Source organism: Enterobacter sp. 22452, assembly GCF_052045065.1.
In the GTDB taxonomy this organism is placed as follows: Bacteria; Pseudomonadota; Gammaproteobacteria; order Enterobacterales; family Enterobacteriaceae; genus Enterobacter; species Enterobacter mori.
Window position 1 is genome coordinate 825,171 of sequence record NZ_JBQEOB010000001.1, and the last position, 55,292, is coordinate 880,462.

Annotated in this window: 59 protein-coding genes, 2 tRNA genes and 1 other RNA gene (2 of these 62 cut by a window edge); 34 read left to right on the plus strand and 28 right to left on the minus strand. The window is 55.0% G+C overall.

The genetic code is table 11. The features are described 5' to 3' along the window. Window positions 1–624, plus strand: partial view of an HTH-type transcriptional regulator RutR gene (gene rutR, locus ACTJJA_RS03925; RefSeq protein ID WP_010429525.1) — the 3' portion only. 15 nt of this gene lie to the left of the window's left edge; 624 of the gene's 639 nt are visible here — the last part of the coding sequence; the start codon falls outside the window, past its left edge; the stop codon is at window positions 622–624. A 53-nt stretch (window positions 625–677) separates the two neighbouring features. Here the strand turns inward: rutR and ACTJJA_RS03930 are convergent, their stop codons facing one another. Together ACTJJA_RS03930 and putA are read right to left on the minus strand one after the other, a co-directional pair. After that, entirely contained in the window at window positions 678–1,070 is a 393-nt protein-coding gene (locus ACTJJA_RS03930; RefSeq protein WP_440666302.1) for a lysozyme inhibitor LprI family protein, read from the minus strand. A 101-nt stretch (window positions 1,071–1,171) separates the two neighbouring features. Next, entirely contained in the window at window positions 1,172–5,134 is a 3,963-nt protein-coding gene (gene putA, locus ACTJJA_RS03935) for a trifunctional transcriptional regulator/proline dehydrogenase/L-glutamate gamma-semialdehyde dehydrogenase (protein WP_440666304.1), read from the minus strand. Between the two features lie 422 nt (window positions 5,135–5,556). Between putA and putP the strand changes: the two genes are divergently transcribed. Next, window positions 5,557–7,065: a sodium/proline symporter PutP gene (gene putP, locus ACTJJA_RS03940; protein ID WP_440666307.1), complete on the plus strand. Its 1,509-nt coding sequence runs from the start codon at window positions 5,557–5,559 to the stop codon at window positions 7,063–7,065. 115 nt (window positions 7,066–7,180) lie between these two features. Continuing rightward, window positions 7,181–7,600 (plus strand): DUF3574 domain-containing protein, encoded by a 420-nt coding sequence (locus ACTJJA_RS03945; RefSeq protein WP_440666309.1) that lies wholly within the window; start codon window positions 7,181–7,183, stop codon window positions 7,598–7,600. Between the two features lie 81 nt (window positions 7,601–7,681). On the opposite strand, the gene ACTJJA_RS03950 is transcribed toward ACTJJA_RS03945, so the two are convergent. Beyond that, the gene (locus tag ACTJJA_RS03950) at window positions 7,682–8,866 is read right to left on the minus strand and encodes a NupC/NupG family nucleoside CNT transporter (protein WP_211446557.1); all 1,185 of its coding nucleotides are present in this window, start codon (window positions 8,864–8,866) and stop codon (window positions 7,682–7,684) included. A 251-nt stretch (window positions 8,867–9,117) separates the two neighbouring features. On the opposite strand from ACTJJA_RS03950, the gene efeU reads away from it, so the two are divergent. From efeU to phoH, 4 genes are all read left to right on the plus strand, one after another. After that, complete coding sequence (gene efeU / locus ACTJJA_RS03955; protein WP_440666311.1) at window positions 9,118–9,951, plus strand: iron uptake transporter permease EfeU; 834 nt, start codon at window positions 9,118–9,120, stop codon at window positions 9,949–9,951. A gap of 40 nt (window positions 9,952–9,991) precedes the next feature. Next, complete coding sequence (gene efeO / locus ACTJJA_RS03960) at window positions 9,992–11,119, plus strand: iron uptake system protein EfeO (protein ID WP_440666313.1); 1,128 nt, start codon at window positions 9,992–9,994, stop codon at window positions 11,117–11,119. A gap of 5 nt (window positions 11,120–11,124) precedes the next feature. Further along, window positions 11,125–12,408, plus strand: a complete 1,284-nt coding sequence (efeB, locus tag ACTJJA_RS03965) for an iron uptake transporter deferrochelatase/peroxidase subunit (protein WP_211446554.1) — start codon at window positions 11,125–11,127, stop codon at window positions 12,406–12,408. Window positions 12,409–12,907: 499 nt separating this feature from the next. Next, entirely contained in the window at window positions 12,908–13,696 is a 789-nt protein-coding gene (gene phoH / locus ACTJJA_RS03970; RefSeq protein ID WP_008503509.1) for a phosphate starvation-inducible protein PhoH, read from the plus strand. 177 nt (window positions 13,697–13,873) lie between these two features. On the opposite strand, the gene ACTJJA_RS03975 is transcribed toward phoH, so the two are convergent. From ACTJJA_RS03975 to ACTJJA_RS03985, 3 genes are all read right to left on the minus strand, one after another. Then, a tRNA-Ser gene (locus ACTJJA_RS03975) sits at window positions 13,874–13,961 on the minus strand. A 137-nt stretch (window positions 13,962–14,098) separates the two neighbouring features. Next, complete coding sequence (locus ACTJJA_RS03980) at window positions 14,099–14,776, minus strand: isochorismatase family protein (RefSeq protein WP_440666315.1); 678 nt, start codon at window positions 14,774–14,776, stop codon at window positions 14,099–14,101. A gap of 20 nt (window positions 14,777–14,796) precedes the next feature. Further along, window positions 14,797–15,663 (minus strand): pirin family protein, encoded by an 867-nt coding sequence (locus tag ACTJJA_RS03985; protein WP_278434758.1) that lies wholly within the window; start codon window positions 15,661–15,663, stop codon window positions 14,797–14,799. A gap of 109 nt (window positions 15,664–15,772) precedes the next feature. Between ACTJJA_RS03985 and ACTJJA_RS03990 the strand changes: the two genes are divergently transcribed. Further along, window positions 15,773–16,678: a LysR family transcriptional regulator gene (locus tag ACTJJA_RS03990; protein WP_126817899.1), complete on the plus strand. Its 906-nt coding sequence runs from the start codon at window positions 15,773–15,775 to the stop codon at window positions 16,676–16,678. A 128-nt stretch (window positions 16,679–16,806) separates the two neighbouring features. Here ACTJJA_RS03990 and ACTJJA_RS03995 read toward each other — a convergent pair. Then, window positions 16,807–16,943: non-coding RNA, RtT sRNA (locus ACTJJA_RS03995), on the minus strand. Between the two features lie 44 nt (window positions 16,944–16,987). Then, window positions 16,988–17,075: transfer RNA gene (locus ACTJJA_RS04000), tRNA-Ser, on the minus strand. Window positions 17,076–17,307: 232 nt separating this feature from the next. Between ACTJJA_RS04000 and ghrA the strand changes: the two genes are divergently transcribed. From ghrA to ACTJJA_RS04020, 4 genes are all read left to right on the plus strand, one after another. Beyond that, window positions 17,308–18,246 (plus strand): glyoxylate/hydroxypyruvate reductase GhrA, encoded by a 939-nt coding sequence (gene ghrA / locus ACTJJA_RS04005; protein ID WP_440666318.1) that lies wholly within the window; start codon window positions 17,308–17,310, stop codon window positions 18,244–18,246. A gap of 84 nt (window positions 18,247–18,330) precedes the next feature. Continuing rightward, window positions 18,331–19,068 (plus strand): phosphatase, encoded by a 738-nt coding sequence (locus ACTJJA_RS04010; RefSeq protein ID WP_440666320.1) that lies wholly within the window; start codon window positions 18,331–18,333, stop codon window positions 19,066–19,068. A 19-nt stretch (window positions 19,069–19,087) separates the two neighbouring features. Continuing rightward, window positions 19,088–19,642 carry a TorD/DmsD family molecular chaperone gene (locus tag ACTJJA_RS04015; protein WP_042719419.1) on the plus strand — a complete coding sequence of 185 codons (555 nt, stop codon included), beginning with the start codon at window positions 19,088–19,090 and terminating at the stop codon, window positions 19,640–19,642. A 96-nt stretch (window positions 19,643–19,738) separates the two neighbouring features. Further along, the gene (locus ACTJJA_RS04020; RefSeq protein ID WP_440666322.1) at window positions 19,739–20,221 is read left to right on the plus strand and encodes a DUF1097 domain-containing protein; all 483 of its coding nucleotides are present in this window, start codon (window positions 19,739–19,741) and stop codon (window positions 20,219–20,221) included. 43 nt (window positions 20,222–20,264) lie between these two features. Here ACTJJA_RS04020 and csgG read toward each other — a convergent pair whose 3' ends face one another. The 4 genes from csgG to csgD are packed head-to-tail and all read right to left on the minus strand — an operon-like array spanning window position 20,265 to window position 22,612. Further along, window positions 20,265–21,098 carry a curli production assembly/transport protein CsgG gene (gene csgG / locus ACTJJA_RS04025; protein WP_010429561.1) on the minus strand — a complete coding sequence of 278 codons (834 nt, stop codon included), beginning with the start codon at window positions 21,096–21,098 and terminating at the stop codon, window positions 20,265–20,267. A 26-nt stretch (window positions 21,099–21,124) separates the two neighbouring features. Continuing rightward, entirely contained in the window at window positions 21,125–21,541 is a 417-nt protein-coding gene (csgF, locus tag ACTJJA_RS04030; protein WP_010429564.1) for a curli production assembly/transport protein CsgF, read from the minus strand. Window positions 21,542–21,567: 26 nt separating this feature from the next. Continuing rightward, on the minus strand, window positions 21,568–21,957 hold the full coding sequence (gene csgE / locus ACTJJA_RS04035; RefSeq protein ID WP_010429567.1) for a curli production assembly/transport protein CsgE: 390 nt from the start codon (window positions 21,955–21,957) through the stop codon (window positions 21,568–21,570). A gap of 4 nt (window positions 21,958–21,961) precedes the next feature. Beyond that, complete coding sequence (csgD, locus tag ACTJJA_RS04040) at window positions 21,962–22,612, minus strand: biofilm master transcriptional regulator CsgD (protein WP_010429571.1); 651 nt, start codon at window positions 22,610–22,612, stop codon at window positions 21,962–21,964. Window positions 22,613–23,369: 757 nt separating this feature from the next. Here csgD and csgB point away from each other — a divergent pair. The 5 genes from csgB to ymdB all read left to right on the plus strand — a co-directional run bounded on the left by csgB (window position 23,370) and on the right by ymdB (window position 25,818). Continuing rightward, window positions 23,370–23,825, plus strand: coding sequence for a curli minor subunit CsgB (csgB, locus tag ACTJJA_RS04045; RefSeq protein ID WP_089597832.1), 456 nt, complete (start codon window positions 23,370–23,372; stop codon window positions 23,823–23,825). 39 nt (window positions 23,826–23,864) lie between these two features. Continuing rightward, on the plus strand, window positions 23,865–24,320 hold the full coding sequence (csgA, locus tag ACTJJA_RS04050; RefSeq protein WP_440666326.1) for a curli major subunit CsgA: 456 nt from the start codon (window positions 23,865–23,867) through the stop codon (window positions 24,318–24,320). A gap of 60 nt (window positions 24,321–24,380) precedes the next feature. Continuing rightward, complete coding sequence (gene csgC / locus ACTJJA_RS04055; protein ID WP_238459505.1) at window positions 24,381–24,713, plus strand: curli assembly chaperone CsgC; 333 nt, start codon at window positions 24,381–24,383, stop codon at window positions 24,711–24,713. 164 nt (window positions 24,714–24,877) lie between these two features. Next, window positions 24,878–25,198 (plus strand): type 1 fimbrial protein, encoded by a 321-nt coding sequence (locus tag ACTJJA_RS04060; protein WP_440666328.1) that lies wholly within the window; start codon window positions 24,878–24,880, stop codon window positions 25,196–25,198. A gap of 77 nt (window positions 25,199–25,275) precedes the next feature. Continuing rightward, window positions 25,276–25,818 (plus strand): O-acetyl-ADP-ribose deacetylase, encoded by a 543-nt coding sequence (ymdB, locus tag ACTJJA_RS04065; RefSeq protein ID WP_010429585.1) that lies wholly within the window; start codon window positions 25,276–25,278, stop codon window positions 25,816–25,818. A 36-nt stretch (window positions 25,819–25,854) separates the two neighbouring features. Here the strand turns inward: ymdB and mdoC are convergent, their stop codons facing one another. Beyond that, window positions 25,855–26,991 carry a glucans biosynthesis protein MdoC gene (gene mdoC, locus ACTJJA_RS04070; protein ID WP_440666330.1) on the minus strand — a complete coding sequence of 379 codons (1,137 nt, stop codon included), beginning with the start codon at window positions 26,989–26,991 and terminating at the stop codon, window positions 25,855–25,857. Window positions 26,992–27,265: 274 nt separating this feature from the next. Here mdoC and mdoG point away from each other — a divergent pair, with 274 nt between their 5' ends. The 3 genes from mdoG to ACTJJA_RS04085 all read left to right on the plus strand — a co-directional run bounded on the left by mdoG (window position 27,266) and on the right by ACTJJA_RS04085 (window position 31,633). Further along, window positions 27,266–28,801: a glucans biosynthesis protein MdoG gene (gene mdoG, locus ACTJJA_RS04075; RefSeq protein ID WP_010429591.1), complete on the plus strand. Its 1,536-nt coding sequence runs from the start codon at window positions 27,266–27,268 to the stop codon at window positions 28,799–28,801. Beyond that, window positions 28,794–31,322 carry a glucans biosynthesis glucosyltransferase MdoH gene (gene mdoH, locus ACTJJA_RS04080; RefSeq protein ID WP_440666332.1) on the plus strand — a complete coding sequence of 843 codons (2,529 nt, stop codon included), beginning with the start codon at window positions 28,794–28,796 and terminating at the stop codon, window positions 31,320–31,322. The genes mdoG and mdoH overlap by 8 nt, the downstream gene beginning before the upstream one ends. 83 nt (window positions 31,323–31,405) lie before the next feature. Next, complete coding sequence (locus ACTJJA_RS04085; RefSeq protein ID WP_440666334.1) at window positions 31,406–31,633, plus strand: YceK/YidQ family lipoprotein; 228 nt, start codon at window positions 31,406–31,408, stop codon at window positions 31,631–31,633. 7 nt (window positions 31,634–31,640) lie between these two features. Here the strand turns inward: ACTJJA_RS04085 and ACTJJA_RS04090 are convergent, their stop codons facing one another. From ACTJJA_RS04090 to ACTJJA_RS04100, 3 genes are all read right to left on the minus strand, one after another. Then, a complete protein-coding gene (locus ACTJJA_RS04090) occupies window positions 31,641–32,015 on the minus strand; it encodes a MysB family protein (RefSeq protein ID WP_100167059.1) in 375 nt (124 codons plus the stop codon). 86 nt (window positions 32,016–32,101) lie between these two features. Then, window positions 32,102–33,331: a multidrug efflux MFS transporter MdtG gene (mdtG, locus tag ACTJJA_RS04095; protein ID WP_089599861.1), complete on the minus strand. Its 1,230-nt coding sequence runs from the start codon at window positions 33,329–33,331 to the stop codon at window positions 32,102–32,104. Window positions 33,332–33,470: 139 nt separating this feature from the next. Next, a complete protein-coding gene (locus tag ACTJJA_RS04100; protein WP_108418053.1) occupies window positions 33,471–34,397 on the minus strand; it encodes a Kdo(2)-lipid IV(A) acyltransferase in 927 nt (308 codons plus the stop codon). A 219-nt stretch (window positions 34,398–34,616) separates the two neighbouring features. On the opposite strand from ACTJJA_RS04100, the gene trhO reads away from it, so the two are divergent. Further along, window positions 34,617–35,666, plus strand: a complete 1,050-nt coding sequence (gene trhO, locus ACTJJA_RS04105; protein ID WP_440666337.1) for an oxygen-dependent tRNA uridine(34) hydroxylase TrhO — start codon at window positions 34,617–34,619, stop codon at window positions 35,664–35,666. Between the two features lie 37 nt (window positions 35,667–35,703). On the opposite strand, the gene ACTJJA_RS04110 is transcribed toward trhO, so the two are convergent. The 9 genes from ACTJJA_RS04110 to mdtH all read right to left on the minus strand — a co-directional run bounded on the left by ACTJJA_RS04110 (window position 35,704) and on the right by mdtH (window position 42,391). Further along, the gene (locus ACTJJA_RS04110) at window positions 35,704–36,282 is read right to left on the minus strand and encodes a YceI family protein (RefSeq protein WP_010429605.1); all 579 of its coding nucleotides are present in this window, start codon (window positions 36,280–36,282) and stop codon (window positions 35,704–35,706) included. Between the two features lies 1 nt (window position 36,283). Continuing rightward, on the minus strand, window positions 36,284–36,850 hold the full coding sequence (locus ACTJJA_RS04115) for a cytochrome b (protein WP_042718788.1): 567 nt from the start codon (window positions 36,848–36,850) through the stop codon (window positions 36,284–36,286). Between the two features lie 226 nt (window positions 36,851–37,076). Then, a complete protein-coding gene (locus ACTJJA_RS04120; protein WP_010429609.1) occupies window positions 37,077–37,190 on the minus strand; it encodes a DUF2770 family protein in 114 nt (37 codons plus the stop codon). Window positions 37,191–37,240: 50 nt separating this feature from the next. Next, window positions 37,241–38,359, minus strand: coding sequence for an N-methyl-L-tryptophan oxidase (gene solA / locus ACTJJA_RS04125; RefSeq protein WP_440666340.1), 1,119 nt, complete (start codon window positions 38,357–38,359; stop codon window positions 37,241–37,243). Between the two features lie 116 nt (window positions 38,360–38,475). Continuing rightward, entirely contained in the window at window positions 38,476–38,730 is a 255-nt protein-coding gene (gene bssS / locus ACTJJA_RS04130; RefSeq protein ID WP_003858012.1) for a biofilm formation regulator BssS, read from the minus strand. 273 nt (window positions 38,731–39,003) lie between these two features. Next, window positions 39,004–39,249, minus strand: a complete 246-nt coding sequence (gene dinI, locus ACTJJA_RS04135; protein WP_010429615.1) for a DNA damage-inducible protein I — start codon at window positions 39,247–39,249, stop codon at window positions 39,004–39,006. Window positions 39,250–39,323: 74 nt separating this feature from the next. Continuing rightward, complete coding sequence (pyrC, locus tag ACTJJA_RS04140; protein WP_042718793.1) at window positions 39,324–40,370, minus strand: dihydroorotase; 1,047 nt, start codon at window positions 40,368–40,370, stop codon at window positions 39,324–39,326. 127 nt (window positions 40,371–40,497) lie between these two features. Then, window positions 40,498–41,058, minus strand: coding sequence for a lipoprotein (locus tag ACTJJA_RS04145; RefSeq protein WP_420985162.1), 561 nt, complete (start codon window positions 41,056–41,058; stop codon window positions 40,498–40,500). 124 nt (window positions 41,059–41,182) lie between these two features. Further along, the gene (gene mdtH, locus ACTJJA_RS04150; RefSeq protein ID WP_440666343.1) at window positions 41,183–42,391 is read right to left on the minus strand and encodes a multidrug efflux MFS transporter MdtH; all 1,209 of its coding nucleotides are present in this window, start codon (window positions 42,389–42,391) and stop codon (window positions 41,183–41,185) included. A gap of 237 nt (window positions 42,392–42,628) precedes the next feature. Here mdtH and rimJ point away from each other — a divergent pair, with 237 nt between their 5' ends. From rimJ to murJ, 4 genes are all read left to right on the plus strand, one after another. Further along, a complete protein-coding gene (gene rimJ / locus ACTJJA_RS04155) occupies window positions 42,629–43,213 on the plus strand; it encodes a ribosomal protein S5-alanine N-acetyltransferase (RefSeq protein WP_010429626.1) in 585 nt (194 codons plus the stop codon). Window positions 43,214–43,222: 9 nt separating this feature from the next. Then, window positions 43,223–43,873, plus strand: a complete 651-nt coding sequence (locus tag ACTJJA_RS04160) for a YceH family protein (protein WP_440666345.1) — start codon at window positions 43,223–43,225, stop codon at window positions 43,871–43,873. 2 nt (window positions 43,874–43,875) lie between these two features. Beyond that, entirely contained in the window at window positions 43,876–44,799 is a 924-nt protein-coding gene (locus tag ACTJJA_RS04165) for a Gfo/Idh/MocA family protein (protein WP_440666347.1), read from the plus strand. Between the two features lie 129 nt (window positions 44,800–44,928). Next, window positions 44,929–46,464, plus strand: a complete 1,536-nt coding sequence (murJ, locus tag ACTJJA_RS04170) for a murein biosynthesis integral membrane protein MurJ (RefSeq protein WP_089599868.1) — start codon at window positions 44,929–44,931, stop codon at window positions 46,462–46,464. Window positions 46,465–46,523: 59 nt separating this feature from the next. Here the strand turns inward: murJ and flgN are convergent, their stop codons facing one another. From flgN to flgA, 3 genes are all read right to left on the minus strand, one after another. Next, window positions 46,524–46,949: a flagella biosynthesis chaperone FlgN gene (gene flgN, locus ACTJJA_RS04175; RefSeq protein ID WP_108418043.1), complete on the minus strand. Its 426-nt coding sequence runs from the start codon at window positions 46,947–46,949 to the stop codon at window positions 46,524–46,526. A 4-nt stretch (window positions 46,950–46,953) separates the two neighbouring features. Further along, a complete protein-coding gene (gene flgM, locus ACTJJA_RS04180) occupies window positions 46,954–47,247 on the minus strand; it encodes a flagellar biosynthesis anti-sigma factor FlgM (protein WP_010429637.1) in 294 nt (97 codons plus the stop codon). Between the two features lie 93 nt (window positions 47,248–47,340). After that, window positions 47,341–48,000, minus strand: coding sequence for a flagellar basal body P-ring formation chaperone FlgA (flgA, locus tag ACTJJA_RS04185; protein WP_089599870.1), 660 nt, complete (start codon window positions 47,998–48,000; stop codon window positions 47,341–47,343). Window positions 48,001–48,157: 157 nt separating this feature from the next. Here flgA and flgB point away from each other — a divergent pair, with 157 nt between their 5' ends. The 9 genes in view from flgB to flgJ are tightly spaced (at most 57 nt apart) and all read left to right on the plus strand, a layout consistent with a single transcriptional unit that may run on beyond the window. Further along, window positions 48,158–48,574 carry a flagellar basal body rod protein FlgB gene (gene flgB / locus ACTJJA_RS04190; RefSeq protein WP_010429643.1) on the plus strand — a complete coding sequence of 139 codons (417 nt, stop codon included), beginning with the start codon at window positions 48,158–48,160 and terminating at the stop codon, window positions 48,572–48,574. Window positions 48,575–48,577: 3 nt separating this feature from the next. Then, on the plus strand, window positions 48,578–48,982 hold the full coding sequence (flgC, locus tag ACTJJA_RS04195) for a flagellar basal body rod protein FlgC (protein ID WP_010429647.1): 405 nt from the start codon (window positions 48,578–48,580) through the stop codon (window positions 48,980–48,982). A gap of 11 nt (window positions 48,983–48,993) precedes the next feature. Beyond that, the gene (gene flgD, locus ACTJJA_RS04200; RefSeq protein ID WP_010429650.1) at window positions 48,994–49,704 is read left to right on the plus strand and encodes a flagellar hook assembly protein FlgD; all 711 of its coding nucleotides are present in this window, start codon (window positions 48,994–48,996) and stop codon (window positions 49,702–49,704) included. Window positions 49,705–49,730: 26 nt separating this feature from the next. Continuing rightward, window positions 49,731–50,981 carry a flagellar hook protein FlgE gene (gene flgE, locus ACTJJA_RS04205; RefSeq protein WP_089599871.1) on the plus strand — a complete coding sequence of 417 codons (1,251 nt, stop codon included), beginning with the start codon at window positions 49,731–49,733 and terminating at the stop codon, window positions 50,979–50,981. Window positions 50,982–51,001: 20 nt separating this feature from the next. Continuing rightward, complete coding sequence (locus tag ACTJJA_RS04210; protein WP_010429655.1) at window positions 51,002–51,757, plus strand: flagellar basal body rod protein FlgF; 756 nt, start codon at window positions 51,002–51,004, stop codon at window positions 51,755–51,757. Between the two features lie 11 nt (window positions 51,758–51,768). After that, window positions 51,769–52,551 (plus strand): flagellar basal-body rod protein FlgG, encoded by a 783-nt coding sequence (gene flgG, locus ACTJJA_RS04215; RefSeq protein ID WP_000625853.1) that lies wholly within the window; start codon window positions 51,769–51,771, stop codon window positions 52,549–52,551. 57 nt (window positions 52,552–52,608) lie between these two features. After that, window positions 52,609–53,307 carry a flagellar basal body L-ring protein FlgH gene (gene flgH, locus ACTJJA_RS04220; RefSeq protein ID WP_126543703.1) on the plus strand — a complete coding sequence of 233 codons (699 nt, stop codon included), beginning with the start codon at window positions 52,609–52,611 and terminating at the stop codon, window positions 53,305–53,307. A 12-nt stretch (window positions 53,308–53,319) separates the two neighbouring features. Further along, a complete protein-coding gene (locus tag ACTJJA_RS04225) occupies window positions 53,320–54,417 on the plus strand; it encodes a flagellar basal body P-ring protein FlgI (RefSeq protein ID WP_010429662.1) in 1,098 nt (365 codons plus the stop codon). Then, on the plus strand, window positions 54,417–55,292 hold the 5' portion of the coding sequence (flgJ, locus tag ACTJJA_RS04230) for a flagellar assembly peptidoglycan hydrolase FlgJ (RefSeq protein WP_010429665.1). 78 nt of this gene lie beyond the right edge of the window; 876 of the gene's 954 nt are visible here — the first part of the coding sequence; the start codon lies at window positions 54,417–54,419; its stop codon lies beyond the right edge, outside the window. The genes ACTJJA_RS04225 and flgJ overlap by 1 nt, the downstream gene beginning before the upstream one ends.

The window sequence follows — 55,292 nt, forward strand, 5'->3', positions numbered from 1 at the left end:
GTGAAAACACCGGGTAAACGTTCGCAGGCGGTGAGTGCGAAAAAGCAGGCCATTCTGAGCGCGGCGCTGGATACGTTTTCGCAATTTGGCATCCACGGCACGCGCCTGGAGCAGGTGGCAGAGCAGTCCGGGGTATCCAAAACCAATCTGCTCTACTACTACCCGTCGAAAGAGGCGCTCTATATTGCGGTGATGCAGCAGATCCTCGATATCTGGCTGGCGCCGCTGAAAGCCTTCCGCGCAGAGCTGGCCCCGCTGGTGGCGATCAAAGAGTATATTCGCCTGAAGCTGGAGGTGTCGCGCGATTACCCGCAGGCATCAAGGCTGTTCTGTCTGGAGATGCTGCAGGGCGCGCCGCTGTTGCAGGCGGAGCTCACCGGAGATTTAAAACAGCTGGTGGACGATAAATCGGCGATTATTGCCGGATGGGTCGCCAGCGGAAAGCTGGCCCCGGTCGACCCGCATCACCTGATCTTTATGATTTGGGCCTCCACCCAGCATTACGCTGATTTTGCGGCCCAGGTTGAAGCGGTGACCGGTAAAACGCTGCAGGACGAGGCGTTTTTCCAGAGTACGCTGGATAACGTGCAGCGGATGATTATCGAAGGGATCCGTGTGCGCTAGTTTCCCTCACCCTAACCCTCTTCCACAGGGAGAGGGAATAGTTCCGTGCCTCGTCAGCCCTGCGGGAGAGGGCAGCTTAAGTCGCCCTCTTCACACTGCATCAGCGAGGCCAGAAACGCTTCGCGCTCGACCGTTTTCTCCGCCAGGCACTGGTTAACAATCATTGGCTGGACGCTTCCGCCTTCCGTACCCGAACCGATAAACGCGCAGTCCGCATCGCGCAGGGTTATCCATGCCTGCTGCGCTTTTTTCAGCAGGTCGCGCTGGGGGGCTGCCGCACGCTTAATGGCGGCCTGATAGGTCTGGTTGAGCTTTTTATCGGAAGCCTGGTACTGCTGCGCGCTACAGGTATTCAGTTCAAGCTGGGTGGTCGCTTTGTCGCACTCGTCGGCCAGCGCGCTGGCGCTGAGCAGCAGTGCTGCGCCTGCGAGAAATACTCTTTTCATCATTCCCTCCGTGTAAAAAAGCCGGATGCGCTGCGCTTATCCGGCCTACGGTGATTTTGTAGCCCCGGTAAGCGTAGCGTCACCGGGGAGAGTTTACACGATTAACCGATTGTCATCAGGCTGGCGTTACCCCCCGCCGCCGCGGTGTTGACGCTGAGCGAGCGCTCAACGTACAGACGCTCCAGCAGCAGGTTGGTTTCCCCGCGCGCAAAGCCCTGCACGGAAACGATGGCACCGCTGCGGGCCGCAACCTGCTCACACAGTTCGCGCAGCTGGTCGGAATCACCGTGGTAGATCACCGCATCAAACGGCTGCGTCAGCAGCGCATCGGCCTTCGCAAAGCGAATGCGGGCCGAGACCGCTTTCGGCAGCTGTTTGGCGAGATCGCGATGCAGCGCATCTTCCGGCCACAGCACTTCACAACCGGTTGCCATTGCGGCAGCCAGCTGCACCAGCGCGTCCTGCTCGTTATCGGCCACGCACAGTACGCGCTCGCGCGGCATCAGCGTCCAGGTGTTGCGCTCGCCGGTTGGACCCGGCAGCAGACGCTGGGTGCCCGCCTGCGCCAGTTCGCCGTACTGCCGGGCGACGGCACGCAGTTCAGGACGTTTTTCCGCCCAGGCGATCAGCGCCTCCAGCGGCTGGGTCAGCACGGTTTTCACCTGCGTATCCACCGGATAGTGTGCGTCCTGACGCGCCAGGGTCACGCCCAGGGCGTTCTCCGGACGGTTAGCCAGCAGACGGTACAGGTAGAGCGGGCCACCCGCTTTCGGACCGGTGCCGGAGAGACCTTCACCGCCGAACGGCTGCACGCCCACGACCGCGCCAACCATGTTGCGGTTGACGTACAGGTTGCCGACTTTGGCATTGCCGGTGACCTGCGCAATGGTTTCGTCGATACGGGTATGCACGCCGAGCGTCAGGCCGTAGCCGGAGGCGTTGATCTGCTCAATCAGCTCGTTCAGGTTGTTACGGTTGTAGCGCACCACGTGCAGTACCGGACCGAAGACCTCTTTTTTCAGCTCGTCGAAGCTTGCCAGCTCAATCAGCGTTGGCGGCACAAAGGTGCCGGTCCGCCATTCGCGGGCATCTTCGCTGTTCTCGCGCACCGCCTGGAACACCGGACGGCCTTTCGCGCGCATGGTCTGAATGTGGTTTTCGATATTGGCTTTGGCTTCCGCGTCGATCACCGGCCCGATGTCGGTGGTGAGACGGCCCGGGTTGCCCATGCGGCATTCGGCCATCGCGCCGCGCAGCATTTTCAGCGTGTGATCCGCGACGTCGTCCTGCAGGCACAGCACGCGCAGGGCGGAGCAGCGCTGACCGGCGCTGTCGAACGCAGAGGCCAGCACGTCGACCACCACCTGCTCGGTGAGCGCGGAGGAGTCAACGATCATGGCGTTCATCCCGCCGGTTTCCGCGACGAGCGGAGTAGGACGACCCTGCGCATCCAGACGGGTAGCAATGTTGCGCTGCAGCAGGGAGGCTACTTCGGTCGAACCGGTAAACATCACGCCACGCACGCGGTTATCGGAGGTCAGCTTGGCGCCGACGGTTTCACCGCGTCCCGGCAGCAGCTGAACCACGCCCGCAGGCACGCCGGCTTCCAGAAGAATGTTGATGCCCTGTGCGGCAATCAGCGGGGTCTGTTCTGCCGGTTTTGCCAGCACGCTGTTGCCTGCGGCAAGCGCGGCGGCAATCTGGCCGGTGAAGATCGCCAGCGGGAAGTTCCACGGGCTGATACACACGACCGGACCCAGCGGACGGTGGGTTTCGTTATCGAAATCATCGCGCACCTGACCGGCGTAGTAGTGCAGGAAATCGACGGCCTCGCGCACTTCGGCAATGGCGTTGCTGAAGGTTTTACCCGCTTCGCGCACCAGAATGCCGATGAGCGACTGCATCTGATCTTCCATCAGCACCGCCGCACGTTCCAGAATGGCGGCACGCTCCTGCGGCGGCGTGGCGAACCAGATTGGCGCGTTATTCACCGCGCTTTCCAGCGCCTGGTCAACTTCCGCTTCGGTGGCTTCACGCACGTAGCCAACGATATCTTTTGGCTCTGCCGGGTTAATGACCGGCTGCATTTCGCCGTCAGCAACGGACTGTTCCAGGATCGGTTTCGCCTGCCATTTCTGCAATGCGCTGTTGAGCAGGGCAGAGGAGAGGGACGCCAGACGATGTTCGTTGGCGAGATCCAGACCCGCCGAGTTGACGCGGCCTGCGCCATACAGCTCGCGCGGCAGGGCAATCTTCGGATGCGGCAGGCCAATCTGGCCTTCCTGCGCCGCCATCTTCTCTACGGCCTGCACCGGATCGGCCACCAGCTCGTCCAGCGGCAGGGTGGTGTCGGCGATGCGGTTAACGAAGGAGGTGTTCGCGCCGTTTTCCAGCAGACGACGCACCAGGTATGCCAGCAGGGTTTCGTGGGTGCCCACCGGGGCATAGATGCGGCACGGGCGGTTCAGCTTGCCGTCCGCCACTTTACCGGTGACCTGCTCGTACAGCGGTTCACCCATGCCGTGCAGGCACTGGAACTCGTATTGGCCCGGATAGTAGTTCTGTCCCGCCAGGCTGTAGATTGCCGCCAGGGTGTGGGCGTTATGGGTAGCGAACTGCGGATAGATCAGGTTTGGCACGCCGAGCAGCTTTTTCGCACAGGCGAGGTAAGAGACGTCGGTGTAAACCTTGCGGGTATAGACCGGGTAGCCCTCCAGACCTTCCATCTGGGCGCGTTTGATTTCGCTGTCCCAGTAGGCGCCTTTCACCAGACGGATCATCAGGCGACGGCGGCTGCGGCTTGCCAGGTCAATCAGATAATCAATAACGAACGGGCAGCGCTTCTGGTAAGCCTGGATCACGAAGCCGATGCCGTTCCAGCCTGCCAGCTCCGGCTCGAAGCACAGTTTTTCCAGCAGATCGAGGGAGATCTCCAGACGGTCGGCCTCTTCGGCGTCGATGTTAATGCCGATGTCATACTGGCGCGCCAGCAGGGTCAGGGACTTCAGGCGCGGGTAGAGCTCTTCCATCACCCGGTCGTACTGCGCGCGGCTGTAGCGCGGGTGCAGGGCGGAGAGCTTAATGGAGATGCCCGGGCCTTCGTAAATACCGCGACCGTTGGACGCTTTACCGATGGCGTGAATCGCCTGCTGGTAAGAGACCATGTAGGCCTGCGCGTCGGCGGCGGTCAGCGCCGCTTCGCCCAGCATGTCGTAGGAGTAGCGGAAACCTTTATCTTCCAGCTTGCGGGCGTTCGCCAGCGCTTCGGCAATGGTTTCCCCGGTGACGAACTGCTCGCCCATCAGGCGCATCGCCATGTCCACGCCTTTGCGGATCAGCGGCTCGCCGCTCTTACCGATAATGCGGTTCAGGGAGCGGGAGAGGTTGGCTTCGTTATGGGTGGAGACCAGTTTGCCGGTAAACAGCAGGCCCCAGGTCGCGGCGTTGACGAACAGCGACGGGCTGCGGCCAATGTGGGAATGCCAGTTGCCGTTGCTGATCTTGTCGCGGATCAGCGCGTCGCGGGTGGCTTTATCCGGAATACGCAGCAGCGCTTCCGCCAGGCACATCAGCGCCACGCCTTCCTGTGAAGAGAGGGAAAACTCCTGCAGCAGACCCTGAACCATCCCGGCGCGGCCGGTGGCGGTTTTCTGGTTGCGCAGCTTGTCGGCTAACTGATACGCCAGGCTGTGCGCCTGTGCGGCAATGGCTTCCGGCAGGCGAGCCTGCTCCAGCAGCATCGGCACGGCGTCGGTTTCGGCGCGGCGGTAGGCGCCGGTAATGGCGGCACGGCTGACGGACTGCGGCAGGATCTGCTCGGCAAATTCGAGGAACGGCTGATGGTTCTCGTCGCCAGCGGCTGGCGCTTCCTCGCTTTCGTTCGCTGCACCGGCCAGCAGGGCAGGCAGTTCCGGCAGACCTTCATCGCTCTCGAGTCTTTCGAGATAGTTAAAAATCGCCTGCTTAATTAACCAGTGCGGCGTGCGGTCAATGCGGGTTGCTGCGGTCTTAATCCGTTCGCGGGTAGCGTCATCCAGCTTAACCCCCATGGTGGTCATACCCATGCCAAAGCTCCTGTTGTTCTTTCATCGTGTTTGGTCGTTAGCGTGAAATATCCCCCATGTTGCAACTTTGTGCAACCGTGTTAAATGTGACCTGGTTTGCAACCCGGAAAATGAATGGATTGTTAACGAATAGTTAGCTGGAAAAACGCACTGGCTTTTGGGCGGGAAGCCTGTTTTTATGCGGGAGTTAACACTTTTAAAAGGTGCAACCCGTAAAAGCGTGAGCAAGTGCAACCTATAGGAAACTCGTATCAAACCAGGGATGAAATTGATGTAAATGCAGTGTTAAATCGTTTGTCAGCGGGATGCGCATACGGCAGGATAGCGCGCCCAACAGAAACACAAGATACATTCACCTCGTTCCGGTGATCATATAACAAGGCAGCCCGGATGGTTGTCGCTCGACATTTTGGAGAATTTGAATGGCTATTAGCACACCGATGCTGGTGACATTTCTCGTTTATATATTTGGCATGATCCTGATAGGGTTTTTGGCATGGCGTTCAACAAAGAACTTTGACGACTACATTCTGGGCGGACGCAGTTTAGGCCCGATGGTGACCGCGCTCTCTGCGGGCGCTTCCGACATGAGCGGCTGGCTGTTGATGGGCCTGCCGGGCGCGATTTTCATCTCCGGTATCTCTGAAAGCTGGATCGCCATCGGTCTGACCGTGGGCGCGTGGATCAACTGGAAGCTGGTGGCAGGCCGTCTGCGCGTGCATACCGAGGCCAACAATAACGCCCTGACGCTGCCGGATTACTTCACCGGACGCTTTGAAGATAACAGCCGCGTTCTGCGCATTATCTCCGCGGTGGTTATTCTGCTGTTCTTCACCATCTACTGTGCCTCCGGCATCGTGGCCGGCGCGCGCCTGTTCGAAAGCACTTTCGGCATGAGCTATGAAACCGCGCTGTGGGCCGGTGCTGCGGCGACCATCCTCTATACCTTTGTGGGCGGTTTCCTGGCGGTAAGCTGGACCGACACCGTGCAGGCGAGCCTGATGATCTTCGCCCTGATCCTGACCCCGGTGATTGTGATTTTCACCGTTGGCGGCTTTGGCGATTCGCTGGAAGTGATCAAGCAGAAGAGCATTGAAAACGTCGACATGCTGAAAGGGCTGAACTTCGTTGCCATCGTCTCCCTGATGGGCTGGGGCCTGGGCTATTTCGGTCAGCCGCACATTCTGGCGCGCTTTATGGCGGCGGATTCTCACCACACCATCGTTCATGCCCGTCGCATCAGCATGACGTGGATGATCCTGTGTCTGGCAGGGGCGTGTGCGGTCGGCTTCTTCGGTATCGCGTACTTCAACAACAACCCGGCGCAGGCGGGCGCGGTGAACCAGAACGCCGAGCGCGTGTTCATCGAGCTGGCGCAAATTCTGTTTAACCCGTGGATTGCCGGTATCCTGCTCTCTGCAATCCTGGCGGCGGTGATGTCCACCCTGAGCTGCCAGCTGCTGGTCTGCTCCAGCGCGATCACCGAAGACCTCTACAAAGCCTTCCTGCGTAAAAACGCGAGCCAGAAAGAGCTGGTGTGGGTAGGGCGCTTTATGGTGCTGCTGGTGGCGCTGGTGGCCATTGCGCTGGCGGCGAACCCTGAAAACCGCGTGCTGGGGCTTGTGAGCTACGCGTGGGCGGGCTTTGGTGCGGCATTTGGTCCGGTCGTTCTGTTCTCCGTCATGTGGTCACGTATGACCCGTAACGGCGCGCTGGCGGGGATGATCATCGGTGCGGTTACCGTTATCGTCTGGAAACAGTTCGCGTGGCTGGGCCTGTACGAAATCATTCCGGGCTTCATTTTCGGCATTATCGGTATCGTGGTGTTCAGCCTGCTGGGTAAAGCACCGTCTGCTTCTATGCAGAAACGCTTTGCTGAAGCCGACGCGCATTACCACACTGCGCCACCGTCTAAACTTCAGGCAGAATAATTTTCCCACGTAACACCGTAGGCCGGGTAAGCGCAAGCGCACCCGGCTTTTTTCTTGCCAAAATCCGTATTTTCCTGTGATATCCATATGCTTATAACAATGAGGATAGCGAAGCATGACCATCAAAACAGGGGTAATCGCAGCGGCATTACTGATGCTGGCGGGCTGCAACGCGCCATCGCAACATGCGGCGGTTGAGACCTGCAAAGCGGATAACCAGATGCAGCAAACCACGCTTTATTTCGGCTTAAATCGTCCTGCCGGGGCGCAGATTACCGGCAACGAATGGCAGCAGTTTGTTGACCAGGACGTGACGCCGCGTTTTCGCGATGGCTTAACGGTATTTGATGCGCGCGGGCAGTGGCTGGGGAATGACGGGAAAGTGGCGCGTGAACCCAGCAAGGCATTGATGCTGATCCACGGTAAAGATGCGCAGAGCGAGAAGAACATCGAAGCGTTACGCGGAATTTATAAATCACGCTTCGCGCAGGAGTCGGTGATGCGTGTCGACCAGCCGGTGTGCGTGCAGTTTTAATGAAAACGGCGGGATAACCCGCCGTTGTTGTATCGTAGGCCCGCGCAAGCGAAGCGCCGCCGGGCACAAACGGCACAAAACTTACAGCACCAACCCCGCAAAGCTCGCCGACAGCAGGCTCACCAGCGTCGCGCCGTACACCAGACGCAGACCAAACCGCGATACCACGTTGCCCTGCTGCTCGTTCAGGCCCTTAATCGCCCCGGCGACGATACCGATTGAGGCAAAGTTAGCAAACGACACCAGGAAGACGGACAAAATACCCAGCCCGCGAGGGGACATCTGATGGGCGATTTTTTGCAGCTCGATCATCGCCACAAATTCATTCGCCACCAGTTTGGTTGCCATAATACTGCCCGCGTTTAAGGCATCGCTCAGCGGGATCCCCACCAGCCAGGCCAGGGGATAAAACACATAGCCCAGGATCTGCTGGAAGCTCATGCCAAATACGCTGGAGAAGAGGGCGTTAACGGCGCTAATAAGCGCGATAAAGCCAATCAGCATCGCCAGAATAATCATCGCCACCTTAAAACCGGCCAGAATATACTCGCCGAGCATTTCGAAGAAGCTCTGCGATTCATGCAGTTTTTCCAGCTTGATATCCGGCTCCGCTTCCGGGCGCGCCGGGTTGATGACGGAGAGAATAATAAAGGTGCTGAACATATTCAGAATAAGCGCCGCGACGACAAATTTGGCGTCGAGCATCGTCATATAGGCACCGACAATCGACAGGGAGACCGTCGACATGGCCGTGGCCGCCATGGTGAAGAGACGACGAGAGGAGAGATCCCCCAGCACGCCTTTGTAGGCAATGAAGTTTTCCGACTGACCGAGGATCAGCGAACTTACCGCGTTAAAGGATTCCAGCTTGCCCATACCGTTCAGTTTTGACAGCACTGTCCCGATGACGCGAATAAAAATTGGCAGGATCCGCCAGTGCTGAAGAATACCAATCAGTGCGGAAATAAAAATAATCGGACACAGCACGCCGAGGAAAATGAACGCCAGCCCTTTTTCTCCCATTCCGCCAAAGACGAAATTCGTCCCTTCGGCCGCAAATTTAAGCAGCGATTCGAAGAAGCCGGAGACATATTTAATAATAAACAGACCGCTTTCTGCGTGCAGGAAAAAGAATGCCAGCGCGATTTCAATAACAATCAGCTGTACAACAAAACGAATGCGAATTTTTCGGCGGTCGAAACTCACCAGCCAGGCAAGCGCAAGAATAATCACCAGCGCCAGCAGGAAATGGATAATCTTAAACATGGTTTATTTTCAGTTAGTTTTCGAGGTGGATATTTAGCCACAGCGCTGATTAACCGTAAATGGGCATTTTCGTTATAACTTATAAACGCAATCGTAACGGATGGAATTATTATCCTGCGATGCGGTTACAACTCGTCATCAAAAGGCCACATATTTCGCTTGTTTTTCTTCTTGCCGTAATGATAATCACTATCACAAGAATTTACCTTTCTTTGCATCAGTTGACCGCGATAAACATTTAAGGTGTCGGCATGTTTGTTCCATTTCTCATTATGTTACGTGAAGGCCTTGAAGCGGCCCTGATTGTCAGCCTTATCGCCAGCTATCTGAAGCGAACCCAGCGCGGACGCTGGATTGGCGTCATGTGGATTGGCGTCTTCCTTGCCGCGGCGCTCTGCCTGGGCCTGGGTATCCTCATCAATGAAACCACCGGCGAATTCCCGCAGAAAGAACAAGAGCTGTTCGAAGGGATCGTCGCCGTGATTGCGGTGGTGATCCTCACCTGGATGGTGTTCTGGATGCGTAAAGTCTCCCGCAACGTGAAGGTGCAGCTGGAGCAGGCGGTAGACAATGCCCTGCAGAAGGGGAACAACCACGGCTGGGCGCTGATCCTGATGGTCTTTTTTGCCGTTGCGCGTGAGGGGCTGGAATCGGTCTTCTTCCTGCTGGCGGCGTTTCAACAGGATGTCGGCATCTGGCCGCCGGTTGGCGCGATGCTCGGGCTGGCAACCGCGGTTGTGCTGGGCTTTCTGCTCTACTGGGGCGGCATTCGTCTCAATCTGGGCGCCTTCTTCAAGTGGACCAGCCTGTTTATTCTGCTGGTGGCGGCAGGGCTGGCGGCAGGGGCGATACGCGCCTTCCACGAAGCGGGCCTGTGGAACCACTTCCAGGACGTGGCGTTCGATCTCAGCAACGTTATCTCCACCCATTCACTGACCGGCACCCTGCTTGAAGGTATCTTCGGCTATCAGGAAACGCCGAGCGTCAGCGAAGTGGCGATGTACTTTATCTATCTGGTTCCGGCGCTGGTGCTGTTCGCTATGCCGCCGCGTACCGGCACCCAGGCGACGCGCGTTGCGCCGTAATGTGTAATTTAGTTACAACATACTTTTAAAGGGAAGAGTCATGGCAATTCAGTTCCGTCGTAGTGCGTTATGCGCAGGCATTGCCGCGCTGTTCGCTTCTTCATTCTCTGCCTGGGGCGCTGATGTTCCTCAGGTCAAAGTGACCGTCAATGATAAACAGTGCGAGCCGATGACCATCACGGTCAACAGCGGCAAAACCCAGTTTATCATCCAGAACCACAGCCAGAAGGCGCTGGAGTGGGAGATCCTCAAAGGCGTAATGGTGGTGGAAGAGCGTGAAAACATCGCCCCTGGCTTCAGCCAGAAGATGACCGCCAACCTGCAGCCGGGTGAATACGACATGACCTGCGGCCTGCTGACCAATCCGAAAGGTAAGCTGATCGTCAAGGGCAACGCCACGAAGGATGCCGCGAAGGGCGAAGCGCTGCTGAGCCTGGGCGAGGCCATCACCGCCTATAAAGCCTACGTCACCAAAGAGACGGCGGACCTGGTTGCGGGCACCAAAGCCTTTACCGATGCGGTGAAAGCCGGGGATATCGAAAAAGCGAAATCCCTGTACGCGCCAACCCGTCAGCACTACGAGCGCATCGAGCCGATTGCCGAGCTGTTCTCTGACCTCGATGGCAGCATCGATGCCCGTGAGGACGATTACGAGCAGAAGGCCGCCGATCCGAAATTTACCGGCTTCCACAGACTGGAAAAAGCCCTGTTTGGCGACAACTCCACCAAAGGGATGGAGAAATACGCCGATCAGCTGAACAGCGACGTGCTGGAGCTGCAAAAGCGCATCAGCGAGCTGGCCTTCCCACCGTCGAAAGTGGTTGGCGGCGCGGCCGGTCTGATTGAAGAAGTGGCTGCCAGCAAAATCAGCGGTGAAGAAGATCGCTACAGCCACACCGACCTGTGGGACTTCCAGGCCAACGTCGACGGCGCGCAGAAAATTGTCGATCTGCTGCGTCCTCAACTGCAAAAAGAGAACAGCGAACTGCTGGCCAAAGTGGATGCCAACTTCAAAAAAGTCGATACCATCCTGGCGAAGTACCGCACCAAAGACGGGTTCGAAACCTATGACAAACTGACCGACGCTGACCGTAACGCGCTGAAAGGCCCGATTACTACCCTGGCGGAAGATCTCTCCCTGCTGCGCGGCGTTCTGGGTCTGGACTAAGCACGATGAACAAGCATGACGAGCACGACGTGGCGGAACCTTCCCGACGTCGTTTGTTAAAAGGGGTAGGGGCGCTCGGCGGCGCGCTTGCCCTGGCAGGCGGCTGCCCGGTGGCGCATGCGGCTAAACCGCAGAGTGCCCCCGGCACACTGTCGCCGGATGCGCGCATGGAGACGCAGCCGTTTTATGGCGAGCATCAGGCGGGCATTCTGACGCCGCAGCAGGCCTCCATGATGCTGGTGGCGTTTGATTCGCTGGCCAGCGATAAAGCCGATCTGGTGCGTCTGTTCCGCCTGCTGACAACGCGTATTGCGTTTCTCACCGCGGGCGGTCCGGCACCGGAAACGCCAAATCCGCGTTTGCCGCCGATGGACTCCGGTATTCTCGGGGCGTTTATCGCCCCGGATAACCTGACCATTACCGTGTCGGTGGGCGAGTCGCTGTTTGATGACCGCTACGGCCTGGCAAAACAGAAGCCGAAAGCGCTGCAAAAAATGACGCGCTTTCCAAATGACTCCCTCGACGCGGCGCTGTGCCACGGCGATCTGCTCCTGCAGATTTGCGCCAATACCCAGGACACGGTGATCCACGCCCTGCGCGATATCATCAAGCACACGCCGGATCTGCTGAGCGTGCGCTGGAAGCGGGAAGGGTTTATCTCTGACCACGCTGCCCGCAGTAAAGGCAAAGAGACGCCGGTGAACCTGCTGGGCTTTAAGGACGGCACGGCCAACCCCAACAGCAGCGATGCGGCGCTGATGAAAGACGTGGTGTGGGTGACGGCGGATCAGGGTGAACCGGCGTGGGCGGTGGGCGGCAGCTACCAGGCGGTGCGCATTATCCAGTTCCACGTGGAATTCTGGGACCGCACGCCGCTGAAAGAGCAGCAGACCATATTCGGCCGCGACAAGCAGAGCGGGGCGCCGCTGGGCATGAAGCACGAGCACGATGTGCCGGACTACGCGAGCGATCCTGACGGGAATACCATCGCGCTCGACAGCCATATTCGCCTTGCGAACCCGCGCACCAAAGAGACGCAGTCGAGCCTGATGATGCGTCGTGGCTACAGCTATTCGTTAGGCGTGACCAACTCTGGTCAGCTTGATATGGGGCTGCTGTTTGTCTGCTATCAGCACGATCTGGAGAAAGGGTTCCTCACCGTACAGAAGCGGTTAAACGGCGAAGCGCTGGAAGAGTATATTAAGCCCATCGGCGGCGGTTATTTCTTTGCCCTGCCTGGCCCGCGCGACCGGAACGCGTACCTCGCTCAAGGGCTGATCGAAGCCTGATAATCGTCCCTGCGATAGTTCGCGGGGACATTATTTTTTCATATGACTATCTTGTTGTTATATTTCTGTAATATTTCTATATAAGACTGAATCCACTGCAGGTGCAGTCTTAAAAGTTGCATTCAGGTAAAATAAATGTTGCATTTATGATAACTCCTGATGTACTTAAGATAAGACAGCGGTAGTTCCCGGCAGTGATGCTGAATCACTATGGAGATCGCGAATGGTTGGGTCCTGTACTGGACAAGGTAAACATAACAACCGCAGCACCCGGCGCGGAGGCTCTGACTCCGGCAGCGATTTCCTCACCACTAAATTCTCCCCTTCACCTCAAGAATCTGATTCCACCGACGTGCAGACTGGTGCGCGTAGCTATTCTGTATCGTCATCCGGTAAAGCAAGCAATGGCTTACAAGGAAGCCAACCCTCTGATGTTCGTGCGCATAATCGTGCCGAAGCTGGCGCGTGTGATGAATACCAACAACTCAAGGTGCTATCCATGGGAAGACAAAAAGCAGTGATCAAAGCTCGTCGCGAAGCAAAACGTGTGCTGAGACGGGATTCACGTAGCCATAAACAGCGTGAAGAAGAATCGGTCACCTCGCTTGTGCAGATGAGTGGCGTAGAAGCAATTGGCATGGCCCGAGACAGCCGTGATAATTCTCCAATTGTTGCGCGCAATGAGGCTCAGGCGCACTACCTGAATGCTATCGAGAGTAAACAGCTCATCTTTGCAACCGGTGAAGCCGGATGCGGGAAAACCTGGATTAGTGCAGCCAAAGCGGCGGAAGCGCTGATCCATAAGGACGTGGAGCGCATTATTGTTACCCGTCCGGTACTGCAAGCTGATGAAGATCTCGGCTTCTTGCCCGGAGATATTTCGGAGAAGTTTGCCCCATACTTCAGGCCCGTTTATGACGTGCTGGTGAAGCGACTGGGTGCATCCTTTATGCAGTACTGCCTGCGACCAGAGATTGGCAAGGTGGAAATCGCGCCGTTCGCCTATATGCGCGGACGTACATTTGAAAATGCGGTCGTTATTCTTGACGAGGCTCAGAACGTGACCGCAGCGCAAATGAAAATGTTCTTAACGCGCCTCGGGGAGAACGTGACGGTTATCGTTAACGGCGATATTACCCAGTGTGACCTGCCGTCCGGCGTGAAATCCGGGCTGAGCGACGCCATGTCACGTTTTGAGGAAGATGAAATGATTGGGGTGGTACGTTTCACCAAAGATGACTGCGTGCGCTCGGCGCTCTGCCAGCGCACGCTGCAAGCGTATTATTGAGTTTGCTGTTGTGTTCAAGGCCCGGGAAACCGGGCTTTGTTTTTTGTGCGGGCTTTTTGTCGGGTGGCGCTGCGNACCCGTAGGCCGGGTAAGCGCAGGGAGTCTCAAGGTTCGAATCCCCAGGTGCGTTCCAAAAGAAAAAAGCCCGTACTTTCGTACGAGCTCTCATCTTAAATATGGCGGTGAGGGGGGGATTCGAACCCCCGATACGTTGCCGTATACACACTTTCCAGGCGTGCTCCTTCAGCCACTCGGACACCTCACCATATTGTTTTGCTGCCTGACCGCTTGGGGGGCAACGGGGCGCTACTATAGGGAGTTGCGCTAAAACGGTCAAGCAGATTTTCTGTATTCGTGTGCGTTCGGTTAAGCCTTAATCAGCTCTTGTCGCAGCACGGGTTATTAACGCTGTGAATCGAGCACTTCGCTGTTTTTAACCACTTCCTGTGCTTTGCCGTAGCTTTCGATCAACAGCTGATAAGCAGGGAAGATGTGGGTGTATACCTCAGCCCACTCAGCCGCGTCTTCACGATTCCATGTCCGCTGGATCTCAGAGGCCACAGCCGCCGTATCCATTGGCACCACGCCAGCCTGCACAACACGCGCCAGGGTGATCTCCTGGGCCATCTTGCTGTAGGTGCCGGAGGCATCAATCACCGCAAACACTTTATACCCATCTGCAACTGCGCTGATTGACGGGAAGGCCATGCAGACGCTGGTGATAGTGCCCGCGATGATCAACGACTTACGTCCGGTCGCTTTCACCGCCGCAACAAACTCCGGGTTGTCCCAGGCGTTGATTTCACCTTTACGGGCAACATATTGTGCATGCGGCGCGTTAGCGTGGATCTCTGGGATCAGCGGTCCGTTCGGCCCCTGTGGTACGGACGCCGTAGTGATAACCGGGATCTTCGCCAGGGTAGCGATTTTCGCTAACGCCGCCGCACGAGCTCGCAGCTCTGGCATTGGCATGTCACCAACGGTCTGGAACAGACCGCTCTGGTGATCGATAAGCAACATCACCGCATCGTTAACATCAATGACCGGACGTGCTCCATTAAAATTGGCAGGTGTAGACATGTTCTTCTCCTTTATTACGATTACGATCGGATCTGGCCGAAGCGGCCGGAGTTGAAATCACGAATAGCTTCCGCGATCTCGGTTTTAGTGTTCATTACAAACGGGCCATAGCCGACGATGGGTTCATTGAGCGGCGCGCCGGCCATCAGCAGCACTTTGGCATCGCTGCTTGCCTCAAGGTGCAGTTTGTCGCCTTCCTGACTCAGCACCACCAGCTGGGCTTCTCCCGCCTGAGCAGTGCCGTTCACCGTAACGTGACCTTCCAGCACCACCAGCGCCGTGCTCCAGCCCTCCGGCTGAGCGAGCGTAAGATGGCTTCCCTGATTAAGGGCAAGATCCCAGACGTTCAGCGGCGAAAAGGTGTGCGCAGGGCCGGTAATATCGTCGTAGCGTCCGGCGATAACCCGCACCGTTCCGCTGTTGTCCGGTAACGCCACAACCGGGATGTCGCTTTTGGTGATGCTCTGGTAGCCCGGCGTCGCCATTTTGTCTTTGGCTGGCAGGTTGACCCAAAGCTGCATCATTTTCAGTTCCCCGCCTTTTTGCGAGAACGCGCTGGAGTGGAACTCCTCGTGCAGGATGCCTGCACCTGCCGTCATCCACTGCACGTCGCCGGGGCCAATGACGCCGCCTTTACCCGTGGAGTCGCGATGCTCCACTTCACCGGAATAGACGATGGTGACCGTTTCAAAACCCCGGTGAGGATGTTGGCCTACGCCGCGTTTCGCCCCATCTGCCGGAAAGGTGTACGGACCTGCGTAGTCCAGCAGCAAAAACGGACTCAGTGGCTCGCCGTGGGTTTGATAAGAAAACATCGAACGAACCGGGAAACCATCGCCAACCCAGTGCTGGCGGGGAGCGGTATAAACGCCTGTTACGTTTTTCATGATTAACTCCTGATGTTCTGTTGATGTAATTAGCTTATATTCAGAGTTAATATCCCGGTAGATAGGGAAAATGGCATTCACTGTTCCGAAAATAGAACGATGGGGTTTTATGCAGGATCTCAATGACTTTGTCTGGTTTGTGAAGGTGGTCGACCACGGGGGGTTTGCGGCGGCGGGAAGGGCGCTCGACCAACCCAAGTCCAAACTGAGCCGCAGGATTGCGCAGCTGGAAGAGCGGCTTGGCGTGCGGTTGATACAGCGCACTACGCGCCAGTTTACGGTGACGGAAGTGGGGCAGACCTTCTATCAGCACTGTAAGGCGATGCTGATAGAAGCAGAAGCGGCAGAGGAGGCCGTTGCTGCGCTGCAGGCTGAGCCGCGCGGCGTCGTCAGGATCACCTGTCCCGTCACGTTACTGCACGTCCACGTGGGACCGATGCTGGCACGGTTTATGGCGCGCTACCCCGGGATTAATCTCCAGCTTGAGGCCACCAATCGGCGGGTCGATCTTGTGGGCGAAGGCATTGATGTGGCGATCCGCGTGCGTCCGCGTCCGTTTGATGACAGCGATCTGGTCTTAAGGGTGCTGGCTGACAGGGGGCATTGCCTGGTGGCGAGTCAGCAGTTGATTGAACGTATGGGTAAACCTCGAATGCCTTCTGAGCTCAGTGAATGGCCTGGTTTAAGTATGGGGGCCGGTAAACAGGTGCATAAATGGGATCTCAGTGGTCCAGAGGGAGCGAAAGCGGAGATCCACTACGCACCGCGCTTTATTACCACCGACATGCTGGCACTGCGGGAAGCGGCGATGGCGGGCGTAGGCGTTGTACAGTTGCCGATATTGATGGTGAAGGATCAGCTTGCGTCAGGGGAACTGGTACGGGTGCTGGACGCGTGGGAACCCCGACGGGAAGTGATTCACGCGGTTTATCCTTCGCGGCGCGGCATGCTGCCGTCGGTCAGGACGCTGGTAGATTTTCTGACCGAAGAGTATGCGCGAATGGTGGAAGAGTAGTTTTTTGTAGGTCGGGTAAGCGCAGCGCCACCCGACATAAAGAGCGCAGGGAGTCTCAAGGTTCGAATCCCCAGGTGCGATCCAAAAGAAAAAAGCCCGTACTTTCGTACGAGCTCTCATCTTAAATATGGCGGTGAGGGGGGGATTGACTCGCTTCGCTCGCCCTGCGGGCATCCTGTTCGCTGCGCTCTCAGTCTGTCCAACTGGCTGTCGCCAGTTGTCGAACCCCGGTCGGGGATTCTCATCCCCCCTTTCGGAGAATATAAAAGAAAAAAGCCCGTACTTTCGTACGAGCTCTCATCTCGAATATGGCGGTGAGGGGGGGATTCGAACCCCCGATACGTTGCCGTATACACACTTTCCAGGCGTGCTCCTTCAGCCACTCGGACACCTCACCATATTGTCATCCCGTTGTTGCCGGGACGGGCGCTAATGTAAGGAAAAGCCGAACTGGCGTCAACTCACTTTTTCAGTAATTTAGCGTATTTAGACAAACTTCAAGCAACCTGATTCCTAAATGTGCACAAAGCGCCTCTTTTATCAGCAACGCGGTTTCCTGATAAATTTGTTATGCTGGCAATCCACTTGAAAATGAAAACAAAACAGCGCACTAAAAGGCAGGAATGACTATGGATATTCTCTTCTATCACCCTACATTTGATACCGCTTACTGGATCGACGCACTTTCGGCGGCGCTGCCCGGCGCACGCGTACGCGAGTGGAAGCGTGGCGATAATGAACATGCCGACTATGCGCTGGTCTGGCACCCGCCGGTTGAGATGCTGCAGGGCCGCAAGCTGAAGGCGGTTTTCGCCCTGGGCGCGGGCGTTGATTCGATCCTCAGTAAACTGAAAGCGCATCCAGAAATGCTGCCTGACAATATTCCGCTGTTCCGTCTCGAAGACACGGGGATGGGCCAGCAGATGCAGGAGTATGCCGTGAGCCAGGTGCTGCACTGGTTCCGCCGCTTCGACGATTATCAGGCCTTTAAACAGCAATCCCACTGGGAGCCGCTGCCGGATTATCGACATGAAGATTTCACCGTCGGGATCCTCGGCGCAGGCGTGCTCGGCTCAAAAGTGGCAGAAGCACTCGCTCCGTGGGGCTTCCCGCTACGCTGCTGGAGCCGTAGCCGTAAGGATTATCCGGGCGTCGAGAGTTTTGCCGGAACGGATGAGCTTCCTGCGTTCCTGAAAGGGACTCGCGTGCTTATCAACCTGCTGCCGAATACCGCCGAAACGGTGGGCATTATCAATACCACTCTCCTGAACCAGTTAGCCGAGCAGAGCTACTTGATGAACCTCGCGCGCGGGGTCCATGTCGTGGAGGGCGATCTGCTGAACGCGCTGGAAAGCGGAAAACTCAAAGGCGCCATGCTGGACGTTTACAGCCGTGAGCCACTGCCAGCGGAAAGCCCGCTGTGGGCGCACCCGCGCGTCGCGATGACGCCACACGTGGCTGCCGTGACGCGTCCGGCAGAAGCGGTGGCGTATATATCCCATACCATCAGCGAAATGGAAAAGGGTAACGCGGTCACCGGACAGGTCGACAGACAGCGCGGCTACTGAGAGAAACCCGGCGTTCGCCGGGTTTTTGCTAATATTCGCCGCTGATAACTGCTATCCTTTGGAAAAACCGCAGAGGAGAGAAAGATGTATCCCGTAGACCTGCATATGCACACCGTCGCCAGCACCCACGCGTATAGTAACCTCCATGATTATATCGCCCAGGCTAAGCTCAAGGGCATCAAGCTTTTTGCGATTACCGATCATGGCCCGGATATGGCGGATGCGCCGCACTACTGGCATTTTGTGAATATGCGGATTTGGCCACGTTTGGTGGACGGTATCGGGATACTGCGCGGCATAGAGGCGAACATCAAAAATACCGACGGTGAGATCGACTGCACCGGCCCGATGGTGACCTCTCTTGACCTTATCCTTGCCGGTTTCCATGAGCCGGTCTTTGCGCCTCAGGATAAAGAGACCAACACCGCGGCGATGATTGCGACCATTGCCAGCGGCAATGTGCACATTATCAGCCACCCCGGTAACCCGAAGTATCCGATTGATATTCAGGCTGTCGCGCAGGCGGCAGCGAAACACCGCGTGGCGCTGGAGATTAATAACTCCTCCTTTGTTCACTCGCGTAAGGGCAGTGAAGCCAACTGTCGCGCCGTGGCTGCCGCCGTGCGTGATGCGGGGGGAATGGTGGCGCTGGGGTCCGATTCTCATACCGCGTTTACGCTGGGTGATTTCAGTGAGTGTATGAAAGTATTAAATGACGTTGATTTCCCGGAAGCGCAAATCCTGAACGTGACGCCACGCCGCATGCTCGATTTCCTCGAGTCGCGCGGAATGGAGCCGATTGCCGAATTTGCCGATCTTTAATTGTGTAATGGAATAAAAAATGAACGAGTTTTCCATCCTTTGCCGCGTGCTGGGTACGCTCTATTATCGCCAGCCGCAAGACCCGCTGTTGGTTCCGCTTTTCACGCTGATCCGTGAAGGTAAGCTGGCGCAGAACTGGCCGCTGGAACAGGATGATTTGCTGGAACGTCTGCAAAAAAGCTGCGACATGCAGCAGATTTCAACGGATTACAATGCGCTGTTCGTCGGTGACGAGTGCCGTGTTTCGCCGTACCGTTCTGCCTGGCAGGAAGGGGCGACGGAAGCAGAAGTGCGTGCGTTTCTCTCCGAGCGCGGGATGCCGCTGAGCGATACGCCAGCCGATCACATCGGTACGCTGCTGCTTGCGGCCTCCTGGCTTGAAGACAATGCCGGTGATGACGAAAATGAAGCCATCGAAACCCTGTTTGAAACCTATCTGCTGCCGTGGGTTGGGACGTTCCTGGGTAAAGTTGAAGCCCATGCCACCTCGCCATTCTGGAGAACCCTGGCACCGCTGACGCGTGATGCGATTGCTGCGATGTGGGATGAGCTTGAAGAAGAGAATGAAGAGTGATTTAGATCACAAAAATCCTGCAACGATACATTTCAACTTGCACATAATGTGCTTCTGATCGCATTTCTATGGCGCGCTTCTGCTAAGATGCGCGCCATGAACATATTACTTTGTATTGCACTGACAACAGGCATCCTCTCCGGTATCTGGGGATGGGTGGCCGTGTCTCTCGGATTGCTCAGTTGGGCCGGGTTCCTCGGCTGCACCGCCTATTTCGCCTGCCCGCAGGGTGGCGTCAAAGGGCTATTCATCTCCGGATGTACCCTGATGAGCGGTGTGATTTGGGCGCTGGTGATCATGAAGGGCAGCGCGATGGCGCCGCACCTGGAGATCCTGGGCTATGTCATGACGGGCGTGGTCGCATTTTTAATGTGCGTTCAGGCAAAGCATTTGCTGCTATCGTTCGTACCGGGAACGTTCATGGGGGCCTGCGCGACCTTTGCAGGGCAGGGGGACTGGAAGCTGGTCGTTCCCTCGTTGGCGCTGGGACTTCTTTTCGGCTATGCCATGAAAAATAGCGGCCTGTGGCTGGCAGCGCGGCGAGAAAAAACGCAAAACATCACCGCGGTGAGTGAATAAAAAAAGGCGAGACAGGGATCTCGCCTTTTTTATACGCTTTCGATCAGGATTCCGGCGGCACCGACATATCGCGGTATTTTACCAGTACCGGGTTTTGCGCCTCTGATTTGTTCTGCAGATCCCACAGCCCACGATCGATACCATCGTTAATCAGGAAGATAACCCCGGTTTCGATAGCCGACATCAGACACAGCATCACCGGTTCGTTAGAGGTATACCCAATTTCACCCTCCAGCAGACGCTGGTAGTCGATAAAGCGGAATACCCCGGCCTGAACTTCATACGAGAGAATGGTTTTGCTGGTGTTCACGGAGGATAAGATCTCACCCGTGCTCACGTTAACCACGCGCAGGTTGACGGCAATCTGGTCGAGTTGATACTGGGTGTCAGCACCGATACCGAAGTAACGCGCACCTGCTCCCCCCGATTTCACGTTACTTTCGTAACCGATAATCGAGCCTTCCACCATGATATTGGCCGCGGTAAGCGACTGAAGTGGCATACGATTATTCACGCCAACGGTTCCGTTTTCCTGTGCGGCGCGGATGATTTTTCGTTCATTCAGCAGGTTTTGCAATCCCTGGCGTTCCAGAGGAATAAACCAGCGTGAATCCTTCAGGGCAGTGACCAGCATGGCGGTTGCACTCTGCGGCACGGCCGTAGAGAAGTTACTTGCCGGATACGGTTTAAACTGTCCTGTTTCATCCTGAATGTTATATACCGAGACAAATATCTTACCGGTTGGTGTCGGCAGATGGGTTAAATCGCGGTAGCTTTGTGCCCGAGGCATTAATGTTGGCTTAGCGGCTTCTTTGGGGGGAGCAGTTAAACAACCGCTCAATAAGCACACTGCAACAATGATCAAAAAGCGCTGCATGATAATTGTCCTTATTTTGGGGTTGTTTAAAAATCAGTCGAACTGGTTTGCAAACCCGACACCTGGATTGTCGATGTTTTTCCGGTTTTGCGATCCGTAACGTTCAACTGAAGCTGCCCATCTTTGTTGGCGATATCGACGATAAAGTCGTTAGTCACCATGCGGCCGGGTTTACCGGTATTAATATTGGTTAATAAGCCACCTAATATTTGCGACTGGATGGCCTGGGTGAAGTTATCCAGCGCTGACGGGGTTTCGATACCGAAATCGTCGTCAAAGCTTGGGTCTTTGTAAGAGTTTTGAGCCTGGGCTTCGTTAAGCATGAATGCCCCGTTGTTCGGGTTGCCGCCAAAATTAGGGTTGCGGAACTGGAAGGTCATATTCCCGGCCCAGCTTAGCGGTGCAATGAGCATTAACGAAATCACTGTGTGTGCGAGACGCATTACAGCCTCCGAAATAAGTATCGTTGTTAGAACTCATCTTTTGCTAAATCGCCTGTACTCAGCAGGGCTTTATCTAACTGCAGACGATTAATAGCTTCTTCTGTTTGAGCCAGGGCAAAAGCGACGTTCTGATCGAAGTCTCTTTTGGTGGGGAACAGGAAGGTCTGGTAAATAACATCCTGATTGGCTGTTATTGTGATCCAGCTTCCCCACCGTGCACTGGGCCGTTCGTTGATTGTTAAGTTACCGGGGTAGTCACTTTCCCATTTATCGCTGAAGGCGCGGTAGAAATCGTGCCCGATAGATGTGACAGTGTGGTCGGTTAACAATCCGGGAACCTCAACTTCCACTGCCTGGAGATTCCCGGCCGCAAGCAGGAAACCTGCTGCAGCAATCCAACTCAACGTGCGTTTCATGCTATTAACGCCTGAGGTTATCGTTTGCCCATGAAACTGCCTGAGTCCGGTTTTTAACAGCTATCTTCTTGAAAAGATTATAAAGGTGCGTCTTGACCGTATTTTCGCTGATAAATAACGAACGGGCGATTTCAATGTTTGAAGCACCAATGCGCAACTTGTTCAGGATCTCTTTCTCACGATGCGTCAGCAGTGCAGACTCTGTACTGTTGTAGCGATAATTTCCGGAGTGTGTAATGAGGTAGCTGGCAAGCTTTTGCGAGAAATAGCATTCGCCTCGCAATATGCCCTGCAAGCCTTCCACGACACGATTCTCTTCTTCAGTGACGTAGAACACGCCATTGATATGCGGCCAGCTTTCTATGTCTCTAAAAGGATACTCATCAGGGGTATTCAATAATAACACGCGGATATTATTGTTTTTCCTGCTTAAGTTATCTTGCCAGTAATGGATCAGCTTTTTATCCGCTTCCATCATATCGAGAAGAATGATACTGCCAGGTGCAATGTCATCAAAAGAACGTTGAATATTATGCAATTTCCCGTTCAATGAAAGAGATTGCTTTAAATGCTGCAATAATGCTGTCGCTTGTAAAGAAGGTTTGGTGATCAACAATAATGTATGACCATGTAAACTATGGACTTCATTAAACATGATGAAACCCCACTTTATTTATGACACCTGGCAGCTATCCCTTGTTAATAGATAAGGAATACCAGAAGTACTGACAGATGTGGCACTGCTGTGTGTAGAATCAAACCATTCCTCCAGAGGAGGACGGAAATAAAAATAAAATGACTTACTACTGTTTTCAATCTAGCTATTACAAACGTTAAAGCAAGTGTTAATCATGTAACTAAATGTAAAATTCAATATTAAATTGTGTATTTGGGGTAATAAATTAGTTTTTTTTTAAGAGAAAAGTTGTACATGAGAATAACACTGCACACATTTTAAAAATCATACAAATAATTATAACTGCATGAAAAAATAGTGGATTTATAATTCTTCCCCCACCGGTAAAAGGTATGAGATACATAAGAAAACTAAGCCTTCCCTCATCAGGGCATTCCTTCTTAAGAAAACTCACCCTGTGTGACAAGGTTTTCAAATTGTCTCGCGTGAGTGTGGTGAAGTCAGGCTGCGTAAGGCTGGACAAGAAACCTGCCATTGTACAGGATCTGAGAGAGACGATTTTTTTCTCGCGCTAAACCTAACGTCTGCCAGCGTATTTTTACCGGAATTAATACTTTGAGGTGAAGTCATTAATTAAAATAAGCCGCGCGGGTGAGATATTTAAATTGTTTCGGCAGACATACTCTTTTTCGTAACGCGGCGTTAACAAAAAAACGATTCGCGTTTATGCATGAAGAAACGTTGTTTTGTGTATAGCCAGGTCCAGGGTGACAACATGAAAAACAGAACGTTATTTATGATGTTTACATTACTGGGTGTGCCTGGATTTGTAACCGCAGGCGGTTCGGACTTAGCCGGTTCTGAATATAACTTTGCGGTTAATGAATTAAGTAAGTCTTCCTATAATCAGGCAGCCATTATTGGTCAACAAGGTTCAGGTAATTCTACTGATATTCGTCAGGACGGTTCCAAATTAATGTCCGTTGTCTCTCAGGAAGGTGGAGGCAACCGAGCGAAGGTTGATCAATCAGGAACTTATAACCTTGCTTATATCGATCAAGATGGAAATGGTAATGACGCGAGTATTAAGCAGGACGCTTTTGGTAATACCGCAATGATTATCCAAAAAGGGTCGGCTAACAGAGCGAGTATTACGCAATATGGTACGCAGAAAACAGCAGTTGTAGTGCAGAGACAGTCACAAATGGCCATCCGCGTTATTCAACGTTAGGGCGTTGTGGCGACTTAATCAATCCGATGGGGGTTTACCATGAAACTTTTTAAAGTGGCAGCAATTGCAGCAATCATCGTTTCTGGCAGTGCTTTCGCAGGTGCGGTACCACAATTTGGCGGCCACGGTCATGGCCACGGCGGTGGCGGTAATAGCGGTCCTGACTCAACCCTGAGCATTTACCAGTATGGTGGCGGCAACTCTGCTCTTGCCTTGCAAACGGATGCAAGAGATTCAGAATTGACAATTACCCAGCACGGCGGCGGTAACGGTGCTGATGTTGGACAAGGATCTGATGACAGCACCATCGATTTGCTGCAGAAAGGCTTTGGTAACAGCGCAACCATTGACCAGTGGAACAGCAAAAACTCCGTCATCGATGTTAAACAGTTTGGCGGCGGCAACGGTGCGGCAGTGGACCAGACAGCATCTGGATCAACTGTTACCGTGCATCAGGTCGGCTTTGGCAACAATGCGACCGCACATCAATACTGATTTCAAATCTGTGCTACAAAAAAACAGGGCATTTGCCCTGTTTTTTTTCGGGAGTTCATCATGAATACGTTAATACTCCTTGCCGCGCTTTCCAGCCAAATAACCTTTAAAACATCGCAGCAGGGAAATATGACCACCATTATTCCGCAGGTCACCCTGACACACGCGTGCGATTGTCAGGTTCAAATTTTGTCCGTTCGCCAGGGGGAGGGAGGACAAAGTACCTCACGCCAGCAAAATACCTTCTCTATACCCGCTAATCAGACGATTGATTTGATGAGACTGAGTTTAAATATTGGTACAGGGGATACGGTGAAAATTACGGTCACCGTCTCTGACGGAAAATCGCTGCATTTATCACAACAATGGTCGCCTGCAGAACGTTCGCTTTAATCATTCACAAAATCAATGATTTGGGAATGTGGCGGGAGTTGAAAGGTGTAACTATGATGATATCAGGAGCTGAACTCGTTTCGCTGTTCAATTACCTGCTACCCCGTTGTCATACTGGAGCGCTTTTACCCCTCAAGGATGATTTATTTTGAGGAGTACAACTTGTGACCAAATCTACCGCTCTGCTCATCTCAGGTTTTAGCCTGATTGTCTCGGCTTATATGACACCCGCATTTTCAGCGACGATTGTTGAAGGTGGTGTTATCCATTTCCGTGGTGCCATTGTTGCCGATCCCTGTGAGATTACCCCTCAACATCGTCAGTTTGCGATGTCCTGCCCGGAAAATAACCGTATCCAGACCCGAATGGTCAGCTATGAGGAGGCACTGAATGGGCGCTCGGCCTATCCAGGGCTGGCAACCGTGAGTATGCAGTATCTCAATCCTGAGAAAACGCTGGCCGTTGTTAAGGTGGAATATCGCTAGCCGTTTTAAACGATAGTTTTTTCTGACCCTCCCCTCTGCGATACACTTAAGAAAAAGGCGGGTAGCAGGGGGAATGTATGAGACCGCAAATCGAGATTATTCACGGCGATATCACAACGTTACATGTTGATGTGATCGTCAATGCAGCGAATTCATCGTTGCTGGGGGGAGGCGGCGTGGATGGCGCCATTCATCGCGCTGCCGGGCCGCAATTGCTCGAAGCCTGTAAGGCCGTGCGTCAACAACAGGGGGAATGCCCGCCGGGGCATGCCGTGATTACGCTGGCAGGGGATCTGCCCGCCAAAGCCGTTATTCACGCCGTGGGACCGGTGTGGCAGGGGGGCGAGCACCACGAGGCACGGATCCTTGAGGATGCTTACCGTAACTGCCTGCGCCTCGCTGCGGACAATGGCTATAAAACCCTGGCGTTTCCTGCCATCAGCACCGGTGTTTATGGCTATCCTAAAGCGGCTGCCGCGACCATTGCGGTGAATACCGTGTACCACTACCTTTCCCTGAAGCCCATGCCGGAAAAGGTCATCTTTGTCTGTTTCGACGAAGAAACCACGCATCTCTACCAGAGACTTTTGACCCAGCGTGGAGAAGAACTGGACGGCTGATACAAAAGCGGCGCCGTATCGGCGCCGCTTTTTCGATCAGGCTTTAACCTGCGGTTTCCCGGAGAAGAGGAACCGCAGTAGCGGGATACGCAGGTGGATCTCGTACAGCACGATGGCAATCCCAATCACGAAGACCAGCCCGGTGAAGAAGCCGAGCGTGTTGGAAGCAATATGCGGAGTGATGTAAGCGCCGAAGAACAGCGTCAACGGGTGATGCACCAGATAAATGAACAGTGATGCATTGACGAAATAGGTAACGCGGCTGGATTTAAAGTTCAGCAGGCGATGACCGAGGGCAAACACCACGTTCACCATCCACAAGCCCAGCAGCATGGTAATGACACTCTCTGTTTCGTACATCCACGCGTCACCGCTGCCGTAGCGCTGATTGAGAAGATAGGCTGCGAAGGCAAGGGCTGCGCCGACGGCACACCAGGGCGACGGTTGGGTAAACAACGCTTTTAACTGCGGATAGACAAACGCCAGCGCTCCCACCAGGAAGAAAGGAATGTAGAACAGCGACTGCATCACCACGAAATTAAACAGCCCGTCGCTCAGGATGGGTGGATAGACAACGAACAGCGTGCGTCTGATGGCCGCGTAGACAATCCCCAGCACCAAAAAGAGCAGGGACAGTTTACCGAGCGTTATGTTGGCAAAGAAAGTGTCTGACGTAGCGCTTAAATGACGGCGCAGACGGCTGAAGATGACCAGACTGACAGTGGTAAGAACCACCAGAACCAGCAGGAACCAAAGGTGTGAAACCAGCTCCCAGACCAGCGTATTGTACTTTTCATATAGCGACAGGTTAGGCCAGTTTTCCGCTTTGCCTTTCACATACTGCAGCATAATGAATTGCGGCAGCGTCAACAGCGGGATGGCGGTGAGCATCGGTATGCCGACGCGCTCTACGCGCACCTTCCACCATCGCTTAAGCGGGTAGCGCAAAAAAAGCATATAAGAGAAGTAGCCGGATATGACAAAAAACACCTGCATACGGAAGGCGTGGATGAAGTCATTAAACAGCGTCAGCCACCAGGAGGGCATTTGGCTGTTCACGTGCCACGTGTGGCTGGAATAAATCAATGAAATGTGAAATGGGATCCCCAATAGCATCAGCCATGCCCGGATCGAGTCGAGGAAATATTCACGTTGTACGGGTGTTGTGCTCATATAACTCAGTACATTCTCAGACTAATCGCCTTATCCCTAAGACGCATAATGGTTACATTCGAAGCCAACCCTACACCAAGACCGACACCCCTGTCTCCAGGATAAGCACGCAAAGTGAAAAGCGGGTTCTTTCATTTGCTTAATCCCTGAGCCAGCGAGCTGAACAAAGCAGTGATAATGTTGTCGGATTGCCTGAGTTTCCATTAAAATGGATCGGATCGATATAAGCACACAAAGGGGGAAGTGCTTACTTATTATGAAACATAAATCACAAATGATGAAAATGCGTTGGTTGGGTGCGGCAGTGTTGTTGTCCCTGTATACCTCATCGGCCTGGTCCTTTACCATCGATGACGTTGCTAAACAGGCCAAGTCTATGGCTGGCAAGAGCTACGAAGCGCCAAAAAGTAACCTGCCCTCCGTTTTCCGTGACATGAAATACGCGGACTATCAGCAGATCCAGTTCAATCACGACAAAGCATACTGGAACAACGTTAAAACCCCGTTCAAGCTTGAGTTTTATCATCAGGGTATGTATTTCGACACGCCTGTTGCTATCAATGAAGTGACGGCAACCGCGGTACGTAAAATCAAGTACAGCCCGGATTATTTCAATTTCGGCGATGTGCAGCACGACAAAGACACGGTTAAGGACCTGGGCTTCGCCGGCTTCAAAGTGCTTTACCCAATTAACAGCAAAGATAAAAACGACGAAATCGTCAGCATGCTCGGTGCCAGCTACTTCCGCGTGATTGGCGCAGGGCAGGTGTACGGGCTTTCCGCACGTGGTCTGGCTATTGATACCGCGCTGCCATCAGGTGAAGAATTCCCACGTTTCCGCGAGTTCTGGATCGAGCGTCCAAAACCAACGGATAAACGTCTGACAATCTATGCGCTGCTGGACTCCCCTCGTGCAACAGGTGCATACCGCTTCGTGATCATGCCGGGACGCGACACCGTCGTTGACGTGCAGTCCAAAGTTTACCTGCGCGATAAAGTGGGCAAGCTGGGCGTTGCACCGCTGACCAGTATGTTCCTGTTCGGGCCGAACCAGCCGTCTCCGGCGACCAACTTCCGCCCGGAGCTGCATGACTCTAACGGTCTCTCTATCCATGCCGGTAACGGCGAGTGGATCTGGCGTCCGCTGAATAACCCGAAACACCTCGCGGTGAGCAGCTTCGCGATGGAAAATCCGCAGGGCTTTGGTCTGCTGCAGCGTGGCCGTCAGTTCTCTCGCTTTGAAGACCTTGATGACCGTTACGATCAGCGTCCAAGCGCCTGGGTAACCCCGAAAGGTGACTGGGGTAAAGGGAAAGTCGAGCTGGTTGAAATTCCAACCAACGACGAAACCAACGATAACATCGTCGCTTACTGGACCCCGGACCAGCTTCCGGAAGCCGGTAAAGAGATGAACTTCAAATACGCCATCACCTTTAGCCGTGACGAAGACAAACTGCATGCGCCGGATAACGCGTATGTGATGCAGACTCGCCGTTCAACGGGTGATGTGAAGCAGTCAAACCTGATCCGTCAGCCTGACGGTACCGTGGCTTTCATCGTGGACTTCGCGGGCCAGGACATGAAAAAACTGTCCCCGGATACCGCCGTGACTGCGCAGGCGAGCATCGGTGATAACGGTGAGATCGTTGAAAATGCCGTACGTTACAACCCGGTAACGAAAGGGTGGCGTTTGACCCTGCGCGTGAAAGTGAAAGATCCGAAACAGACCACTGAAATGCGCGCCGCGCTGGTCAGCAACGATCAGCCGCTGAGTGAAACCTGGAGCTATCAGCTACCTGCCAATGAATAATACATCTGAATATATTGATGCCATGCCGCTGACGGACATTGAAAAAGCGGCACTGCCTAAAAGCGACATCCGTGCGGTACACACCGCGCTGGATGGCGATCATCGTCAGTTTACACGTGATGATGATACGCCGCTGGGGTCAGTAAAGGCGCGTCTGGAGCAGGCCTGGCCAGACTCGCTGGCAGAAGGACAGCTGATTAAAGACGACGAAGGGCGTGCCCAGCTTCAGGCGATGCCGAAAGCCACGCGTTCTTCTATGTTCCCCGATCCATGGCGCACCAACCCGGTGGGTCGCTTCTGGGATCGCCTGCGCGGACGTGACGTCACGCCGCGCTATCTGTCGCGTCTGACCAAAGAAGAGCAGGCCTCAGAGCAGAAGTGGCGTACTGTCGGAACGATCCGTCGCTACACGCTGTTACTGCTGACGCTGGCGCAGACGGTGGTGGCAACCTGGTACATGAAGACCATTCTGCCGTATCAGGGCTGGGCGCTGATCAACCCGGCTGACATGGTAGGCCAGGATATCTGGGTCTCCTTCATGCAGCTGCTGCCGTATATTCTGCAAAGCGGCATTCTGCTGTTGTTTGCCGTTCTCTTCTGCTGGGTCTCGGCGGGTTTCTGGACCGCGCTGATGGGCTTCCTGCAGCTGCTGATGGGGCGTGATAAATACAGTATTTCAGCGTCAACGGTCGGGGATGAGCCCCTCAATCCTGAGCACCGTACTGCGCTGATTATGCCTATCTGTAACGAAGACGTTGACCGCGTGTTTGCGGGGCTGCGTGCAACCTGGGAGTCTGTTAAGGCGACCGGTAACGCAGAGCATTTTGACGTTTACATCCTGAGCGACAGCTACAACCCGGATATCTGCGTAGCAGAACAAAAAGCCTGGATGGAGCTGATTGCGGAAGTGCAGGGCGAAGGGCAGATCTTCTATCGTCGTCGCCGCCGCCGTGTGAAGCGTAAAAGCGGTAACATTGATGACTTCTGCCGTCGCTGGGGTAATCAGTACAGCTACATGGTGGTATTGGATGCCGACTCCGTGATGAGCGGTGACTGTCTGAGCGGTCTGGTCCGCCTGATGGAAGCCAACCCGAACGCCGGTATCATTCAGTCCTCGCCGAAAGCGTCCGGAATGGACACGCTTTACGCACGTTGCCAGCAGTTTGCGACCCGTGTGTACGGCCCGCTGTTTACGGCTGGTCTGCACTTCTGGCAGTTGGGTGAATCCCACTACTGGGGCCACAATGCGATTATCCGCGTGAAGCCGTTCATTGAGCACTGCGCACTTGCGCCGCTGCCGGGTGAAGGGTCTTTTGCCGGGTCGATTCTGTCGCATGACTTCGTGGAAGCAGCGCTGATGCGCCGCGCAGGGTGGGGCGTCTGGATTGCCTACGACCTGCCAGGCTCATACGAAGAACTGCCGCCGAACCTGCTGGATGAGCTCAAACGTGACCGTCGCTGGTGCCACGGTAACCTGATGAACTTCCGCCTGTTCCTGGTGAAAGGGATGCACCCGGTTCACCGTGCGGTATTCCTGACCGGCGTGATGTCCTATCTCTCTGCACCGCTGTGGTTTATGTTCCTGGCGCTGTCGACTGCCTTACAGGTGGTTCATGCCCTGACGGAGCCACAATACTTCCTGCAACCGCGCCAGCTGTTCCCGGTGTGGCCGCAGTGGCGTCCGGAGCTGGCGATTGCGCTGTTTGCGTCGACGATGGTGCTGCTGTTCCTGCCTAAGCTGCTCAGTATCATCCTGATCTGGTGCAAAGGCTCGAAAGAGTACGGCGGTTTCTGCCGCGTGACGCTCTCGCTGCTGCTGGAAGTGCTGTTCTCCGTGCTGCTGGCTCCGGTACGCATGCTGTTCCATACCGTATTTGTGGTCAGCGCGTTCCTGGGCTGGGAAGTGGTCTGGAATTCACCGCAGCGTGATGACGACTCCACCCCGTGGAGCGAAGCCTTCATGCGTCACGGTTCGCAGCTGCTGCTCGGTCTGGTGTGGGCTGCGGGGATGGCGTGGCTGGATCTGCGCTTCCTGTTCTGGCTGGCGCCGATTGTCTTCTCGCTGATCCTGTCGCCGTTTGTGTCCGTGATCTCCAGCCGTTCAACGGTGGGGCTGCGTACCAAACGCTGGAAGCTGTTCCTGATCCCGGAAGAGTATTCCCCGCCGCAGGTGCTGGTGGATACCGACAAGTACCTGGAGCAGAACCGCAGCCGTTCGCTGGATGATGGCTTTATGCACGCGGTGTTTAACCCGTCATTCAACGCCCTGGCGATGGCAATGGCGACCGCGCGTCACCGCGCCAGCCAGGTGCTGGAGATCGCCCGCGATCGCCACGTTGAGCAGGCGCTGAACGAGACGCCGGAAAAACTCAATCGCGACCGCCGTTTGGTGCTGCTGAGCGACCCGGTCACCATGGCGAGGCTTCACTATCGCGTGTGGTCTGCTCCGGAGAAATACTCTTCGTGGGTGGGCTACTACAAAGAGCTGAAGCTGAATCCGCTGGCGCTGAAGGCGAAGTAAGCTGCTAAGTAGGGCGGGTAAGCGAAGCGCACCCGCCAGATAAAATACCGGCTGCGAGGCCGGTATTTTTTTAGAGGTAATGAATGAAAATAATTGTCGTGGTGTTGATGACATGCCTGCTCAGCGGTTGCGGCAGCATTATCAGCCGCACTATTCCGGGACAAGGTCACGGGAATCAGTATTATCCCGGCGTCAAATGGGACGTACGAGATTCCTCCTGGCGCTACCTGACCGTGCTCGATCTGCCGTTTTCGCTGATCTTCGACACGCTTTTGCTGCCCATCGACGCCAGCCATGGGCCTTACGAGTAATGAGAGCTTAACGTTCGTCCCACTCATCGGCTGCGGTCTGGCCCTCTTCGGTATCCAGCGGCGGTTCGAGTTGAAATTCGCCCTCATCCCATTCATGCAGGGTATTTTCTTCAAGCCATTCCTGGCGTAATTCAATTTCGTCGTAATCGCCGTCAAAGACGGCCTGAGCACCTTCACCGCTCAATATCGGCAAACATTCTCCCTCTTCACCGTCATCGGCAAAAAATTCGGCCTGCCACATAATATCGCCGTCCTGCAGGACATACTTTTGGATATTGAGTTGTTGCACGTCAGCATCTTCTTCCTCAATGCCGGGATTATCGGCGAGGAATTCTTCACGAGCGGCATCAATAGCTTCTTCCAGCGTGGCGTACATGGTCATCGGTGTCTCCCTGTTTTTCATGAAGGTATTCAGGGAAAGAATAGCTGATTCTCTGATTTTGCAAGTATGAATGCGAAAATAAGCCGTCAGGCATTTGTCTTATTCAGTTCAGAACGCATCGTCCGGGATAAACTGAACCAGGAGTAAATGGCGTTAAACAGCACGACACCGGCCGTGACGATAAAAACGGCGCGAAAGCCAAAGCTGGCGGAAATTCCCGCCCCGACAAGCGGCCCGGTGACGTTGCCGATGTCACGAAACGACTGGTTATAGCTAAAAATACGTCCGGCGATTTGGTTCGTTGAGTTGTAGACCAGCAGGGTCTGTACGGCAGGTAATAACGCACCGTCTGCCGCGCCGAGCAAAAAGCGCAGCAGGCCGAGTTGCCAGGGAGACTGCACCATCGCCATCGGGATGAGTAACAGAACGGAAATCACCAGGGCACAAATCAGGATCTTTTCGGGCCCAACACGGTCGCCGAGTTTTCCCAGCCTTGGCGCGCTGAGCAGTGCCGCCACGCCAGGTACTGATGCGATCAGCCCGCTGATAAAGGCAATGTTGCTGACGTTTCCCGCCAGATCGCGCACGTACAGCGTTAAAATCGGGGCGATCGACCCGGTTGCCACCTGAATAATCATGGTCGTCACGAACAGGCTCAACACCAGTTTGGGGTTTTTCAGCGAGGTAAGAACATCCCGGGCATGAAGCATCTCTTTTTTGGTGACCGGCGTGAATTTTTCACGGATACAGAGCAAGGTGACGACAAAGCAGAGGAACAGCACGCTGGCGGTGATGAAAAAGACGGGCCGCAGACCGTAGCTATCCGCCAGTAAGCCACCCGCCAGAGGTCCAAGCAGCGCACCGCTGACGCCACCCGTTGAGAGCGTACCGAGAGCCCAGCCGCTTTTATGGCGTGGAATTTGTGTGGCAATCAGGGCGTTGGCATTGGGAATGAATCCGCCCAGGAGGCCAAGCAGTGCGCGCAGCACCAGAAACTGCCAGACGTTTTGCGCCACGCCCATCAGCGCCATAATAATAGCCATCCCCAGCGCTGAACGTAGCAGCATAATTTTTCGCCCCTTGCGGTCGGCAAGGCCGCCCCAGAATGGCGAAGCGATAGCGGAAAACAGAAAGGTGATGCTAAACACCAGACCTGACCACATATTGAGCGCGCTGTGGCCCGTAACGCCAAGCTGTTCAACGTAGAGAGGCAGGAAAGGCATGACCAGGCTGAACGCCGCGCCCGTCAGAAAGCAGCCGAGCCAGGCAACCGCGAGGTTACGTTTCCAGTTTATGGGAGCATCTGAGGGTGACATAACTCTCCGCAAATTAAGATACAGTGCGCCGGGAAGGGGAAGTAATAAGCGTGCTAATTATGCGCCTGGGTCAGGATTGCCGCAATGAGGGGGAGCTTTTAAAGCTAAAACAGCATGCGGCCCGGAGGCCGCATGACAATCAGTATCGGGAGGGAACGCCTTGCGGGCGTGTTTTAAAGCGGCGATGGAGCCACATGTACTGCTCTGGTGCCATCATGATGCATTTTTCCACAATATCGTTCATCCAGCGCGCGGTGGTTTCTGCGTCGTCCAGAGGAGGCGTGAGTTCTGGCTCAAGCATGATGAGCTGATAGCCTGAACCATCCGGCTTGCGGCGTGGGACAAAGGGAACAATTGCCGCTTTAGACATTCGGGCGAGCATCCAGGTCCCCGTGGTGGTCGCCGCTTCTTCGACGGCAAAAAACGGCACAAACACGCTGGATTGCGGGCCGTAATCGTGATCGGGAGCGTACCAGACCACCTCACCGGATTTGAGTGCGCGGATCATGCCCTTCAGATCTTTACGGTCAATCATGCTTTTGTTAGAGCGCATGCGGCCATTGGTCTGGATGAGATCGATGACCGGATTGTCATTCGGCCGATATACGCCAATACCAGGCGCCTGCATGCCAAACATACGCGCGCCAATTTCAAGCGTCAGGAAATGGACGCCAATCAACAGTACGCCGGTCTGATTAGCCTGCAATGTGTGCACGGGCTCCATACCTGTTCCGGCAACCTCCGTCCAGCGGGCCATTCTTTTGTCCGACCAGAACCATGCAATGCCTGTTTCCATCAGCCCCATGCCAACGGATTCGAAATTTTTAACCACCATATCGTGACGCTCTGTCTCACTCATCTGCGGAAAACAGAGTTCGAGGTTACGGTAAGCAATCCTGACGCGGCGTTTCATGAATTTCCGGGCAACGTGGCCGATCCCTTTACCGAGGCGGAAAATAACCGGGTAAGGAAGTTGTACGATAAGCCACAACAAGCCAATGCCAATCCAGGTCAACCAATAGCGGGGATGCAAAAGGGCGGCAGTAAATTTCGGTAACTGGGTCATGTCTGTCCTGTGTTCTTACGTCCTGAATGGCTATTCTCGCATTTTTTAGTACGTAGCCAAAATGTCTGTCATCGAAACGTGCACGAATCCAGCAATTGTTAATCCTGGTAAATCAGGTAGGCTGAAATGTAGCGTAAATTGTGTGGATGTAAATTAGCTTTGTTTGCTATATGATGCCGACCGATTTTAATTCTCTAACGAATGCAGGACTTGTACACCATGCCAGTGTTACACAACCGCGTATCGAATGAGATGTTGAAAGCGCGTATGTTGGCTGAAACCGAACCGCGCACGACCATCTCATTCTACAAATATTTCACTATTAACGACCCACAAGCGACCCGCGATGAACTCTATCAGGCATTGACTGCGCTCAATGTCTTCGGGCGCGTCTATCTGGCGCGTGAGGGCATCAATGCGCAGATCAGCGTGCCGGAAAGTCAGGTGAACGCCTTCCGTGATTTTCTTTACGGCTTCGATCCGGCGCTTAATGGCTTACGCCTGAACATTGCGCTGGATGATGACGGGAAATCGTTCTGGGTTCTGCGCATGAAAGTGCGTGAGCGTATCGTGGCTGACGGTATTGACGATCCCAGCTTTAATGCGGGTGACGTCGGGGAATACCTGAAGGCTGCTGAAGTGAACGCCATGCTTGACGATCCTGATGCGGTCTTTATCGATATGCGCAACCACTATGAGTATGAAGTGGGCCATTTCGAGAACGCGATGGAAATTCCGGCTGATACCTTCCGCGAGCAACTGCCAAAAGCGGTTGAGATGATGCAGGAACATAAAGACAAAAAGATCGTGATGTACTGCACCGGCGGTATCCGCTGTGAGAAAGCCAGTGCGTGGATGAAGCACAACGGTTTCAACAAGGTCTGGCACATTGAAGGCGGCATCATTGAGTATGCTCGCCGCGCGCGTGAGCAGGGTCTGCCGGTGCGCTTTATCGGCAAAAACTTTGTCTTTGACGAGCGCATGGGGGAGCGTATTTCCGACGACGTGATCGCCCACTGCCACCAGTGCGGAACGCCTTGCGATACGCATACCAACTGCAAAAACGACGGTTGCCACCTGCTGTTTATTCAGTGTCCAGCCTGCGCTGAGAAATTTAACGGCTGCTGTAGTGAGCTGTGCAGTGAAGAGAGCGTGTTGCCGGAAGAAGAGCAGCGTCGCCGTCGCGCAGGTCGCGAAAACGGGAACAAGATTTTTAATAAATCCCGCGGACGTCTGAATACCAAACTGGGTATTCCCGACCCTGAGTAATGTTTATGCCCGACGGAAAATACCGCCGGGCATATTTTTATCCCTTCTGCTGAACACCTTCCACGGAAATAATCAGTTCAACATCCTGAGATGCTGGGCCTAAATCCGTGGTGATGTTAAAGTCTTTCAGGTGAATTTTACCTGCAGCTTCAAAGCCTGCACGTTTCCCGCCCCACGGATCATCACCCTGACCAAGCAATTTCGCATTAAGAGTGACGGGTTTCGTTACGCCATTAAGCGTCAGGTTGCCGGTAATATCCAACTTGTCACCGTCCTTTTTCACGCCGGTAGAGGCGAATGTCGCCTGCGGGAATTTCGATACGTTCAGAAATTCTGCACTGCGTAAATGTTTATCACGCTCGGCGTGGTTAGTATCCACGCTATTGGTATTAATAGTGACGTTGACTTTATCCGCTGCCGGATTTTTCTCGTCAAAAGTAAAGGTGCCATCAAAATCGTTAAAGGTGCCATATAGCCAGCTATAGCCAAGATGCTGAATACGGAAATTGACGAAGGCATGTTGGCCCTCTTTATCAATTTTATAATCAGCCGCAACAGCAGAACCGGTGGTGAATAACAGTGAACCTAAGGCGATACCCAGCAGGTGTTTTTTCATTTTATGCTCCAGAGTCAGAAGACGAACGGCCAAGCATGCGCTTCAGCGTGTCGTCTTTATCGATAACGTGATGTTTGAGGGCCGCGAGCCCGTGAAGAACAGAAAGAATAACCACGCTCCAGGCCAGCCACAGATGGACTACGCCAGCCGTATCCGCCTGGACGCCAGCATCGCTGAGCGTAGCGGGAACGTCAAAAAGACCAAAGACGCTGATCGGCTTACCATCCGCTGTTGAAATAAGGTATCCGCTAATCAGAATGGCGAAAAGCAGGGCGTAGAGAGCAATATGGGCCGCGACAGCGCTCACGCGCGTGAATTTACCGTGGGTTTTCGGCGCGGGTGGCGGCGGGGAAATATGTCGCCAGACTACGCGGACAACCAGACCCATCATCAACAGGACACCTATGCTTTTATGCAGTTCCGGTGCCTGGTGATACCAGCCGTCATAATAGCTTAACGTGACCATCCAGAGCCCAAGCCCGAACATAGCATACACCGCAAGCGCGAATATCCAGTGCAAACCTATGGATATTATTCCGTAGCGATGGGGGGTATTACGCAATTGCATAGGAGATACCGATCAAAATCATTCGAGCAATAAAAATGAACGGGAATAGAGGATATTGCAACTGAAATAAGTAGATAACCTTTTTAATTTAATTTATTTCAGCGTATTTGAAGGTGTTGCGCAGATGTATTTCAAAAGCTTCGAGCAATAAAGCTCAGGCGGAATCAGTGGATGCGTTAAAAAATAATTAACCTCAAGAAGTGTCAATAAACGTCAGCGTTTCTTTTCAATAAAATACAATGTAAATAACATCAATGATTGCCAGCAGCGCCCACAACAACAGATAGAGCATAAAATGCTCGCGAATATTATTGACGAGTAAATCGACGATCCTGCGCATCATTTTTCCTCAGATAAAAGAGGCTCCGGAGGGCCGGAGCCTGGCGGGTATTATCCGTTAAAACGTGAGAGCGAGAAGGGCTGCAGATCAAATGGCGGCGTAATACCCTGAGCAAACTGCGCGGCAATTTCGCCAAGCACGGAGGCGAACTTGAAACCGTGGCCGCTGAGCCCGGTAATGAGCAGCGTGTTGTCATGCCCCGGCAGGGTATCAATGATGAAATCTTCATCAGGCGTATTGTCATAGGTGCAAGCCGCGCCGTAGAGCAAGCCGCCAACGCCCGGCAGGATAGTGCGCAGGAACATGAACGCTTCTGAACCATCCTGAGGGTATGCGCCATAGGGTTTGCGCTCCTCAGGCGTGGAGATAATTTGTCCGCCGTTGTGTTTGCCAATCTTAAGCGCGTCTTTCTCTGACGGGAAGCCGTAGAACTGATCGCCGTTCGGTAACTCGCCGGTGAATGCCGGGAATTTATTCTGCGTGCTGTAACGCCCGTCTGACTGGAACCAGGAGAAGACTTTGCGCACGGGCTGAATGGGCAGATCCGGGAGCAGTTTTGTTACCCAGGTTCCGGCGCTAATTAGCAGCCGAGACGCAAAATAGTCTCCGTCAGCGGTGGTGACGGTGACACCGTCAGCATGATGGGTAATGCCGCTTACAGGACAGTTGAATAACTGGGCACAGCCGGCTTTTGCCGCCAAATCAATCCAGGTCTTAATGGCCGCTTCACAATGCAGTACGCCCGAGTTGGCTTCAAACAGCCCGATGTAATCATCCGGAACGGCGATCTCCGGCCAGCGTTGCATAATGTCGTTCGCATCCAGACGTTCAACATCAAGATTAAATTCCTTCGCGCTTTGTTCCACGTTCGCAAGAAATGCAGAACTGGCCGGGCCAAGGTTGATAATCCCCGTGCGGTCAAAAATGCGTTCTTCGGTCAGCGTTGCCAGTTCATCCCACAGCGTCTGGGCACGTAAGACCAGAGGGACATAACGCTCTCCTTCACCATAGGCGTGGCGAATAAGACGGGTATCACCGTGATGGCTACCTTCCGCGTGCGGAGGAAGATGGGCATCAATCATCAGAACCTTCAGACCGGCCTGCGTTGCGTAATAACCGGCAGCAGAACCTACGGAACCGCTGCCAATAATGATTAAGTCGTATCTCATATGCATCTCGTTAACTCACGCTTTGTTAGCAGAGTAATTAACTATGCGGGCTGATACAAGGGAGAAATAAATAAGGCACCACGTGGGTGCCTGTTGAGTGAAAAATGGGCATTGTACTAATGCCGTTTATACTCATTTTCCTGATAGTCGCCAGATTCTATTTTTGCGATACCTGCTTCTAAAATAGAAATAAACTGACGGGCGACGTCTGTTGTAAGCCACAGCGTCTGTCCAACTTCCGCTTCGTCACGGTTGAGTTGATTTGGGGTCTGGTAGTGCAAACGCAGCATCAGCGCATCGTAGCTATCTACGGTACTGATATCCCAGCCGACAAGCGGGTGGGTCTGGATGACTTCACTATTCTTTTCCATTATAACCCCCTAAATGCGTGTTAGAAGACAACGGCTTTGAGGTTCAATGCATGTTTTTCTGAAAGCATCTTCAGTATACAAGTAATAAGGGTTCCGAAGAGAAAAATAAACAGCTGGCAACACATTTTTCTGCGTTTTAGGATTCTTCGAACAATAAAACACCGTCTTGTTCACGATTTTCTAAGAAGATGCTGAAATAATTTGAACTTATCCAGGATAAAAAACAAAAAAAGCCGGGGCGACCCGGCAAAACAAAACAATGAGGGAGCAAGGTTAATCCGTTATGAACCAGTCATCGGCGCTTTCCCACGTTTCCTGCAGGATTTCGCGGATACGATCTTTGTCTTCTTTTGCACCGCCGATGACGGAGAGGTTGTTTGCGGCCGCGTAACGTACCGTTACGGCGCCATCATTTTCAGGAAAGGTGCTGTGAATACGACGGGATAACTCGCCCGCCAGCGCATCAAGTGCGCCAGCAGGCAGAACGGTTGTTTTGGCAATGGTGACTTCAATACGCATAAATGCCCCCTGTGTAATATACTGTTTATATATACAGGTATATTATGAGTTTGACAACAAGAGGCGTTGATTTTTTAACGTTTTACCGTCCAGTGTACGGTTTCACCGGCCAGGAACGGGATCAGCGTGTCATCCGTCAACGGAATCGCGTCGTCCACCTGGCTGGCTTTGCGCTCCAGCTCGATGAAGCTCTCATTGACCGGCAGACCATAGAAGCGTGGGCCGTTGAGGGAGCAGAACGCTTCAAAATGTTCCAGCGCATTCATCTCTTCAAACACGGTGGCATAGCTCGCCAGCGCAGTCGGAGCGTTGAAGCAACCAGCGCAGCCGCAGCTGGCCTCTTTACGATGACGCGCGTGCGGGGCGGAGTCGGTACCCAGGAACGCGCGGGAGAAACCGCTCGCAACCAGTTCGCGCAGGGCTTGCTGGTGGATATTGCGTTTGAGGATCGGCAGGCAATAGAGGTGAGGGCGCACGCCGCCAACCAGCATGTGGTTACGGTTAAACATCAGGTGCTGAGGCGTGATGGTGGCGGCGATAAGATCGTTGCCATCGCGAACATATTCCGCGGCGTCTTTAGTGGTGATGTGTTCAAACACCACTTTGAGGGCAGGCAGACGCTGGCGCAGCGGTTCCATTACCGTTTCGATAAACCGGGCTTCACGGTCGAAGATATCAATCTCGGCGTGCGTCACTTCCCCGTGTACCAGCAGCGGCATGCCCAGTTTTTGCATCCGTTCCAGAACGGGCATGATGGCATCAATGCTGGTCACACCGTGGCTGGAGTTGGTGGTGGCATTGGCCGGGTAGAGTTTCGCCGCGGTGAAGACGCCTTCGTTAAACCCACGTTCCACTTCGTTCGGGTCGAGTGAATCGGTCAGGTAGCAGGTCATCAGCGGGGTGAAATCATGCCCCGCCGGAACGGCGTCAAGAATACGCTGGCGGTAAGCCATCGCGGCATCGACGGTCGTGACTGGCGGAACCAGGTTAGGCATAACAATCGCGCGGCCATAAATTTCGCTGGTGTAGGGCACGACGGTTTTCAGCATATCGCCATCGCGCAGATGGATATGCCAGTCGTCAGGGCGGCGGATTTTTAGAACCTGGGGTTGTGCAGTCATGGAAGCTCCGGCTTGTCAGGAATCAGTCATAAGGATGGCTGTTTTTGCCGGACACAAATCATAAGCGGAAACGTTTTCGTTTGCACACTTTTCTGCGAAAAAAAAGGGCGCTTCCGCGCCCTTCAGGTTAATCGGTGAAAGGAATAATGATTTCTCCCGGTTTCACCTCTATCCCTTTTGCATACTTTTTCGCGAGCGCTTCACCCTTGCTCTTGTCTTCGCTCAAGACATAGGCGGGTTGCTGGTTGAAGTAATTACGCAGCGACTGATTCAGATAAGGCATCAGAGTTTGCAGTACCGGCTTCATTTTGTCCGGCGTGACGACCGCATCGACGATCTCCATTTCCTGCAGGAAAATGGCCCCTTTCTCTTTGTTGAAGACCGGCAGCGCCTTGAGCTTCAGCTTAATATCGGCTTTCTGGTTGCCGAATAATGAGGTCATATCCAGCGTGGCGTCACCGGAAAGGGTGACTTTGTTCGGCTCTTCGCGACCAATCTGGCTGGCGAGATTGCTGAGGACGATATGGGCATCGGCAAGGCCCGGGACGCCGATGTCTTTGGCAAAGTTATTATGTTTTTCCAGCGCCTGATTAATTTCCTGCTCACTGACGGTGTACTGCGTAAGCTGGTTACAGCCTGCCAGCAGGCCACTCACAATTAACGCAGCGGCAATGACAATCTTCTTCATAGTGTTCCTCAACGAAAAATCGGCGCATCTGTCCTGATACGCCAGTATGTCAGTGTGAATAAGGAGAAACCAGCAGAAAAAACTGAGAATTGAGGCGGGATAGGATGCCCGCCAGAAAGAAGAACTAGGCGCCGGGTTCGAGCATGCCGCTCGCGCTGCGCTTCTGGCTGAATTGCCACCACAGGGCCAGCAGGGTCATAAAGCCCACCACACCGAGCATCATCCACGGCAGTTCCGGCTGGCTCAGCGCTTTACCAGCGTCGAACAGCCAGCCGCCTCCGGCATAGCCCAGCGCGCCGCCAAGGGCGAGCCCAAGTCGACTGAACCCCATATAGCTGCCACGCGCGCGCGCATCGGCCAGTGAGGCACTCAGCGTTTCACGCGCGGGTTCGGCAACGATCGATCCGATGTAGAAGGTGCAAATCAGCATGAACAGCTGCTGCAGCGAATTCACGAGCCCGATGGGCATCATGCTCAGCGTCATCAGCAGAAGCCCTGCCATCAGGCGATGCTCCAGACGAAAGCGGCGCTCGCTCCAGCGGGCTATCGGGTAAAGGAGCGTCAGTGACAGGCAGGCCTCAATGGCATACATCCACTTCACGGCGGCAGGGGTTCCTGCAATGTCGTTAACCATGATCGGCAGCATCAGCATGACCTGCACCGCCAGCATGTAGTACCCCGTCAGGGTGAGCACATAGGTGACAAAGCGTTTGTCGCGCAAAACGCGGCCCAGGCCTTCTCGCACCGGTGCTTTCACCGTCGACAGTTTCCACGCGGGCAGGAACAGGCCATTGAACAAGGCGCAGAGAATAAACAACACCGCACCAGTCGCACAGACCAGACGGAAATCATACTGCAGGAGCCAGCTGCCCAGCAGTGCGCCAATCACCGCGCCAGCGCTATCCTGCATCATCAGAATTGAGAAGAAGCGTCCCCGGTGCTGCGGGCGGATCAGCTTCACCACCAGCGCGGTGCGAGGCGGATCGAACAGGGTGCCGCCAATCCCGGAGAGGAAGCAGGAGAACCACAGCAGCCAGGGCTCGTGGGCGATTGCCATCGTGGCAAAGCCTGCCGCGCGTAACAGCATGCCGGTAACGATCATCGGTTTAGCGCCGAAGCGGTCAGCAATGGCCCCGCCAAAGACGCCCAGACCCTGCTGGACAAACTGGCGCAACCCCAGTGCAATGCCAACCATTAATGCCGCCCAGCCCATCTGATCGACAAAGCGGATCGAAATAAGCGGAAAAACGACAAAAAAGCCGAGCACGACCAGCATGTTATCGACGAGCAGGAAATATTTACCCAGGCTCCTGGCCTGTGATACGCGGGACATTTTCCCTCCAGGGAAAATAAGACGGTGAGCACGCTAACATTCTGCGGTGTCGCCGCGTTTTTTCCCACCCCCGGGTGTGACAATATTTTTTTATCAAAAGGGTGCTTTGATAGAGAGTTCTCATCGAAAAATGTGAAAAGAGGTCAAAATGGTATGTCACTGTTTTCACAGACGGCGCAGGCGCAGGTATAGTAAAGCTAATCGATAGAACAGAAGTGACGGGAAGGAGTGGTATCGATGTTTGGCTATCGCAGCAATGTGCCAAAAGTGCGTCTGACAACGGACAGGCTCGTCGTTCGTCTGGTGCATGAGCGTGATGCCTGGCGTCTGGCGGATTATTACGCCGAGAATCGCCAGTTTTTAAAGCCCTGGGAACCCGTTCGGGATGAGAGCCATTGTTACCCCTCCGGCTGGCAGGCGCGTCTCAGTATGATCGCGGAATTTCACAAACAGGGCAGCGCGTTTTATTTCGCGCTGCTGGATCCGGAAGAAAAAGAGATTATCGGCATCGCCAATTTTTCTAACGTGGTGCGCGGATCGTTCCACGCCTGTTATCTCGGCTACTCTATCGGTCAGAAATGGCAGGGGCAGGGGCTGATGTTTGAGGCGTTAACGGCGGCAATCCGCTACATGCAACGTACGCAACATATTCACCGTATTATGGCGAACTACATGCCGCATAATCAGCGCAGCGGGGATTTGCTGGCGCGCTTAGGCTTTGAGAAAGAGGGCTACGCCAAAGACTATCTGCTTATCGATGGCGAATGGCGCGATCATGTCCTCACCGCATTAACCACCCCGGACTGGACTGCAGGTCGTTAAGGAGAAAAGATGAAATATCAGTTAAGCGGTGCAGAAGCGCGCGTTGTCGGCAGCCTGCTGGAAAAACAGGTCACCACGCCGGAACAGTATCCGCTTTCGGTCAACGCCGTGACGATGGCCTGCAACCAAAAAACCAACCGTGAGCCGGTGATGAACCTCAGCGAGCATGATGTTCAGGACGTGCTGGATGCGCTGGTCAAACGCCACTACCTGCGCACCGTCAGCGGCTTCGGTAACCGCGTCACTAAGTATGAGCAGCGCTTTTGTAACTCCGAATTTGGCGACCTGAAGCTGAGCAGCGCGGAAGTGGCGGTCATCACCACGCTGTTGCTGCGGGGGGCGCAGACGCCAGGGGAACTGCGGACGCGCGCTTCCCGTATGCATGAGTTCAGCGATATGCAGGAGGTCGAACAGACGCTTGAAGGGCTGGCGGCTCGTGAGGATGGCCCTTACGTGGTGCGTCTGGCGCGCGAGCCGGGAAAACGCGAAAGCCGCTATATGCATCTGTTCAGCGGTGACGTTGACGACGCAAGCGCGACGGCTGACTCGGATCTTCCTGAACGCAATGACAGCCTTGCCGCGCGCGTAGAGGCGCTGGAAGACGAGGTCGCCGGGCTAAAACAACGTCTGGATGCGTTGCTGGCACATCTGGGAGACTAACAGTGAAAAAATTACGCATTGGCGTGGTCGGTCTGGGCGGTATCGCGCAAAAAGCGTGGCTACCGGTTTTGGGCGCAGCATCTGACTGGACGCTGCAGGGGGCCTGGTCGCCCACGCGCGAGAAGGCCGAACGCATCTGTGAAACCTGGCGCATTCCGTATGCCAGCTCGCTTCAGGCGTTAGCCCGCGAGTGCGATGCGGTATTTGTGCATACCTCAACGGCAACGCACTATCAGGTGGTGAGCGAGCTGCTCAACGCGGGTGTCCACGTCTGCGTGGATAAGCCGCTGGCAGAAAATGTTCAGGATGCCGAACGGCTGATTGAGCTTGCCGCGCGCAAAAAGCTGACGCTGATGGTGGGCTTCAACCGCCGCTTCGCACCGCTTTATCAGCAGCTTAAGGCGCAGTCGGGCACGCTTGCCTCGCTGCGGATGGATAAGCACCGTACCGACAGCGTCGGGCCGAACGATCTGCGCTTCACCCTGCTGGATGATTATCTTCACGTTGTGGATACGGCGTTATGGCTGACGGACGGCAATGCACAGCTGAAAAGCGGCACGCTGCTGACAAACGATCAGGGGCAGATGGTCTATGCGGAACACCACTTTGCCGTTGAGCATCTTCAGGTGACCACCAGCATGCACCGTCGGGCCGGTAGCCAGCGTGAATCCGTGCAGGCGGTGACCGACGGCGCGCTGGTCGACATTACGGACATGCGTGAGTGGCGAGAAGAGAAGGGCAACGGCGTGGTGACGCTGCCTGTTCCCGGCTGGCAGAGCACGCTGGAGCAGCGCGGTTTTGCCGGGTGTGCTCGTCACTTTATCACCTGCGTACAAAATCAGACGGTTCCTGAAACCTCCGGCGAGCAGGCGATTCTGGCGCAGCGCATTGTAGAAAGGCTCTGGCGCGACGCCATGAGTGAATAACTCGCTGTAACATCTGCGGATAGTAATTCGTTGAAATCCGGTTAGACTAAGCGCCGCTTGTTGGCTTTGCCGGGTGGCGCTTACGCTTACCCGGTCTACAAATCCGTATGGTTCTGGAAATTCACGTTAATGAACTTATTAAAATCGCTGGCGGCCGTCAGCTCGATGACCATGTTTTCCCGCGTGCTCGGCTTTGCGCGCGACGCCATTGTGGCAAGGGTATTTGGTGCAGGGATGGCCACGGACGCCTTTTTCGTCGCGTTCAAATTGCCGAACTTACTACGCCGTATTTTTGCGGAAGGCGCGTTTTCCCAGGCCTTCGTGCCGATTCTCGCAGAATATAAAAGCAAGCAGGGCGAGGACGCGACCCGCGTTTTTGTCTCTTACGTCTCGGGGTTACTGACCCTGGCGCTGGCGGTGGTGACCGTCATCGGGATGCTGGCCGCGCCCTGGGTGATTATGGTGACGGCACCGGGCTTTGCGGATACGGCGGATAAATTTGCCCTGACCTCGCAGCTTCTGCGCATTACCTTCCCCTATATTCTGCTGATCTCGCTGGCCTCGCTGGTGGGGGCGATACTCAATACCTGGAACCGCTTCTCCGTCCCGGCGTTTGCGCCGACGTTTCTTAACGTCAGCATGATCGGCTTTGCGCTGTTTGCCGCACCCCATTTCAATCCGCCGGTGCTGGCGCTGGCCTGGGCCGTGACCGTGGGCGGCGTGCTGCAGCTTGCTTACCAGCTGCCGCACCTGAAGAAAATCGGCATGCTGGTCCTGCCGCGTATCAACCTTAAAGATGCCGGTGCGATGCGGGTTATTAAGCAGATGGGGCCCGCGATCCTCGGGGTTTCCGTCAGCCAGATCTCACTCATCATCAACACCATTTTTGCCTCTTTCCTGGTGTCTGGTTCGGTCTCATGGATGTACTACGCTGACCGTCTGATGGAGTTTCCGTCCGGCGTGCTGGGCGTGGCGCTGGGGACCATCCTGCTGCCGTCGCTCTCCAAAAGCTTTGCCAGCGGCAACCACGATGAGTATTGCCGCCTGATGGACTGGGGGCTGCGTCTCTGCTTTCTGCTGGCGCTGCCGAGCGCGGTGGCGCTGGGGATTCTGGCGAAACCGCTGACGGTGTCGCTGTTCCAGTACGGTAAATTTACCGCCCATGACGCCGCCATGACCCAGCAGGCGCTTATTGCCTATTCGGTAGGGTTGATGGGGCTGATTGTCGTGAAGGTGCTGGCACCGGGATTCTATTCACGCCAGGACATCAAAACGCCGGTGAAAATCGCCATTGTGACGCTGATTATGACCCAACTGATGAACCTGGCGTTTATTGGTCCGCTGAGACACGCCGGGCTGGCGCTGTCGATTGGTCTGGCGGCCTGCCTGAATGCCGGGCTGCTGTACTGGCAGCTGCGTAAGCAGGATATTTTCACGCCGCAGCCGGGCTGGTCGCGTTTTCTTGTGCGTCTGGTGATCGCGGTGCTGGTGATGTCGGCGGCATTGCTGGGCATGCTGTATGTCATGCCGGACTGGTCAGCGGGCACCATGCCATTCCGCCTGATGCGCCTGATGGCCGTTGTAGTGGTCGGCGTGGTGGCATACTTCGCCACGCTCGCGGTGTTGGGATTCAAGGTGAAAGAGTTCACCCGCCGTACGGCATAAACGCCAAAAGGGGAGTTCACCTTATGGTGCTCCCCACTGCCTGATTTGCCGCTAAGGCGTCAAATCGAAATCTTTTTCCCGCCCGTAATGCGTGCCGTGGCCGTCTGACCATCCGCACCGTACAGCCCCGGCTCTTTATGGGGCTTTAATACTTCCAGAGCCTGCTGATTACGCACCATCTGTCCCTCAAGTAACCAACCGTTATGCTGGTTGAGATCGCGCAGATGCTGGGTTTTTTCCGTAATCGTTTGCCAGCGTTCGACAATTTCATCGTTGGCGCTGCGCTTCTGATCCTGTTCAGCGCGTCGCTGCTGCTCAAGGTAATCCAGCGTCGCCAGAAGCGAACTTTTGTCTTCAGTAATGCGTTGCAACGCGCTGCCGTTGATTTGACCCGAAGACAGGTGTTGTTGTTCAGCATCCATTACCGTTTTCAGGTCGTTCAGGACAACCGTCATCTGATCCAGTATTTCTGACAGTCGACTCATACGGTTATTTACTCTGTAAGAAACTCTGCGCTTCCTCGATCAGCGCGTCAGCGATTTTGCTGGTATCCATTTTCAGCTCGCCGTTACGAATGGCCGTTTTCAGCGCTTCAACACGTTCCATGTTGATATCGCTGCTGCCCGGCTGCATCAGTTTGGACTGCGCGTCGCTCAGGGTCACGCTGGTGCTGTTAGCCGTAGACGGTTTTTCCAGACGCGTTTTCTGCGCGGGAGCGTCATTCGTTTCGCGAGGTTGTACAGTGCTAACCGGCTTCAGGGCTGATGTACGATCAATGCTCATAGTGTTGTCCTCATCGAGGGTTCGCGGCGTTTGCGCCTGACATCATCATTAGTTGAATATTTATCGGCAGGCACCGCGAAATCTTTAAAAAGATTATAGGTTAATCAGAATATTCCCATCAGAATCGACGGTTCCGCTAACCACCTGGCCTGAAGACATTCTGACCCGGGCATTTTGCGCCACGGCGGCATTGTTTAATGCCTTACCTTCACTGTTGATACTAAAGCCGTCTCCGTTGGCAACCACCATCACCTGTTGACCCGCTTTCACCCGCCACGCTTTACGCAGCATGGAGAGCTGAATGGCCTGGCCTGGTGCCATATCGCGCAGGCTGACCGCGTCCTGTGCCTGGTTTATGTCCAGCATCGTTCGCGGCGGAAGCTGATCCAGTCGACCGCGTTTAAGCGTCACGCTGCTGGCCTGCAGTACGCTGCCGCGGGCAATGGGCGCGGCGGCAACAACATAATTGCCCGTCGCCTGAACCGCAACCTGTAAATAGCGTTTTTCGTTGGCGCAGCGCGCCAGCACGTTCACGTTACCCCACAGCTTTGTCGTGCCGGTCACGGTGAATGAGGGCTGTTCGCAGGAGGGATAGAGATTAGGCGGCGTGCGAACGGTGACGCTGACTTCATCACTAAAGCCCGCCAACTGCTGTGCAAAAAAAGTCGTCAGCTGAGCCTGTAAGTTTTCAGCCTGCGCCAGAGGGCTTAAAAGCAATAAGGTTGCCGCCAGGCCTCGTTTTATCGTCCGCATTGCACATCCCACCGTTTCCAGAATTGAGAGGATTCTACCCGCAGTGGTTTTACATCAACGCAATAAATAGCGACGCATTTTGCGCTTATTCCGTCGATAGGGGAGACGGGGTGAGATTTAAGCTGTGAACTGAAATTTTGCCATCAGCGGAGGAGACATGCTCGATAAACTCGACGCCGCGTTACGTTTTCAGCAGGAAGCGCTCAATTTACGCGCCCAGCGGCAGGAGATTTTAGCCGCCAATATTGCCAACGCCGATACCCCGGGGTATCAGGCGCGCGATATTGATTTTTCCAGTGAACTTAAAAAAGTGATGGAGCGTGGACGTGCCGAAGGAACGGGTGTCGCACTTGCACTGACATCCTCACGCCATATTCCTGCTCAGGCGATGACCGCGCCCACGACCGATTTACTTTATCGCATTCCCGACCAGCCATCGCTTGACGGCAACACCGTCGACATGGACCGGGAGCGTACGCAGTTTGCCGATAACAGCCTGCAGTACCAGACGGGTCTGACCCTACTCGGCGGACAAATTAAAGGCATGATGACCGTCCTGCAAGGGGGCAACTAATCCATGGCTTTGCTGAATATTTTTGATATCGCCGGTTCGGCGTTAACGGCACAGTCCAAGCGTCTGAACGTTGCCGCCAGTAACCTCGCTAACGCCGACAGCGTAACCGGTCCTGACGGACAGCCCTATAAAGCAAAACAGGTGGTCTTTCAGGTCGATGCTGCACCGGGTGCGGCAACAGGCGGCGTGAAAGTCTCTGACGTGGTGGAGAGCCAGGCACCTGACAAGCTGGTGTATGAACCGGGCAACCCGCTCGCCGATGCCAGTGGTTACGTGAAGATGCCTAACGTGGATGTGGTCGGTGAGATGGTGAACTCGATGTCCGCCTCGCGCAGCTATCAGGCAAACGTCGAAGTGCTCAACACCGTGAAGAGCATGATGCTCAAAACACTCACGCTCGGCCAGTAAAGGAGACACGCATGTCCATTGCCGTCAGTATGAATGACCCAACGAATACGGGGGTCAGCAGTGCCAGTACGACCTCCGGTTCCAGCTCCCTGACCGGAAGCAGTGCTAACGATCTGCAAAGCAGCTTCTTAACGCTGCTGGTGGCGCAGCTGAAGAACCAGGATCCTACCAACCCGATGCAGAACAACGAACTGACCACGCAGCTTGCGCAGATCAGTACCGTGAGCGGCATTGAGAAACTGAATACCACGCTCGGCTCCGTCTCCGGTCAAATCGACAACAGCCAGTCTTTGCAGGCAGCCAACCTGATTGGTCACGGGGTGATGATCCCGGGGACCACCATTCTGGCGGGCACCAGCACCACCGATGGCACCTCAACCACCACCACCACGCCGTTTGGCGTTGAGCTGCAGCAGGCGGCTGACAAAGTGACCGCGACGATCACCGACTCGACCGGTGCCGTGGTACGCACCATCGACATCGGTGAGTTGAAAGCAGGTGTGCATACCTTCACCTGGGATGGCAGCCTGACCGACGGCACCAAAGCGCCAAACGGTTCCTATAAGGTGGCGATCAGCGCCAGCACCGGGACCACCCAGCTGGTTGCGCAGCCGCTGCAGTTTGCACTGGTTCAGGGCGTCATCAAAAGTAGCGATGGCAACAAACTGGATTTGGGTACCTCTGGTACCACCACACTCGACGAAGTTCGGCAGATTATCTAAGCCTTTACACTTATCAGGAGTAAGTCATGGCCTTTTCTCAAGCGGTCAGCGGCCTGAATGCTGCGGCCACCAACCTGGACGTCATTGGCAACAACATCGCCAACTCCGCGACCTATGGTTTTAAATCCGGTTCGGCCTCGTTTGCCGATATGTTTGCAGGCTCTAAAGTCGGCCTGGGCGTTAAAGTCGCGGGTATCACTCAGGACTTTACCGACGGTACAACCACCAATACCGGTCGTGGTCTGGACGTTGCCATCAGCCAGAACGGTTTCTTCCGTATGGTGGATTCCAACGGCTCAGTGTTCTACAGCCGTAACGGCCAGTTTAAGCTCGACGAAAACCGTACCCTGGTGAACATGCAGGGGATGCAGTTGACCGGCTATCCGGTTGCAGGTACGCCACCAACGGTGCAGACCGGTGCGAACCCGCAGGCGATTACCATCCCTAACACCCTGATGGCCGCGAAGGCGACTACAACGGCAACCCAGCAGATCAACCTGAACTCCACGGATGATGCGCAGACTGCCGCGTTCGATGCGACTAACCCGGATACCTACAACAAAAAAGGGACCGTGACCGTATTCGATACCCAGGGTAACGCCCACAACATGTATGTCTACTACGTCAAAACAGCAGACAACAAATGGGATCTGTACACCCAGGACGGTAGCGTTGCCGGTTCTCCAGCAACCAAAGCCGCTCAAATGAGTTTCGACAGCAACGGTAACCTGGCGGGCGTGTACAACTACAACGCGGCTGGCGTGCTGAGCGCGACGCCAAACGCCACCCCGGCCATCAACATCACCACCGGTTCGGTGAGCGGCGCGACGCCTGCGACGTTCTCCCTGAGCTTCCAGAACTCCATGCAGCAGAATACCGGTGCCAACAACGTTGTCGGGACCACCCAGAACGGCTACAAGCCGGGCGATCTGGTGAGCTATCAGATTAACGACGACGGTACCGTTGTGGGTAACTACTCCAACGAACAGACGCAGGTTCTGGGGCAGATCGTGCTGGCAAACTTCGCTAACAACGAAGGCCTGAAATCTGAAGGCGACAACGTCTGGTCTGCAAGCCAGTCCTCCGGCGTTGCGCTGCTCGGCACGGCGGGTACCGGTAACTTCGGTACGCTGACCAACGGCGCGCTGGAAGCCTCTAACGTGGACCTGAGTAAAGAGCTGGTGAACATGATTGTCGCGCAACGTAACTACCAGTCGAATGCGCAGACCATCAAAACGCAGGATCAGATCCTCAACACGCTGGTTAACCTGCGTTAAGCGGCTAACAGGAACGCGCAATGGATCACGCAATATATACAGCGATGGGCGCGGCAAGCCAGACGCTCAATCAGCAGGCCGTTACCGCCAGCAACCTGGCAAACGCCTCCACGCCGGGCTTTCGCGCGCAGCTTAATGCGCTGCGTGCGGTGCCGGTCGAAGGGCTTTCATTGCCCACGCGTACGCTGGTGACGGCATCCACTCCCGGTGCCGATATGACGCCGGGCCAGATGGATTACACCTCGCGTCCGCTGGACGTTGCCCTTCAGCAGGACGGCTGGCTGGCGGTGCAAACGGCAGACGGCGGTGAAGGCTATACCCGTAACGGTAATATCCAGGTGAGCGCAACCGGGCAGTTGACCATTCAGGGTCATCCGGTGATGGGCGAAGCCGGTCCGCTCACGGTGCCGGAAGGCTCAGAGCTGACCATCGCGGCAGACGGCACCATCTCGGCGCTGAATCCGGGCGACCCGGCCAACACCGTTGCGCCCGTCGGGCGTCTGAAGCTGGTTAAAGCGGAAGGCAAAGAGGTGCAGCGCGGCGATGACGGCATGTTCCGTCTGACCCAGGCGGCACAGGCCACCCGTGGCGCTACGCTCCAGGCTGACCCGAGCATTCGCGTGATGTCCGGCGTGCTGGAAGGCAGTAACGTCAAGCCGGTTGAAGCCATGACCGACATGATCGCCAGCGCCCGCCGTTTTGAAATGCAGATGAAAATTATCAGCAGCGTGGATGAAAACGCGAGCAAGGCTAACCAACTTCTGGCTATGAGTTAACAGGACTCCTTATGATCAGTTCTTTATGGATCGCGAAAACAGGCCTGGACGCGCAGCAAACCAACATGGATGTGATTGCCAACAACCTGGCAAACGTCAGCACCAATGGTTTCAAGCGTCAGCGTGCGGTTTTCGAAGATTTGCTTTATCAAACCATTCGCCAGCCGGGTGCTCAGTCTTCTGAGCAAACGACGCTGCCGTCCGGTCTGCAGATTGGTACCGGCGTGCGTCCGGTGGCGACCGAGCGTCTGCACAGCCAGGGCAACCTGTCTCAGACCAACAACAGTAAAGATGTCGCCATCAAAGGGCAGGGTTTCTTCCAGGTGCAGCTGCCTGACGGTACCTCAGCCTACACCCGTGACGGCTCATTCCAGGTCGATCAGAACGGCCAACTGGTGACGGCGGGCGGTTTCCAGGTTCAGCCTGCAATCACCATTCCGGCGAATGCCCTGAGCATCACCATCGGGCGCGACGGTATCGTGAGCGTCACTCAGCAGGGTCAGGCCGCACCCGTTCAGGTTGGACAACTCAACCTGACCACCTTCATGAACGATACCGGTCTGGAAAGCATTGGTGAGAACCTCTACACCGAAACCCAGTCCTCCGGTACGCCAAATGAAAGTACGCCGGGACTGAACGGCGCGGGTCTGCTGTATCAGGGTTATGTTGAAACCTCGAACGTTAACGTGGCGGAAGAGCTGGTGAATATGATCCAGGTTCAGCGCGCGTATGAAATTAACAGTAAAGCAGTGTCGACGACCGACCAGATGCTGCAGAAACTGACGCAACTCTAAGGTGCAGCCCGGTGCGGTCAACGCCGCACCGACTCCCTGTTTTCGAAGATGAAGGCAATGCAAAAAAACGCGGCGTTTCGTTATCCGATACTGACTGTTCTGGCCGTCACCCTCAGCGGGTGTGCCTGGATCCCGTCTAAACCATTGGTCGAGGGTGCGACGACCGCCCAGCCTGTTCCCGGCCCCGCGCCCGTGGTGAACGGCTCCATTTTCCAGACCGCGCAGCCGATTAACTACGGCTATCAGCCGCTGTTTGAAGATCGTCGCCCGCGTAACGTTGGCGATACGCTGACCATTGTGCTGCAGGAAAACGTCAGTGCGAGCAAGAGCTCGTCGGCGAACGCCAGCCGCGATGGCAAAACCAATTTTGGCTTCGACACCGTTCCACGCTATCTGCAGGGCCTGTTCGGCAATGCGCGTGCGGATGTTGAGGCGTCTGGCGGCAATACCTTTAACGGTAAAGGTGGTGCGAACGCCAGTAACACCTTCAGCGGCACGCTGACGGTGACGGTTGACCAGGTGCTGGTTAACGGCAATTTACACGTTGTGGGTGAAAAACAGATCGCCATTAACCAGGGCACTGAGTTCATTCGCTTCTCCGGTGTGGTTAACCCTCGCACCATCAGCGGCACCAACACCGTACCGTCCACCCAGGTGGCGGATGCGCGCATTGAATACGTCGGTAACGGCTATATCAATGAAGCGCAAAATATGGGCTGGCTGCAGCGTTTCTTCCTTAACTTATCGCCGATGTAAGCGAGGTGACCCATGTTTAAAACGATCTTCGCCGTGGCGCTGGCGCTGGTGGCAACCTTCGCTCAGGCTGACCGTATTCGCGACCTGACCAGCGTTCAGGGCGTGCGCGAGAACTCGCTGATTGGCTATGGCCTGGTGGTGGGGCTGGACGGTACGGGTGACCAGACCACCCAAACGCCGTTCACCACCCAGACCCTGAACAACATGCTTTCGCAGCTTGGTATTACCGTCCCTGCCGGGACCAACATGCAGCTGAAAAACGTGGCGGCTGTGATGGTGACCGCGTCCTATCCGGCGTTTGCGCGTCAGGGGCAGACCATCGACGTGGTGGTCTCCTCCATGGGTAACGCCAAAAGCCTGCGCGGCGGCACGCTGCTGATGACGCCGCTTAAGGGTGTCGACAGCCAGGTCTATGCCCTGGCGCAGGGTAACATTCTGGTTGGCGGTGCGGGTGCCTCTGCGGGCGGGAGCAGCGTGCAGGTGAACCAGCTGAACGGCGGGCGTATCACTAACGGAGCCATCATCGAGCGCGAGCTGCCAACCCAGTTTGGCGCAGGAAATACCATCAACCTGCAGCTTAATAATGAAGACTTCACGATGGCGCAGCAAATTGCCGACACCATCAACCGCAGCCGCGGCTACGGGAGCGCCACGGCGCTGGACGCGCGTACCGTGCAGATCCGGACCTCTTCGGGTAACAGTAACCAGGTGCGTATGCTGGCGGATATCCAGAATATGGAAGTGAACGTGCCGGTGCAGGATGCCAAAGTCATCATCAACTCACGCACCGGGTCAGTGGTGATGAACCGCGAGGTGTCGCTGGACAGCTGTGCCGTGGCACAGGGTAACCTCTCCGTGACGGTGAACCGCTCCGCCAACGTCAGCCAGCCGGACACGCCATTTGGTGGCGGTCAGACGGTGGTGACACCGCAAACGCAGATTGATTTGCGCCAGAGCGGCGGCTCGCTGCAAAGCGTGCGTTCCAGCGCGAACCTGAACAGCGTGGTGCGCGCCCTGAATGCGCTGGGCGCGACGCCGATGGATCTGATGTCGATTCTGCAATCGATGCAAAGTGCAGGCTGCCTGCGCGCCAAACTGGAAATCATCTAATGCTGACCGATAGCAAACTGCTGACCGGTGCCGCCTGGGATGCCCAGTCGCTGAACGAACTGAAAACCAAAGCAGGCAAAGACCCGGCGGCGAATATCCGCCCGGTCGCCCGCCAGGTGGAAGGGATGTTCGTGCAGATGATGTTGAAAAGCATGCGTGAGACCCTGCCGAAAGACGGGATGTTCAGCAGCGATTCCACGCGGCTTTACACCAGCATGTATGACCAGCAGATTGCACAGCAGATGACCGCCGGTAAAGGGCTCGGACTGGCTGACATGATTGTCAAACAGACCGCTGCCGCACAGGGTATTCAGCCTGAGGATCAGCCGCAGCAGGTGCCGATGAAGTTCGACATCGAAACGGTGACCAGTTATCAGAACCAGGCGCTGACGCAGATGGTGCGTAAGGCCATGCCGAAGCCCGCAGAGACGCGCGACGAGCCGCTCTCCGGCGACAGTAAGGACTTCCTGGCGCAGCTTTCTCTGCCTGCGCGACTGGCCAGCGAGCAGAGCGGGGTACCGCATCACCTGATCCTGGCCCAGGCGGCCCTTGAGTCGGGCTGGGGCCAGCGTCAAATCCGTAAGGAAAACGGCGATCCGAGCTTCAACATCTTTGGCGTGAAAGCCACCTCCAGCTGGAAGGGGCCGACAACCGAGATCACCACCACCGAATACGAAAACGGCGCGGCAGTGAAGGTTAAAGCCAAATTCCGCGTTTACAGCTCCTACCTTGAAGCATTGTCAGATTACGTCGGCCTGTTAAGCCGAAACCCACGCTATACCGCCGTGACGCAGGCATCGACGCCGGAGCAGGGCGCGCAGGCATTGCAGAATGCAGGATACGCTACCGATCCGAACTATGCGCGCAAGCTCACC

Bases quoted from the DNA above. Each gene is read 5' to 3' on its own strand.
- ACTJJA_RS03930 (WP_440666302.1), bottom strand. From the start codon at position 1,070: ATGAAAAGAGTATTTCTCGCAGGCGCAGCACTGCTGCTCAGCGCCAGC.
- putA (WP_440666304.1), bottom strand. From the start codon at position 5,134: ATGGGTATGACCACCATGGGGGTTAAGCTGGATGACGCTACCCGCGAA.
- putP (WP_440666307.1), top strand. From the start codon at position 5,557: ATGGCTATTAGCACACCGATGCTGGTGACATTTCTCGTTTATATATTT.
- ACTJJA_RS03945 (WP_440666309.1), top strand. From the start codon at position 7,181: ATGACCATCAAAACAGGGGTAATCGCAGCGGCATTACTGATGCTGGCG.
- ACTJJA_RS03950 (WP_211446557.1), bottom strand. From the start codon at position 8,866: ATGTTTAAGATTATCCATTTCCTGCTGGCGCTGGTGATTATTCTTGCG.
- efeU (WP_440666311.1), top strand. From the start codon at position 9,118: ATGTTTGTTCCATTTCTCATTATGTTACGTGAAGGCCTTGAAGCGGCC.
- efeO (WP_440666313.1), top strand. From the start codon at position 9,992: ATGGCAATTCAGTTCCGTCGTAGTGCGTTATGCGCAGGCATTGCCGCG.
- efeB (WP_211446554.1), top strand. From the start codon at position 11,125: ATGAACAAGCATGACGAGCACGACGTGGCGGAACCTTCCCGACGTCGT.
- phoH (WP_008503509.1), top strand. From the start codon at position 12,908: ATGGGAAGACAAAAAGCAGTGATCAAAGCTCGTCGCGAAGCAAAACGT.
- ACTJJA_RS03980 (WP_440666315.1), bottom strand. From the start codon at position 14,776: ATGTCTACACCTGCCAATTTTAATGGAGCACGTCCGGTCATTGATGTT.
- ACTJJA_RS03985 (WP_278434758.1), bottom strand. From the start codon at position 15,663: ATGAAAAACGTAACAGGCGTTTATACCGCTCCCCGCCAGCACTGGGTT.
- ACTJJA_RS03990 (WP_126817899.1), top strand. From the start codon at position 15,773: ATGCAGGATCTCAATGACTTTGTCTGGTTTGTGAAGGTGGTCGACCAC.
- ghrA (WP_440666318.1), top strand. From the start codon at position 17,308: ATGGATATTCTCTTCTATCACCCTACATTTGATACCGCTTACTGGATC.
- ACTJJA_RS04010 (WP_440666320.1), top strand. From the start codon at position 18,331: ATGTATCCCGTAGACCTGCATATGCACACCGTCGCCAGCACCCACGCG.
- ACTJJA_RS04015 (WP_042719419.1), top strand. From the start codon at position 19,088: ATGAACGAGTTTTCCATCCTTTGCCGCGTGCTGGGTACGCTCTATTAT.
- ACTJJA_RS04020 (WP_440666322.1), top strand. From the start codon at position 19,739: ATGAACATATTACTTTGTATTGCACTGACAACAGGCATCCTCTCCGGT.
- csgG (WP_010429561.1), bottom strand. From the start codon at position 21,098: ATGCAGCGCTTTTTGATCATTGTTGCAGTGTGCTTATTGAGCGGTTGT.
- csgF (WP_010429564.1), bottom strand. From the start codon at position 21,541: ATGCGTCTCGCACACACAGTGATTTCGTTAATGCTCATTGCACCGCTA.
- csgE (WP_010429567.1), bottom strand. From the start codon at position 21,957: ATGAAACGCACGTTGAGTTGGATTGCTGCAGCAGGTTTCCTGCTTGCG.
- csgD (WP_010429571.1), bottom strand. From the start codon at position 22,612: ATGTTTAATGAAGTCCATAGTTTACATGGTCATACATTATTGTTGATC.
- csgB (WP_089597832.1), top strand. From the start codon at position 23,370: ATGAAAAACAGAACGTTATTTATGATGTTTACATTACTGGGTGTGCCT.
- csgA (WP_440666326.1), top strand. From the start codon at position 23,865: ATGAAACTTTTTAAAGTGGCAGCAATTGCAGCAATCATCGTTTCTGGC.
- csgC (WP_238459505.1), top strand. From the start codon at position 24,381: ATGAATACGTTAATACTCCTTGCCGCGCTTTCCAGCCAAATAACCTTT.
- ymdB (WP_010429585.1), top strand. From the start codon at position 25,276: ATGAGACCGCAAATCGAGATTATTCACGGCGATATCACAACGTTACAT.
- mdoC (WP_440666330.1), bottom strand. From the start codon at position 26,991: ATGAGCACAACACCCGTACAACGTGAATATTTCCTCGACTCGATCCGG.
- mdoG (WP_010429591.1), top strand. From the start codon at position 27,266: ATGATGAAAATGCGTTGGTTGGGTGCGGCAGTGTTGTTGTCCCTGTAT.
- mdoH (WP_440666332.1), top strand. From the start codon at position 28,794: ATGAATAATACATCTGAATATATTGATGCCATGCCGCTGACGGACATT.
- ACTJJA_RS04085 (WP_440666334.1), top strand. From the start codon at position 31,406: ATGAAAATAATTGTCGTGGTGTTGATGACATGCCTGCTCAGCGGTTGC.
- ACTJJA_RS04090 (WP_100167059.1), bottom strand. From the start codon at position 32,015: ATGACCATGTACGCCACGCTGGAAGAAGCTATTGATGCCGCTCGTGAA.
- mdtG (WP_089599861.1), bottom strand. From the start codon at position 33,331: ATGTCACCCTCAGATGCTCCCATAAACTGGAAACGTAACCTCGCGGTT.
- ACTJJA_RS04100 (WP_108418053.1), bottom strand. From the start codon at position 34,397: ATGACCCAGTTACCGAAATTTACTGCCGCCCTTTTGCATCCCCGCTAT.
- trhO (WP_440666337.1), top strand. From the start codon at position 34,617: ATGCCAGTGTTACACAACCGCGTATCGAATGAGATGTTGAAAGCGCGT.
- ACTJJA_RS04110 (WP_010429605.1), bottom strand. From the start codon at position 36,282: ATGAAAAAACACCTGCTGGGTATCGCCTTAGGTTCACTGTTATTCACC.
- ACTJJA_RS04115 (WP_042718788.1), bottom strand. From the start codon at position 36,850: ATGCAATTGCGTAATACCCCCCATCGCTACGGAATAATATCCATAGGT.
- ACTJJA_RS04120 (WP_010429609.1), bottom strand. From the start codon at position 37,190: ATGCGCAGGATCGTCGATTTACTCGTCAATAATATTCGCGAGCATTTT.
- solA (WP_440666340.1), bottom strand. From the start codon at position 38,359: ATGAGATACGACTTAATCATTATTGGCAGCGGTTCCGTAGGTTCTGCT.
- bssS (WP_003858012.1), bottom strand. From the start codon at position 38,730: ATGGAAAAGAATAGTGAAGTCATCCAGACCCACCCGCTTGTCGGCTGG.
- dinI (WP_010429615.1), bottom strand. From the start codon at position 39,249: ATGCGTATTGAAGTCACCATTGCCAAAACAACCGTTCTGCCTGCTGGC.
- pyrC (WP_042718793.1), bottom strand. From the start codon at position 40,370: ATGACTGCACAACCCCAGGTTCTAAAAATCCGCCGCCCTGACGACTGG.
- ACTJJA_RS04145 (WP_420985162.1), bottom strand. From the start codon at position 41,058: ATGAAGAAGATTGTCATTGCCGCTGCGTTAATTGTGAGTGGCCTGCTG.
- mdtH (WP_440666343.1), bottom strand. From the start codon at position 42,391: ATGTCCCGCGTATCACAGGCCAGGAGCCTGGGTAAATATTTCCTGCTC.
- rimJ (WP_010429626.1), top strand. From the start codon at position 42,629: ATGTTTGGCTATCGCAGCAATGTGCCAAAAGTGCGTCTGACAACGGAC.
- ACTJJA_RS04160 (WP_440666345.1), top strand. From the start codon at position 43,223: ATGAAATATCAGTTAAGCGGTGCAGAAGCGCGCGTTGTCGGCAGCCTG.
- murJ (WP_089599868.1), top strand. From the start codon at position 44,929: ATGAACTTATTAAAATCGCTGGCGGCCGTCAGCTCGATGACCATGTTT.
- flgN (WP_108418043.1), bottom strand. From the start codon at position 46,949: ATGAGTCGACTGTCAGAAATACTGGATCAGATGACGGTTGTCCTGAAC.
- flgM (WP_010429637.1), bottom strand. From the start codon at position 47,247: ATGAGCATTGATCGTACATCAGCCCTGAAGCCGGTTAGCACTGTACAA.
- flgA (WP_089599870.1), bottom strand. From the start codon at position 48,000: ATGCGGACGATAAAACGAGGCCTGGCGGCAACCTTATTGCTTTTAAGC.
- flgB (WP_010429643.1), top strand. From the start codon at position 48,158: ATGCTCGATAAACTCGACGCCGCGTTACGTTTTCAGCAGGAAGCGCTC.
- flgC (WP_010429647.1), top strand. From the start codon at position 48,578: ATGGCTTTGCTGAATATTTTTGATATCGCCGGTTCGGCGTTAACGGCA.
- flgD (WP_010429650.1), top strand. From the start codon at position 48,994: ATGTCCATTGCCGTCAGTATGAATGACCCAACGAATACGGGGGTCAGC.
- flgE (WP_089599871.1), top strand. From the start codon at position 49,731: ATGGCCTTTTCTCAAGCGGTCAGCGGCCTGAATGCTGCGGCCACCAAC.
- ACTJJA_RS04210 (WP_010429655.1), top strand. From the start codon at position 51,002: ATGGATCACGCAATATATACAGCGATGGGCGCGGCAAGCCAGACGCTC.
- flgG (WP_000625853.1), top strand. From the start codon at position 51,769: ATGATCAGTTCTTTATGGATCGCGAAAACAGGCCTGGACGCGCAGCAA.
- flgH (WP_126543703.1), top strand. From the start codon at position 52,609: ATGCAAAAAAACGCGGCGTTTCGTTATCCGATACTGACTGTTCTGGCC.
- ACTJJA_RS04225 (WP_010429662.1), top strand. From the start codon at position 53,320: ATGTTTAAAACGATCTTCGCCGTGGCGCTGGCGCTGGTGGCAACCTTC.